Consider the following 57671-nt stretch of genomic DNA (forward strand, 5'->3'; position numbering starts at 1 on the left):
GCTATGAGAAGTACCTATACATCCTATTTACTTGGACTGTGTTTTGCCGGTAAGCAGGTCTATCGCATTTTGTCCGATCTTCTCAGCAGGTGTAATTCCGCGGAAACGGGTCCAGATATCGCGGTCTACCATATACACCTGATTGTTTTTGACAGCTTTGAGGTTGTTCCATACCGGCAGTTTTTTCCACTCATTCGTAATCGCTTCGGAGTCGTCTGTAGCGATAAAGATAATATCTGGGTCAAGTGAAGTAATGGTCTCCAGATTGGTATCCGGATACGGGTCAGCGCTTGTCCCCTTCACCACGTTATCAAAACCAAGATCCTGCAAAACAGCGCCGGCATAAGATGCGGTCGTATGAGCATTGAATCCATCTTTGCGCGCCACACCAATCAGCACTCTTTTTTCTTTGAGGGTATCGGCCTGTTTTTTGAGACCAGCCATAATCTGGTCATGCTGTTGCAGACGCTGTTTGGCTTCGTCTTCTTTGCCTACAGCTTTGGCAATCACTTCAAAATCCTTCAGGCTGTCTTTGTATGATCCTTTGCGGCTGTTCAATACGATTGTAGGAGCAATCTGATCGAGCTGCTGCTTGATTTTGGAATGACGGTCGGTATCTGCAATAATCAAGTCAGGTGCTACACCAGCAATTTTCTCCAGGTCTGGCGTCTCCCGTTCACCCATCGGCATATACTCAATCGATTTGCCGGCCAGCTTGTTCATCGCTTCCGGTTTGTTATCGTCGGCAATACCTACTGGCGTAATCCCCAGTGCCAGCAAATCATCGGCAAAAGACCATTCCAGAGCGACTACATTTTTGGCAGGAACCTGGAGTGTAGTGCTGCCCATATCATGCTCTATTGTAATCGCGGATGCTGCCGGAGCAGCAGAATATCCGCTGTTTGGTGAAGTTTCTGTACTTTGTGCAGTATTTCCACAACCAGCAAGAATAGCTGTGCATGTGCCTGCAACGAGCAGACTTTTGATCCATTGATGCATTTTCATAATGTAATTCTCCTTCATATGTAGACTTGATTAGATGATAATGATAATTATTATCAACTTTTATAGTATAGTGGTTTATCGCTTTAAAGTAAACCTTCATCCCAACAACTTTTTGTTTTGTTACTTTTACAGTTATATGCTATTGTTCGATATATCATTCGTTTGATTTATCGTTTCGCAATATAAATAAAGGATGTCTGTAAAGGTACCAGACATCCTTCTTTCCAGTAATAGAGCTCTGCATCTATCACTCAATCACCTTAATCCTATCTATTCAAATAATTTGAAGCAGAATCCTTACACTCTCACCTTGCGCTGATGGACTACTTTGGACCAGCGCTCCAGGCTGTGTTCCACATCACTGATCCGCAGCGGTTTTGGAATAAAATCTTCCATGCCGCTTTCGATACAGAGCTGACGCTCTTCTTTGCGGGCAAAAGCGGTTACTGCAATAATAATAGGCTGGTGATTCAGTTCATCCATGCGGCGAATATGACGTGTCGCCTGAAGACCATCCATATGAGGCATATTCACGTCCATGAAGATGAGATCATAGTTCTCCTGGCTGACTGCAGTAATCGCTTCCTGACCGTTATAGACTAGATCTGGCTGGTAGCCTTTTTTGGTCAGAATGGTACGCAGCAGCTTTTGATTGATCAGATGATCTTCAGCAATCAGGATACGAAGTGCTCCATAGGTTCCTTTATCCTGCTCTTCTGCCGGCAATTGTTCAGGGAGCGTCGTGCTAAGTCCTGTATAATCTTCTACATTCAGCATTAGTGTAAAAGAGAAGATAGAACCTTGTCCTTCCTGGCTCTCCATCTGAACGTCTCCGCCCATCAGTTCAATAATTTTTTTGCAAATCGATAGACCGAGTCCGGTGCCCCCATGCCTCGCTGTACCAATCTGCGAAAAAGGCTGGAACAGCTTGGCCTGCTGATCGATAGGGATGCCCATGCCGGTATCCTGAACAACAAATTCGATCATAATCAGACTGCAGTCGGGGTGCGGCTTTCTCTGTACTGACAGCATCACACCACCTACATCAGTGAATTTGACCGCATTCCCGACCAGATTGATCAGCACCTGGCGCAGACGGTTGCCATCGCTAATAATAGATTCAGGCAGTGTAGGATCCACTCTTGTATTCAGGGTGATTTGTTTGTCCAAGGCAGGCTTTTCGAATAATTCAGTAATCTGTTCCAATAGCTCCTGCAGATGAACAGGTTCATATTCGAGCTCCATCCGCCCGGCTTCGATTTTGCTGAAATCAAGCAGTTCATTGACTATTTTCAGCAGTGCATTGCTGCTATTCATTACAATATCTGCATATTCCTGCTGCTCTGTTGTTTCCAGAGTATCACGAAGCAGATCCATCATACCGATCATGCCATTCATCGGCGTGCGAAGCTCATGACTGATAATGGCCAGGAATTCGGACTTGGCACGATCCGCCTGTTCTGCTACTTCCCGTGCCTGAATAATCTTGTTCTCTTCGGTTCGGTCACGGATCACTACTACTGCTCCTATACGCTTACCATGATCAATGATCGGTGTTACCTGATAGGAAGCGAGAAAGCTGGTATTGTCTTTGCGCCAGAGTACCGCTTCGTCACGCTGGCGAGTCTCTCCCTGCAGCAGCGCATCCAGTATAGGCGTGCTCCCAGACAGATTGGGACTACCGTCCGGTTCGCTCTGCTCCATATGATGCAGCAACTTGAGCCCCAGCATCTCCCCTTCTTCGTAACCGAACATTTTCACTGCTGCCGGGTTGACAAACGTAGTCTGTCCAGCCAGATCGATACCGAATATCCCTTCGGACACCGAACCCAGAATCAGCTTTTGTTCATTGCTCAATTTGTAGATTTTGCCCAGATTCTTTTTGCTTTCGGTGATATCCTGAACGATCGCATAGACACCGACCAGCTCATCGCCTACATAGATAGGAACATTGGTTACTTCGACATCAACGAGATGTCCATCTTTGTGAATGGTTCGCAGTTCGTACAGCCGTGTCTGTCCCTGCTTGGCCTTTTCAAAATTGGACTTGGTCCATTCCAGATCTTCGGCATAGACGATCGATTCAAATGAACTGCGTTTCAGTTCTTCCTCTGTATATCCAAGCATCCGCTGAAAGCTGGCATTTGCCGATAAATAATACCCTTCCAGACTCAGTGCATGTATACCCAGCGGATTGAATTCGAACAGGGACTTGTATCGGCTTTCGCTTTCTTTCAGCCTGCGTGCCTGTTCCCGTCTTTCATGAATATTCCGGGTGACACCAATAATATATTCCCGTTCTCCCTGCTCATTATAGATATATCTGCAGGTGCTCTCGACCCAGATATAAGATCCACTTTTGAGAAGGTAACGGTAACTGACTGCATCGGATGCATTCGTCAGCTTGCCGTGACCGATATTCTCCAGATAATCCCGTACATGGGGCAGATCATCGGGATGAATATAACTCAATCCATCGGTACCCATCACTTCTTCTACTGTGTAGCCAAATAAAGGCTCACATGCCGGTGAAGCATATACATAAGTCGCTCCATAGTCTGCTTTGTGCTGGGATAAAAAGTCGGTCGTATGATTGGTCAGCAGCAGCAGCTGTCTTTCCCGATCCTGCAGCTGTTCTTCCATTTCTTTGCGTATGCTGATATCCCGAATAATGGCCAGCAGTTCAATTTCATTACCATCGATATCTTTGACCAGACGGCAAATGGCTTCTGCCCAGAAATAGGAGCCGTCTTTGCGCAGATTACGATATACAACTGTCACCGAGTGACTATCGATCAGCTCGGATTTAATCTGATTGACGAGCTGCTCCACATCATCCGGATGCACATAGGAAAAACCGCTGGTTCCGAGCAGTTCATCCGGTCTATAGCCCATTAATTCTACACATGAAGGAGAAACGTCCAGATAGGCGGAACGCTCGTCCAATGAATGACGACTGATGAGGTCACTGGTGTAATTCATAATACTTTGGTAATGATGCTTGATCTGTCGAAGCTCTGCGTATTCTTGACTGCTAATTGTTACTTCATTCATCCTCTATATACTCTCCCTCTTGATGGGCAAATCACTGCTTGACTGTCGTGTCTTCCGATCGCATATACAACAACACGGCTGCTTCCTACATATGAATCATTGTAGAAAAACAGCCGTATGTCGTCTTGTTCAATAAAATAGCCATATTATGAATAATTAGTATATGCAGTTGAAATGAGCATGATCCGGTGAATACGCCAGCTTACTGCTGCGCTTCACGGTAGACATCCATATATTCTCTGGCAGAAGTCTGCCAGCTGTAATCTCCACCCATTGCATTTTTCATAACCTGCTTCCAATGCTTAGGCTGATGATAAAAGGAAAGCGCACGACGGATCGTATATAGCATATCATGTGCATTATAGGAATTGAAAGTAAAACCTGTACCTTCTCCTGTTATTTCATTATAAGAATGCACCGTATCATTCAATCCACCGGTTTCACGTACGATTGGAATACTGCCATAACGCAGAGCGAGCAGCTGGCTAATGCCGCATGGTTCGAACTTGGATGGCATCAGGAACATGTCGCTACCTGCATACATTCGGCGTGCCACCCCTTCACTGAAGCGGATTTCCGCTCCCAGATTGCTTGGATGACGATATACCGCTTCACGGAACCAGTCTTCATAAGCCGACTCTCCTGTACCCAACAGTACAAACTGCACATTATCATAATACAACAGTTCATCCAGTACACGGGTGATCAGATCCAGTCCTTTGGATTCGACCAGACGAGTGACCATGGAAATAACCGGTATCTTTGGATCAACCGGAAGTCCGAGTTCTTCCTGCAATGCCTTTTTATTTTCCAGTCGTTTGCTGGTGCCGCTGCGGTAATGGGAAGACAAATAAGGATCAGTAGCGGGATTATAGCTTTTGGTATCTATGCCGTTTACAATACCACGCAGCTTGCCACCCAGTGAGCGAAGCAGACCATCCAGACCATAACCGTAGTATGGCATTTTGATCTCTTCCGCATATGTAGGGCTTACTGTAGTTACCCTGTCAGCAAATACAATACCTGCCTTCATGTAACTTACATTGCCGTAATATTCTACTCCTTCAGCATGGAAATAACGATCATCCAGACCAAACAGGGACCATAATACGGAGTATGGGAATGTTCCCTGGTAAAGCAGATTATGAATAGTAAATACAGTACGTATATTCGAGTAGAAAGGAACCGATTGATACTGGGCTTTAAGCAGCAGCGGGATCATGCCTGTGTGCCAGTCATGCGAATGAATAATATCAGGCTGGAAATCTATGGCCGGCAGAATATCCAGAACCGCTCTACTAAAGAAAGCAAACCGTTCTGCATCATCTCCATAGCCATATACACCGTCACGTCCGAAATAATATTCATTGTCCAGAAGATAGAAAGTGATTCCATCCTGCTTGAACTGCTTGATGCCGCAGTACTGACTGCGCCAGCCAATTTGTACCTGAATCACAGTTACCAGTGTGGCCTGGTTACGTACGGATTCACTGATACTTTTGTAATTGGGCATCACAACGCGGACATCGCATTTTTCCTTTTTCAGAGCTGTAGGCAGAGCTCCAATAACATCAGCCAGACCTCCTGTTTTGATAAAAGGGTTGGCCTCGGCTGCTGCAAATAAAATATTCATCCTTATATCCTCCCTAACTTAAATTGGTCTGTATGGTAAAAAGGTATAGTAGAGCGGGAATAATACGGAATAATCAGACCTTTTTGCGTCTGGCTGTACTCCGTTTGATGATAATTGCACTAAGTGGCGGCAGATTCAGCATAATACTATTCTCCTGGCCATTCCACTCGATTTTCTCGGAGGGAGCTGTCTGGATCGTTCTACCACCTGTTCCACCGAATCTGGGTTCATCACTGTTCCATATTTCCGTATAGGTTCCGGATTTGGGAACGCCTATACGATAATTGACACGTGGTACCGGCTGGAAGTTGATAGCAATCAGCAGCGTGTCCGAAGGTTTTTTGCCTTTGCGCATATAGGTAATCACACTATTTTGCGCATCATCTGCATTTAACCACTCATACCCTTCCCAGTCGTGATCACGTTCCCAAAGTGCAGGTGAATTCAGATACAACTGATTAAGCTCGCGGGTATAATTTTGTGCTTTTTGATGCATTTCATAATCCAGCAGCAGCCAATCCAGCTGATCCTGATCTTTCCACTCGATAAACTGACCGAATTCACCGCCCATAAACAACAGCTTTTTGCCGGGATGCGTCATCTGATAAGCGAGCAGCAGGCGAAGACCGGCAAATTTTTGTTCATAGGTACCCGGCATTTTGTCCAGAAGCGACTTTTTGCCGTGAACCACTTCGTCATGCGATAACGGCAGTGTGAAATTCTCCGAATAACCATAGACGAGTGGGAAAGTCAGCCGATTATGCTTGGAAGGTCTGGCTTCAAACGAAGCTTCTACATAGTCCAGCGTATCATTCATCCAGCCCATATTCCATTTATAGTTAAATCCAAGACCATTTTCATGTGCAGGTTTGGTTACGCCTGGCCATGCGCTTGATTCTTCTGCCATCATCAGTGCATACGGATGATACTGGAAAATCGTCTTGTTCAACTGCTGTAAAAAAGAGATCGCCTCCAGATTTTCCACACCGCCGTGCTGATTGGGCTTCCAGCCTCCGCCTTCGCGTTCAAAATCAAGCCGGATCATACTGGTCACTGCATCTACCCGCAATCCGTCAAAATGATATACGTCCATCCAGTATAGTGCACTGGAGATCAAGAAGCTGCGAACTTCCGGTTTACCAAAGTCAAAGGATAATGTCCCCCATCCGTGCTTTTCTGCCCGGTCGGGATCGGCATATTCATACAGAGGCGTACCATCAAACATACGCAGACCATGTGCATCCTTGGTAAAATGTCCCGGTACCCAGTCCAGCAATACGCCGATCCCAGCCTGATGACAGGTGTCCACAAAATACATCAACTCCTGCGGCGTACCAAAACGGCTGGTTGGCGCAAAGTATCCTGTACTCTGATATCCCCAGGATAGATCATAAGGATGCTCGGTGAGCGGCATCAGCTCCACATGCGTATATCCCATATCCACCAGATAAGGCACCAGCAGTTCGGCCAGCTCTGTATAGCTGTACAAACTGCCATCTTCTTTTTGACGCCATGTGCCAAAATGCATTTCGTAAATATTGAGGGGCCGCTGATAAGGAAGGCGACGCTTGCGCTTCCAGGCGGCGTCTTTCCATTTGTAGCCTTCGAGCGACTTAACGACCGAAGCTGTAGCCGGACGCACTTCGGCATGAACTGCATAAGGATCCGCTTTGAAGAAGACTTCGCCACTTGGTGAAGTAATTACGTATTTGTATATAGTTCCCTCGAAGATCCCGGAGACAAATCCGCTCCATACCCCCGATTGATCCAATTTATGTAAAGGATATTCCTCGGCATTCCAGTTATTCCAGTCCCCTGCCACACTCACCTGCTGAGCATGAGGAGCCCATACTGTAAATCTTACACCTTTCTGCCCTTCTTCGGATGTTAAATGAGAGCCAAATTGACGATACGTATGATAGTTGGTTCCCTCATGAAAAAGGTAAATTTCGTCTGCAGTAGGTAATTTATATTCCGTATATTTTTGTACCAAAATATCACCTCCACTAGTAGTAAACACCGCCGAAGCTTGCTGCCGATAAGGCTATAAGCTTTTAACCTTGATTATTACCCCATTTTAGCATGATTGAAAATAGGCAGTCACTGTAAATTATGTTTCTTCATCTTATGGCTCAAAACAGGGGAACAGAATGGCTCAAAACAGGGGAACAGAATGGCTCAAAACAGGGGAACAGAATTTCGGCATTGATAATATTTTACAATCCTGTTGTTTCAAGGGCTATGTCACAGGTTTATAAAACTAATACATTGTCAACTGAGCGTTGTCATGAAAATGGGAGGGAAAACGACATGAAAAATACAAACAAAGAATGCGTCGCTATGTTGCTGGCCGGAGGTGAAGGACGTAGATTAGCACCTCTGACGTCCATTGTTGCGAAGCCTGCCGTACCATTCGGCGGAGACTACAAAATTATCGATTTTCCTCTTAGCAACTGTGTGAATTCCGGAATTGATACCGTGGGTGTACTGACTCAATATGAGGCGGAATCGTTGCACGATCATATTGGTCAAGGAGATTCCTGGTCCACAGATGCAATAAAAATGAACATTACCCTGCTGTCTTCCGAGACAACAGGCGAATATATGGGCACAGCGGATGCCATTTACAAAAACCTGGAATATATTGATGCCTTGAATCCGGAAAACATTCTGGTTCTATCCGGCGATCATATTTACCATATGGACTACACTGAAATGCTGCAGTCCCACAAAGACAATAATGCCAAAGCAACCATCTCCGTGGTGGAAGTACCATGGGAAGAAGCGAGCCGCTTTGGTGTAATGAGCGTGGACGATAGCATGATGATTACCAAATTCTCCGAGAAACCGGCTGATCCGGAAAGTAATCTGGCTTCCATGGGAATTTATGTGTTTGATTGGCAGTACCTGAGACAGCATCTTGTTGCGGATGCTGCCAAAGCGAACTCCAATCATGACTTTGGTAAAGACATCATTCCACAAATGCTGGCAGATGGCGAGAAAGTGGTTGCTTACGAATTCCTCGGCTATTGGAGAGATGTAGGTACAATCAACAGTCTGTGGGAAGCTCATATGGATATCCTGGAGCACAGCAAGCAGTTTGAACTGAAAAGAACAGACTGGCCAATGTTCTCAGCCGATCTGGAGATCGCTCCTGATGTTCAAAATGTTGACGCTCCTGATTGCTCCATGATCAGCAGTAAAGCGGTTCTGGAAGGTAGTGTACAGCGTTCAGTTGTATTTAACGATTCCACGATCAGCAAACAAGCTGAAGTGATCGAGAGTGTTATCATGCCAGGTGCATTTATCGGCAAAAATGCGCATATCGAATATGCAATTATCGCCGAAGGTGCAGTGATCAAAGATAACGCAATCGTTCAGGGTACCAAGGACGAGATCAAAGTAGTAGCTCCTTACGAAACAGTATATGCAAAACCATCTGTTCGTACCCAGCCTGCTATGCTGCTCAAAGAAGTATATGACAAATCCGGACGCGTACGTGCTGGCGGTATTTCTTCTTAATAGCTGGCATCCACTCATACAACAACATTGAACGAAATATAAAGCAAAAAGGCGGAGCATATGCTCCGCCTTTTTTGTATGCTATGTGCAAGGTATACAAACCGTTATAACTCTCACAACTGGGTGTATAGAGTACATTATAATAATCTATTCTATCCTCATACTCCAGTTATTCTTTACCCTAGAATGTATACATGTTCTGTACGATCTAATCCTGTCGTTATAATATCTTGGCAGGACGACTCGTATGCCATTCTTCTTCCAGCATACTCATCTCACATAGATTATAATATTGGTTATTTTGATACAATGCATCACGCATCAAGCCATCCTGCTGAAACCCAATCGATTCATACAGGGATTTGGCCTGCGTATTATAATCCAGTACTCCCAGCGTTATACGATGCATCCCCAGGGTATCAAATCCGATTCGTAGCGCTTCCTGGATCATCTGGCGACCATAACCTTTTCCTCTTGCTTCATGATCCCCTACCAGTACACGGGATAGACGAGCTGAACGATGTTCCCGATCCATACGGGTCAACGCAATATGTCCTACTGTCCGATTATTGGTGCGGTCGATAGCTGTATAGATCAGTCGATCTGAATACAGCGGATGATTGGCATCCTGTAGATAAGCATCCAAATCAGCTATCTTCAGGGGATGATGCCACTGCGGACCACTCCACTGCATCAGAAATTCGGCATCACCTGACCAGTGTATCAACTGTTCATAATCATTAGCTGTAAAATACTGCAGCCGGATCTCATGGTCACGGGCAGGCGGCAGTTTCTCATACAAATTGGCCAGCTTACCATTAACGTTATGCGTGCCCATATAGCGGAAATTATGCTGTTGATAAAATCGGTTCAATGGTAGTAGATCCGCCATGCAATCCAGGCGCAGCCCTTTGCTTCCCTGACGCTCTGCATACTGCTCCGCCCATCTCAACATCGCAGGTCCCAGTCCAATAGAACGGAAGCGTGACGATACAGTCAATCGGTGCAAATACACATACTGCTCATCGTTTAAATGCTGCCAGTAATCAGCATCTCCCTTTTGCAGGGTGAACATGCCTGCAGGCTCTCCTGCCACTTCCGCCATATAGACTTCACGCTCTACAAAATAGCTGTGAATCAGCTTTGTTGTAAACTGTTCTCTTCTCCACTGCCCAATCCCTCTTGCTTCCATCCAGTCTGCTGCTTCGATCAGAAAATGTCTAACACGCTCCTGCTCATCCAGCTCTGCTCTGCGAATATGGACAGCTTCTCTGGTTGCTGACAGATTCATCATTCCGCCTCCCTGTACTATGTCAAAGGTCCGGATTGCTGCGTATGATCCAGCAATGGGAGATCCACACTGACCGTTGTTCCCTGATCGAGTTCACTTTCGATATGCATTTCGCCCTGGTGCAGCTTGACGATCTGCTGGGTAATAGCCAGTCCCAGTCCAGTTCCCCCTTGATTCGGATTCACCTGGAAAAATCGATCTTTTACTTTTTCCATAAATTCCGGGCTGATCCCGATGCCGGGATCCTTGACTGAAATACGTACCTTATCAGGTGCTATTTCGGTAATCATCAGAGCAATAATAGATCCATCCGGTGAGAATTTGATTGCATTATCGACCAGATTCAGGAAGACCTGTTTTAGACGGTTGCCATCGGCATAGACAAGAAATGGACGTTCACCTGGCTGCAGGCTCAGACTGATATGTTTTTGCTCGGCTTTGGCCCATACATTCAGCATAGTCTCCTGCAGCAGTTCTTTCATATTGACTTCGCCCATTACCAGCTTCATTTGATTTTGCTGCAGCTTGGAAAAGTCCAGCATTTCTTCGACGAGTCCGATCAGACGGTCGGTCTCTTTGGAGATAATACTCATTCCGAGCTTGGTCTCTTCCGGATCGAATCCGCCGGAAACCAGGGTCTCGCTCCAACCTTTGATTCCTGTTAGCGGAGTACGAAGTTCATGAGAGATCGAAGATATAAAATCATCTTTTACCTGATTACTTTGTACAATCTCATCTGCCATATAATTCAGCGTAGACGCCAGGTCACCGATTTCGTGGGGATAATTCCCCTTGATCCTGACATTAAAGTCTCCCTTCGCCATCAGGGTAGATACGTTGATAATATTATTAATTGGTTTAACGATCGAATTGGCCAGACCCACACTGACAATCAGTACGATGATCAATATGATAATGCCGATACCTGTAGATACAAGCGTGATGTATAACAGCTTTTGATTGACCAGCTCCAGGGAAGTCACATAACGAACCAGATAGGACTTGTCTCCATTAATCTGAATCATCCGCGTGACTGCCATCACATCTTCACCGGTTCCGGCCTGTTTGCCAATCCAGCGGCCTGTAGAGCCTGTCAATGCCTGTGGAATATCGCCGGTCTGAATCGGCTTGTCCAGACGGAACGGCGTAGAGTTCTGGATTACATTCCCTTTGAGATCCAGCACCTGCACCTCGGCTTTGTCCAGTGTATAGGTAGAGATCAGATCCCTGGAATTGGTCGGTGCACTCGTATTATCAAAAGAAGATTGCAAGTAGTTAGAGATCCCATCGTAATAATACGTACGAATAGCAAATAGAAATACCATTTCGACCAGAAGAATCGTCAGAAAGACGACTAGAAAATAATGCAGAACAATCTGCCGGGTCATCCCCTTTTTAATCATTATGACTCCCGGCCTCTCCATTTATAACCATGTCCCCATACCGTCTGCAAAAATTCAGGCTCGGACGGATTGTTTTCGATTTTCTGGCGAAGTCGTCTGATATTTACATCGACAATTTTGGGATCACCCATATAGTCTTTGCCCCATACATGATCCAGCAGCAGATCACGGCTGAGCGGCGTATTTTCTTTTTCGAGGAAGAACTGAACCAGTGAGAATTCGGTTGGTGTCAGCTCGATCATTTTGCCGTTTTTCTTGAATTGCTTGGAGATCAGATCCAGAGTAAACGGACCCGATTCAAAAGATACCTTGGTATCCGATTCACGTTGTACATTGACGCGGCGCAGCAAAGACTGAATGCGTGCGATCAGTTCGGTTGGGCTGAACGGCTTGCTTACATGATCATCTGCTCCTACCGATAGTGCATACACTTTATCCTGCTCTTGTACTTTGGCTGTCAGAAAAATAATACCGATTCGCTCATTCTTCTCACGAATGCGGCGGCACACCTCAAACCCATCAATACCCGGCACCATAACATCCAGCAGTGCAATATCGATATCAGGCACAGTCTCCAGCATATGCAGCGCCTGCTCCCCGTTCTCGGTTTCCAGTACTTCAAATCCATTACGTTTCAGGTTAATAATAATAAAACTGCGGATAGACTCTTCGTCTTCCATAATTAGCACTTTGCTCATGCAGCTGTTCCTCCCTGTTTATCCTGCGCTTAATTTTGAATAATATTGATTTTGTCATTTTCCCAGAGTGCAATAACCTGTCCTCTGTTTTCAGCGATGATTTCCCAATCCCCGTTATGATTATTCCATTCATTTTCACTAAAGAACCGAACTTCAGCTACCTTTTCACCGGTATCTTTTAGTACAAATCGAAGATCTTTATCTTTGTTGGATTTGGTATCCAATGTAATCTTTTGCATCCAGTCGCTAGCAATCTTGATCACAAAACGACCATCTTCATCCCGGTACTGCTGACTAACCAGCTTTTCTAAAGTTCCGCCACCCGTCCACTGATAATAATTGGTGAACAAAGGAGTTTCGACAGGTGCGATGTTTTCCCAGCCTGCCGGGATTTCCACCATGCCAATTTCCAGAATACCATCATTATTAATATCTTCACTGACAATCTGCATGTCTTTCCAGGTCGCCTGACGACTGAGTTGGAATACATCCTCCAACTTGCCATCTCTCATAATAAACAAATGCGAGAATCCGGACTTCCCGAGTGCCTGATCCATAATAATACCATTCTGATCGGGAGCCACCTTGCCGGCTACTACATTATAGGCACTTACAATATTATTGAGATCAATAGAATCTATTTTTTTGAATCCATTGTCGTACCCATAGACCGTAACAGCCACATAATCCGGATTACTGTTCATCGTCATTGTTGTCAGATTATTGATACCGTCCCCATCCATATCAATCGTTTCATAATATGAATAAGGTATATGGTTTTCTTTGGTAAGCTTGCCTTTGTCATAATCATAGACATCCAGTGTCTTTTGTGTATTATCATTGCTGGCCGTATCGTTGGAATAACCGACCAGTAGATTGCGTCGCCCATCTCCGGTGACATCTGTAATCTCTACACTCTCCAGTGTAAAACCAGATCCTATGATATCCAGCTGCTTGACCCATGTATCTCCTGACTGTTCGAAGATCATTCCATTAATGCGTCCATTGGTCGTCTGATAGAAAACAATGGTCTCGCTCGTTCCATCTCCATCCAGATCCACGGTCTGAATCCGGCTGGTATTGCCGTTTTTGGGACTTTGAATACTGGCTCCCTCAGGCAATTCCGCACTGATGACGCTGTTCAATGTCTGCTTGTCCGAGGGAAGTTCTGGTGTCTGAATCAATGTCTTTGGATCAGACAGCGGGTTAAAGCTGCAGCCGCTCAGCAAAAATAGCAAGCCGGCTACCGCCAACATCCTGATCCATATCATTCGGTTCATTATTATCACTCTCTTCGTCGGCCTGCTCTATGGCTTGCAGGCCATTTTGGTTATAGCAATCTTCGTTCTGCGCTCGTTAACCTTCTTCCATTAATGTCAAAGGAAATCCGGCCTTCCTGCAGACCAATTATGCGTGTAGCATAACGTTCAGCCAGCTCCAGCGGAATAACGGCAATAACCGTCAGCCGTTCACTCGTACATAGCGAGCGAAGCGTCTTGATCACTTCTTCGCCGGATTTCGGGTCCAGACCGGTAACTGGTTCGTCTGCCAGCACTACCTTCGCTCCATGGGCGAGCGCACGTGCGATAGCTACACGTTGCCGTTCACCGCCGCTGAGCGTACCTGCTTTCTGATGCGCTTTATCCAGCAGACCGAGCGTCTCCAGAATATCCATCGCTCCCATATAATCATCAGAACGTACCATACCCGTGAGCATACGCCAGACAGGTGTCTGCCCCGACTGACCGATCAGCACCGTCTTCAGTGCTGTACGTTCCGGATGAAGCTGGGGGCTCTGCTCCAGAAAAGACCATTCCCGGCTAATTTTACGTTTACCACTGAATCCGGACTTGAGAATATCGGTATCCCCTACCCGAAAGCTTCCTTCCGACCAGGGTTCCCGCATAGCCAGACATTTTAGCAGTGTACTTTTGCCGCTGCCGCTTGGACCGACAAGTGCAATCATTTCGCCATGCTGAATTTCCAGGCTGATATCATCGAGTACTCTGGTTCTATCTTCTCCGACTATTTTTGTCAGATGATCTACATGAATCATAGACATTGCTGCGACCGCCCTTCTGCACTATTCATCCCAACGTGATCTGCTGGTTTCAGATATTTAATTACTTCGTACGGCTGATACGTAAATGATGCAGTTTGCCAGCTGTTAGCAACTCTCTTTCGTATCAGCAACATTATTGCTCATATTGTATAGTTTAGGGGAAAAAGCGGATAAATGCCATCTACGCTTGGATTTTATTTTGCTTTTCACGGAATACAAACCCCATTGCTGCAAAAAGGATATAACAGCCACCGAGTACCCAGAACAGACTGGACGCAGATCCCATCTCAATTCCCTTACCACCTACAGCAGGGCCGACAATACTGCCGAAGTTAAAATGAAAGGACGCCAGCACATTGGCTGCAGGCAAATACATTTTGGGCAGAATATCTGCTGCATAGGCGAGCCCCAGAGAGAAAAAGGAACCGATCAAACCACCGGCTACAGCGAACAAGGCCGCCATCATCCAAATATTCGTTCCGACTAGCGGGACCAGTACAAACAACAGCCCGCCAATACTTCCGGACAGCATCAATATCTTTTTGCGGCCAAATCGATCGCTCAGCATACCCAGCGGCAGCTGCAGGACAAGACCTCCTATGCCGATAAAAGGAAGCAGGAAAGCAATCGCATCTGTGGTCAGACTGATCCGCAGTCCATAAACCGGGAAATTGCTGTTCATTGCCGCTTCCATATAACCGTACAACAGAGCAGGAATCAATGCATACCAGGCCCACCGGTAACTGCGACCAAAACGTCCTTTTTGCGGTTCAGAGCCTTCTTCCTTGGCTGGTTTGCCGTCAGGAAGCTTTATCCATACAAGTACAGTGACGATAATAAATACAATTGTCATGATCAGGAATGGAGCCATCATACCCCAGTCCAACAGCCGGATACCGAGCGGACCGATACTGAACCCGATTCCGTAGGACATTCCATAAATGGAAAGATTGCGTCCTCTCTTTTCGGCAGGTGCAGCCATCAATACCCATAATTGTGCCGAATAGTGAATAGCACTGTCTCCAATACCGACCAGCATACGCAGTACAAACCAAAAGGCGATACTTGGATACAGCGGAAACAGCGGCAGGGTAATGACTACCAGCAGTAATCCGCAGAGCATCAGCTTCTTGAATCCCAGTACACCCAGCAGGCGCTCTGCCGCAAGGGTCATGGCAAAGGAACCAACATACAAGGCAGCCGCATTCAGTCCATTGACAGTGGATGATACGCCCATCCTCTCCAGAAAAATAGCCAGTACCGGCAGCAGCATACCCTGGCTTAGTCCTGCTGTAATAATTGCAATAATCAGAATCACAAAATGAGATGTCTGGTTCGAATAAATAGATGAACGATTGGATGATGTTGTGTCAGACACGATATTTCCTCCATTTTTATGTATCAGCATTTTACAAAACGCTGTATCTATGCTGTAATTTGGTATAGTGAACAGTATGCAACAAACTGCAATTCCTCTTCTGTTTCATATAATATGACGATGTCTGTTCACTCGGACCACCCGAACATTATAGTGGACAATCCGTACACAGACAAGCCATAATAAGCACAATAGGAAGTTAGGAATCAAGCCTGTTATAGGAATGCATTGACTGATGATTATATTCTGGGAGGTTCTCGTTTCATGAGCTATCAAGTGAAAATAGACGTTTCCCCCATTTATGATCTGCTCGGAAGTTTCATGGTCTATGTCACCAAGAAATGGATACGGGATATCGACCTCGGCACCGAGTGGATTCGGGAAATTGACAATACATTAAGCCATGGAGTACGCCTCGCGATACTGGAAGCTTCCTCCTGGCCGTTCGATGATTACGATGCACTATATGCCTGGGCCAGCTGCCGACAGCCCGAACGTTCGGTGGAGCATTTTCTTGAGCACCTTGAGCACACTTCGGAAAGTAGCATGTGGGATGAAATTCATCCTATCATGCCTTCCTTATCGCTGAATGACAGCATTCGTATTCAGCGGAGTTATGCTCCATTGCTCAAATTGTGGTACGAGCATTATTTTCATCAGATTGAAGGCCAGATTATGCCGCTTATTACAGAAGACGGTGAAGAAAAAATCGGCCTGCTCGATAAGATGGAACCGGAAGCATTGATCGAATATGCTTCCGGTGGTCTAGTTGTCTCTCCTATGCCTGGACTGCACACGGTCATTCTGTTCCCAACCGTGCATAACCGGCCGATTAATACGTACTGCTTTTATGATGGTGTTCTGTTAATCCAGTATCCTGTCGATGTACCGGAAGAAGGCGAGGAAGATCCTCCCAATATGCTGCTGCGCCTGACACGGGCTCTGTCGGACCCGGAACGTCTTCGTATGCTGCGTTATATTGGCGGTGAGCCCCGTTCATTGCAGGAGATGGCTCATGATCTGCTGCAGCCACAGGAGACACTGATGCATCATCTGATGATGCTGCGTGTAGCCGGACTGCTGCGTATCCATCTGGGCCGGGAAGATATTGACCGCTTCAGTCTGCGGCAGGATGGAGTGTCCGAGCTGCAGTTATTTTTGGAATCGTATATCCGTATTTAAGGAGTGAACTTCATGAAAGACATTCGGCACCAGCATCTGATCTTCGATATGGATGATACGCTGATTTACTGCAACAAGTATTTTAATCTGATCCTTGATGAATTTATCAGCCTGCTGTCCGGCTGGTTTGCAGACGAAGGATTGCAAATGCAGGACATTCGCCAAAAACAAATGGAGATTGATGTAGCTGGCGTGCACCAAGTAGGGTTTGCCAGCGAACACTTCCCTCGTTCTCTGGTCGAAACCTATCGCCATTTCAGCGAATTGTACAATCGCCCAACCTCCGAACCGGAAGAGCATCAACTGCGTATACTCGGCAGTAGTGTCTATGAAAAGGAAGTCGAAGCTTATCCCGGCATGGTCGAGACACTGGAGATGCTTCAGCAGGCCGGACATACCCTGTATTTGTACACAGGTGGCGAAAATGCTATCCAGCAGCGCAAAATCGATCAGATGAAGCTGACATCTTATTTTGACTCCCGTGTCTTTATCCGTCAGCACAAAAATGTGACCGCACTGGAAGAGATTATTACTTCTCATCTGCTGCCTCGTCAGGACACTTGGATGATCGGCAACTCTCTGCGTTCGGATGTACAGCCTGCTCTGCAGGCATCACTGAACACGATTTATATCAAGCACGAACTGGAATGGGCTTACGATATCATACAGCTCCAGGCTGGAAGCGAGCAATCGTTCCACACCGTATCCAAATTAACAGAGGTACCTGATGTTATTCATCAGAGCCTGCGCATACATGAGAAAAAACGGACTTCGGGATAATCCCGGGTCCGTTTTTTTGCGGATCATGCGCATTTATTCGCTAGTATCATCTATTGACCTGCGCGTTATCCCCTTCACGGTCTCTCTGTCTTACCCTGCTTATCCGGCTTCTTTTCGGACGGCTGTGCTTCCTATCATCACCCAACTATCAGGCAGATCAGGAGTGTACTGCTTCAACCATCAGCTTGCCGGTCTCTTTCTCGGCCAGCTTGATTCTTCCTTTATGCGTTTGACCACCTTTTTTAAAGGACAGCACCTGGGTTTCTCCTTTTTCAAGCAGTGACTTTAACATCGTAACTGAAATGTTTTTGCCCACATATTCTTTCCAGATGACAAATTTGCAGCCTTGCTTGAAATGGGAACAACCGTATCCTTTGCGACCTTCGATAATGACACCACCACATCCATGGCATGGACAGCTCCCCAGTGCAGCATGTTCCCCAGCGGCTCCCAGCGATACTTTCTTCTCTACAGTCGCAGTTGCTGCAGCTGGAGAAGCTCCCCTGCTACTGCTGCGTGCTGAACCACTCTTGCTCGGGCCTGATGCAGCTTTTGTGCGCGCACGTGATGATGAACTGCCAGCACCGGATTTGCCTTTACCTCTGGCACGGCTGCTTTCATCACCAAATGCTCCCGCCGCCGCTGGCAGCTGTGTGCTTACTTTATCAATAACAGACACAGCGAACTTTTTGACACTTTCCAGAAAGCGATCCGGATCAGCTTCGCCACGGGAAATCTGGTTCAAACGGCGCTCCCAATGTCCCGTCATTTCGGGAGAAGTGAGCAGCTCGACGCCAGCAGAGCGAATCAGTTCGATCGCAGCACGCCCTTTGAGCGTCAGCTCGATCTTTTTGCCGCTAGCAGTAACATATCCCACCTGCTTCAGACGCTCGATGGTGGCTGCACGTGTAGCAGGTGTACCGAGACCCGATTCTTTCATTGCATCCCGAAGCTCTTCGTTTTCGATCTGCTTGCCTGCACTTTCCATTGCTTTGAGCAGTGTACCTTCGGTATACGCTTTGGGTGGCTGTGTCGCTTTTTCCTTTACATCTACCTTGCGGCACAGAACAGGCAGCTTGCTGTCTATAATAAAAGGCTCCTGAACTTCTTCCTCTTGATCCTCTTCCTTATCAGAGTTTTTGCGAGCAGAAGATTTGTTGCCGCTTTTGGCTTTATCCTTATCAGGCAGTGTTACTTTCCAGCCGAGAAACAATAATTCTTTAACTGCCGTTTTGAACGTCTCCTGCTCTACAACCGTCATGACTGTATGATGCTTGTACTCTGCCGGTGGATAGAACTGGGCAAGAAAACGACGCACAATCAGATCGTACAGCTGCTGCTCTTCTTTGCTGAGAGTACCCGGCTTTTTGAGAGTCGGCAAAATAGCATGGTGATCTTCTACTTTGCCAGGATTACAGACGGCTTTGTTGTTCACATGTACCCGTTTACCATCTGCGCCTCCTGCTAGTTCTTCATAAGGCGTATTCTTGAGCATACCCAACACTTTATGCATACCGTCAATATTCTGCTCGGTCACATAGTTGGAATTGGTACGCGGATAAGTAATTACTTTATGACGCTCGTATAGAGCCTGGGCAATGTCTAGCGTTTTTTTGGCAGAATATCCAAACTTGGCATTGGCATCCCGCTGAAGCAGAGTCAGATCATACAGTTTATACGGATATTCCTTGCTTTCACGAATATCGTACTTGGTAATTTGTCCTTCTTTGCCTTTCACCTTGTCTGCAATAGCTTCGCCTTTGGTCTTATCGGTGATACGATCTCCCTGCCATACCCCTTCATACGTTTTATCATGCTGCTTGAAACTGGCTCTTACTTCATAGAAGGTCTGGGAATCAAATGCCTCGATTTCCTTTTGCCGATCATAAATCAGCGCCAGTACAGGAGTCTGTACACGTCCTACCGAAAGCAAATTATTGTGCTTGGTCGTAAATGCGCGTGAAGCATTCATCCCGATCAGCCAATCCGCTTCGCTGCGCGCCCGTGCTGCCCGCGTCAGATTCTCAAACTCGCTGCTATCCCGGAGCTGGTCAAACCCTTTACGTATACTTTCCGGAGTCAGGTCGGAGATCCATAGCCGCTTGACCGGCTGACGCAGCTTGAGCTGACGCTGGATCAGCGCAAAAATATGCTGTCCCTCCCGCCCGGCATCACACGCGTTCACGATGCGGTCACAGCGCTTGGCCAAATCACCAATTACCTTGAGCTGATCTTTGGTGCGCGGGTTCGGTACAATTTTGAATTCGTCGGGAATAATCGGCAAATCTCTAAAATTCCATTTTTTATACTTGGGATCATAGGCATCCGGTTCAGCCAATCCGATCAGATGGCCGATCGCCCAGGTGATAATATACTGTTCCCCTTCGAGATGCGTACGCTGATTCCGCGCTTTTGGTTCAATAACAGCCGCAATATTACGGCCCATATCAGGCTTCTCGGCAATGACTAGAATTTTCATGCTTTCATTCCTTTCCCGGAATGGACTACCATAAGGTTGGTTGCATTCTTCGATGTGACTTCCAGAGCTGGATATTAAAGACTCTAATTGCTGTGTAGCTATCGATTTACCTCATTGCTTCATTCCCAGCTTTTCAAACTTTCGATACTCTCATCTATTGGTATTTCGGCAAAAAAGGAGCTACACTCTGGAGTGCAGCCCCCTTTCTCACGTACCTATTACTCACTTCACATTATAGCATATTGTGTTTTGGAATTCGATGAAAGAATCGGCAGCAACAAGGACCCTTCTGCACACTTCAATAATTACATTTGTAGCATGGAAAAAAGACTGCACTGGAGGGTGCAGTCTTTTTTCCATACTATTCAACAATATCGCTTATACGTTTATTCGTAATGGTAAGCTTGCATACACAAAACGGTTATTGTGCATATAACACACTGTCTAACGTCTAACGTCTAACGTCTAACGTCTAACGTCTAACGTCTAACGTCTAACGTCTAACGTCTAACGTCTAACGTCTAACGTCTGCAATTGTAGAGATCAAATTGGATTTAGACAAGTACCGTTGCACCCATCAGATATTTATCCACTTCGCGCGCTGCTTCGCGACCTTCGTTGATCGCCCATACGACCAGACTTTGTCCACGGCGCATATCCCCAGCTGCAAATACTTTGTCTACATTAGTCGTATATTTACCGTAGCGGGCTTTGACATTGGTCCAGCGATCCGTTTCCAGACCAAGTTGCTGAGCCAGTGTCTGTTCCGGTCCGTCAAATCCGATAGCGATTAGCGCAATCTCTGCCGGGAATATACGCTCGGTTCCTGGAATAGGCTGATAGATTTTGCGTCCGGTCTCATCGACGATACGCTGAATCTGGATGGTATGCAGTTCTTTCAGATTACCATTTTCATCACCGACAAACTTGGTTGTCATGATAGAGAATTCACGAGGATCACTGCCGAAAATAGCTTTCGCTTCTTCCTGCGCATAATCCAGTGTATACACATTCGGGAACTGCGGCCATGGATTCGCGATTGGATCACGTTCCAGTGGAGCTTTGTCATGCGTACCGAACTGGGTGACACTGCGGCAGCCGTGACGTAGTGAAGTTGCTACACAGTCAGATCCGGTATCTCCGCCACCAATGACAATAACATTTTTATCTGTAGAAGAAATGTAATTACCATCTTCCAGATTGCTGTCCAGGTAACTCTTAATAGTGCCGTTCAAATAATCCATTGCGTAAATAACACCATTTAACTGGCTGCCTTCAATATTGAATTCACGCGGTTTGGTTGCACCGCCGCAAAGCACAACTGCGTCATAATCATCTACCAGCTGCTGAGCAGGGATATCCTTGCCGATCTCGGTGCTCGTAATAAATTCAATACCTTCTTGGCGAAGAAGATTCACTCGACGCTCTACAATTTGCTTATCCAGCTTCATACTCGGAATACCATAAGTGAGAAGTCCACCTACACGATCGGAACGTTCATATACCGTTACCGAATGTCCTGCTTTATTCAGCTGCGCAGCACATGCCAGACCTGCCGGACCGGAGCCAATAACAGCTATACGACGTCCTGTACGTTTTTCTGGTGGTTCGGGAACAACCCAACCCTCTGCAAAGCCGCGTTCAATAATGGATTCTTCAATCGTCTTGATCGTTACCGGCTGACCAATAAGGCCAACTGTACAGGAACCTTCACAAGGAGCCGGGCAGATCCGTCCGGTAAACTCGGGAAAATTATTTGTCTTGTGGAGGCGCTCCAGCGCTTCTTTCCACAGACCACGGTAGACCAGATTGTTCCACTCGGGAATCAAGTTATGAACAGGGCAGCCAAAGGTGGACCCTGCCATATTCATACCTGTATGACAGTACGGTGTTCCGCAGTCCATACATCGTGCACCCTGCGTACGCAGTTCGTCTTCAGACATATGCTTATGGAATTCTTCCCAGTCTTTTACGCGTTCAAGCGGATCGCGATCCGCGGGAATTTGTCTTTTGTATTCCATAAATCCAGTAGGTGTAGACATATTAACAGTTCCCCCATCCGTTCTATACGATGCCGAGTTTCTTTCGATCACCAGCTTGCCGTAAGTTTATTTTCAAGAGTAGCATTGAGACAATTGAATCACAAATGGATTAAGCGCATGATTATTTGTACTTTTTACATAGAGATTACACCGTGGTGAAACATCTTGCAATAACTTTTCTGTTACTTTCACTTTTTCTGTATACATTTTGTATAAGCAATATTCAATATTGCGTACATTAACAACAGATTGTAACTATGTTTATTTAGTTTTTGTTATTCATCATTCATAAACTTTATGTTTGGCTTTTAGGATTACCAGTGCTTTGAATGTTTGCCTACATAGATAGAGAGTGAGCTATTATAAACTTTTTATTATATTTATGCATTTTAACGTATAACACAAGTATGTTACAGGCTTTTTTCCCTATCCATTGATCCTATGATATGACAAACACTTTTACGGGATCCTATAATATTCATACTGCTGTCATCCAAATTACTGTTCTGCCTGCTTGCGTTTGTATTCTTCAAACCGGTAATCATAATCATTCTTCTCATCACGAATGCCTGATACCGTATTCACCAATGTCCACTCCGACCAGTCGACTTCCGGAAAATACGTATCCCCCTCAAAATCTTGTTCGATTCTGGTTACTAGCAGACGATCCGCATAATTCAGGAATTCCTTATAAATTTGCGATCCGCCAATAATCATTAGTTCTTCTTCTGCACTGGCAAGCTGAATCGCTTCTTCTACCGAATGAAGAACTTGTGCTTCGCTCGTTTCAAAAGAAACATCCCGTGTCAAAACAATATTTTTCCGGTTTGGCAGTGGTTTGGAACCAAAGGAGTTCCAAGTTTTGCGTCCCATGACAATTGTTTTATGCTGGGTCTGCTGTTTGAAGTACGCCATATCTTTGGGCAGCTTCCAGGGCATATCATTATCTTTGCCGATAATGCCTTCTCGTCCTTGTGCCCATATGAGTGTAATCGTCATTCTCGCTGTCCTCCTATCATCCGGAGTTGTTCATCCAGATAGGTTTATTCTATATCATATCATTAAAACCTATCACTCTGCATCAAATTCTTGTAATATTTCACGAATGTTACTGCCTGCTTATTAACTGATCATCCGGTAAAAAGCAAGCTATCAAATGTTTTATCCATAGCGATTCAGAAATTTGATCAGTTGGGTACTTAGCAAAAATCCGGAGACGATTTACAGGATATAGATAAGCTCTCTGCTCCATAGCATAGCTGTGTCTTTCCTCAAATCCATCTCCGGACTCAATGTACCGGTATTCAATTGGTATATTATAAGGATTAGATGGCAATCGGTGCCTTGATCCCTGGATGATACTCGTAATTTTCAAAATGGAAATCTTCGAACTTGTAATCGAAAATGCTATCCGGCTTGCGCTCGATACGCAGCTGTGGGAGTGGATGCGGCTCACGTGTAAGCTGCAGCTTCACCTGCTCTATATGATTGTTGTAAATGTGTACATCGCCGCCCGTCCAGATCAGATCGCCCACTTCCAGATCACACTGTTGTGCCACCATATGCGTAAGCAGCGCGTACGATGCCAGGTTAAACGGCAGACCGAGGAATGTATCGACCGAGCGCATCTGGAACATACATGACAGCTTGCCTTCTGCTACATAGAACTGAAAAGCATAATGACACGGCGGCAGCGCCATATGATCGACTTCTGCCGCATTCCAAGCATTAACGATATGACGACGCGAATCAGGGTTACTCTTGATCTGCTCGATAACCGACGAGATTTGGTCAACCACTTCCCCACCGGGACCGCGCCATTCTCTCCACTGAGAACCATATACACGCCCCAGATTGCCTTCTTCGTCAGCCCACTCATCCCAGATGGTTACACCATTTTCACGCAGGTACGTAATATTGGTATCCCCGCTGAGAAACCAGAGCAATTCATGAATAATAGACCGTGTATGGAGACGTTTTGTTGTCAGTAAAGGAAAACCTTCCTGGAGATTGATACGCATCTGCCGTCCAAATACAGAGATAGTGCCTGTACCTGTACGATCTCCCTTGGCTACTCCATGATCCATAATATCCTGCAATAATTCCAAATATGCTTTCATAGTTACACCTCATTCATACGACTTGATTTGACAGGTCTATAAGATAATTAGATGCTATTTAGACAACTAGACAGTGATCAAAATAGTCAGCCTTCTATCCCAAAAGAAAATGCCGTCAAATTCAGTTTAACTTCACCTGCCATATTGTAACATAGATAAATACCAGAGAAGAAATCAAAATTAGGAAAGCCTAGAAACCTATAGAAACAAATATGTATGTAAACATGCACACCCTGGAATTGCATCAGCTATCAAATAGCCCATAATAAAAAATTATTAAAATAAAATAACAAATCAAAATATAACCTCATCAAATATCTGGATATATAATAAGCATTATCTAATTATAAAAATAAACACCCGACTATAATATAGTCGGGTGTTTACTTCACACGCTCAAACAAGAATTAACGAGTTTCACGGTGAAGCGTGTATTTCTTCAGACGTGGGCAATATTTCTTCAGCTCAAGACGCTCCGGATGGTTCCGTTTGTTCTTGGTTGTAGTGTAGTTACGGTCGCCAGTCTCTGTGCATGCCATAGTAACGATAACGCGCATGTGAATTCACCTCACTTCATTGGTAATCAGAAATTATTCAACTATACTAATTTAACCTAATTACAATAAATGTTCAACTGAGATTTATTGGAACTGTATAGTCAGCTAATAATCCGTAAACATTAATTGAAATGCCTTATCCATTTTACCATATACTGAAACGAAATCCAAGCTATTTTTGCGAACATGTATTCACATTTTAGCGGATTAATTATTCCTTAATTCAGCTGTACAAAGCATATCAAAAGCCGCCAGGAGCTCTCTGGCGGCTTTGACATCATGATCCAATCTATTCAGCCCACAGCGGTAAAATCAGGTACAGGGACAAGTAGAGATAAGCTGCGAATTATAGCTGCTGCAAGCTGATACATTCAAATCAAAGCTTACTTTTTACGCGGAGCGATAACGTGGATCGGATGACCCATAACCAGCTCAGCTGCTTCCATAACGATCTCACCCAGTGTTGGATGCGCATGGATAGTCAGTGCCAGATCTTCCAATGTCGCGCCCATTTCGATAGCCAGGCCCATTTCAGCGATCATGTTGGAAGATTCCAGACCTACGATCTGGCTGCCCAGTACCACACCTGTTGCTTCGTCAGCTACGATTTTCACGAAGCCTTCTGTGTTGTTCAGGGAAGTTGCACGGCCGTTACCAGCGTAAGGGAATTTACCAGCGGATACTGTGTATCCTTTGGCTTTTGCTTCTGTTTCAGTCAGACCAACGCTTGCACATTCAGGATCAGTGAATGCTACAGCTGGTACACATTTGTAATCGATAACGGAAGGCATACCGGAAATAACTTCAGCTACCACTTTTGCTTCGTAGGAAGCTTTGTGTGCCAGAGCAGGACCTTCAACGATATCACCGATTGCGTAGATGTGCGGGATGTTAGTACGTCCCTGATGGTCGATTTTCACCAGACCACGATCTGTCAGTTCCAGATCAATCAGATCCAGACCCAGTTCGCCGTCAGTGTTTGGACGACGTCCAACAGTAACCAGCAGGTAATCTGCAGTTACTTCTTGCTCTTTGCCGTCTACAGTGAATTTCACTGTAACGTCGTTATCTGTTTGTGAAGCACTTTCCGCTTTTGCGTTCGTGAAGATTTCCGCACCGGATTTCTTCATGTTTTTCGCTACCAGGGAAGTCATATCTTTATCGAAGCCTGGCAGGATTGTATCCAGACCTTCAATGATTGTAATTTTAGTACCGAATTTAGCATACATTTGGCTCAGCTCGGCACCGATGTATCCACCACCAATAACGATCATGGATTTAGGGATTTCTGGCATGTTCAGTGCTTCTGTAGAAGACAGAATGCGACCGCCGAACGGGAATGCTTTCAGTTCGATTGGACGTGAACCGGTAGCAATGATGCAATTTTTGAAACGGTAACGTGGTGATTCATGATCATTGAACAGACGCGCTTCATTCTGGTTGATGAACATGCACTCGCCGTGGAATACTTCCACCTTGTTGCCTTTCAGCAGACCACTAACACCGCTTGTCATTTTCTTAACAACGCCGTTTTTGAATTCTTGAGTTTTGGCAAAGTCAACTTTAACATCGCCAACAGTTACGCCGAATCCTTCGCCGTGCTGTGCAGATTCAAAATGATGAGCTGCAGCGATCAGGGCTTTGGAAGGAATACAACCACGGTTCAGACACACGCCGCCGAGTTCGGATTTATCAACGATCAGGACTTTTTGTCCCAGCTGTGCAGCGCGGATGGCGGCTACATAGCCACCAGGTCCCGCACCAATTACCAACGTTTCAATATCGATAGAAGCATCTCCTACTACCATTGAATTACACCTCCATAGTTAACAGCTCAGGGTTACCAAGCAGTGATTTGATATGGTTCATAAAGTGTTGTGCTGTAGCGCCGTCGATGATACGGTGGTCAAAGCTCAGGGACAGTGCCATTACTGGTGCTGCTACCACTTCGCCATTTTTGATTACCGCTTTTTCACTGATACGTCCAGTACCCAGGATCGCAACTTCAGGGAAGTTGATGATAGGAGTGAAGAACATACCGCCTGCAGAACCGATGTTGGAGATCGAGATTGTGCTGCCTCTCATCTCATTTGCTGCCAGTTTGCCGTCGCGACCACGAACAGCCAGATCGTTGATTGTATCAGCGATCATGAAGATGCTCTTACGATCAGCGTCTTTAACAACTGGTACGATCAGACCGTTAGGTGTGTCTGTAGCGATACCGATGTCATAATGTTTTTTGTACACAATTTCTTCTGTTTTTTCGTCGATAGAAGCATTCAGAGCCGGGAATTGACGAGCCGCGGACACCAGTGCTTTTACGATGAATGGCAGATAAGTTACTTTTGTACCGCGTTTTTCGGCCAGTGGCTTCATGCGAGTACGGAAAGCTACCAGTTCAGTAACGTCAACTTCGTCCATGATCGTTACGTGTGGAGCAGTGTATGCGGATTTAACCATAGCGTTAGCGATAACTTTACGGATACCTTTGAATGGTACGCGCTCTTCGTCGCCGCCAGCGGATGCTGCGGAAGCTGTTGGTGCTGCTGCAGATGCAACTGGTGCTGCTGCTTTTTCGTCAGCTGCTGCCGCTTGAGTTGTACCGGAAGCTTGGCCTCCACCTTGTTTGAAGGATTCAACATCTTCACGAGTAACTTTGCCGTTGCTGCCGGAACCGGTCACTTGAGCCAGATCTACACCTTGCTCACGGGCAAATTTACGTACGCTTGGAGTTGCCAGTACATCTTTGTTAGGTGCTGCTGGTGTAGAAGCGTTAGTTGCCTGGCCATCTTTTGCATCGGCTGGGCTTGTAGCTGCAGGAGAAGAAGTAGTATCTACGTTTCCTTTAACAGCGTCAGTTTCCTGACCGCTCTTTTGCTCAGGAGCAGATTCTTCAGCTGGCTCTTCATCTTGATCAGGCAGTTCGCCTTCTGCTTCGATGATTGCTACTGTTTCGCCTACGTGGCAAACTTGACCATCTTTGGTCAGTACTTCTACTACTGTTCCGTCAACCGGACAAGGTACTTCAACTACTGCTTTATCATTTTGTACTTCCATGATAATGCTATCGTCTGTTACTTTGTCACCTGGTTTAATATGCATCTTGATGATTTCGCCTTCGTGCAAACCTTCACCAAGCTCTGGAAATTTATATACGAATCTTGCCACTTGCAAAACCTCCCTGATTAAAATTGTTGAATAAGACTTCAAATAGTCATGCCTTCAACAACGTTTGATAAGTATTTCTGTATTCACATATATCAAAGCCAAAAGGCGTCCGTAGAAAAGTATTTCCATTTCAACAGCACTCCCGGGTCGGCTGTTAAAAAATAGAACACTATCATGCAAACCGCCTCTTGAGCCTTGAGTGTTTAATTCATCACTTCATCATTTCCTATAAGAACAGGATCTTAGAAGTTCATTACTTTGTTAACTGCATCGATAACGCGTTGTGGTGTTGGCAGCCATGCATCCTCGATTTGAGCGAACGGATAGATTGTATCCGGAGGGCATACACGCAGTACTGGAGCTTCCAGATGCAGAATCGCTTTTTCGTTTATCTGAGCGATTACTTCTGCAGCTACACCAGCGCTCTTTTGAGCTTCCTGAACCATGATAACGCGGTTTGTTTTCTTAACGGAAGTTACGATTGTATCGATATCGATTGGGCTCAGTGTACGCAGGTCAATAATCTCTGCCATAATTCCTTGTTCTGCCAGCTGATCAGCAGCTTTGGTAGCTGTATGAACAGTCATGCCGTAACCAATAATAGTTACATCGGAACCTTCACGTACTACATTTGCTTTACCAATTTCTACAGTGTAAGCCTCTTCTGGTACTTCTGCACGGAATGCATGGTACAGGTTAAGATGCTCCATGAAGAATACTGGATCATTTTCACGAATAGCAGCGACCATCAGGCCTTTTGCGTCGTATGGGTTCGAAGGGATAACCACTTTGATACCCGGAGTTTGAGCCAGCAGACCGGACAGGTCGTCTGTATGCAGTTCAGCCGCTTTAACACCGCCACCGTAAGGTGTACGGAATACGATTGGTGCATTGTAGCGACCGCCGGAGCGGTAACGCAGACGCGCTGCCTGAATAGCCATTTGATCCAATGCTTCAAAGATAAAACCTACGAACTGGATTTCAGCGATTGGACGGAAGCCCTGGATACCCAGACCAAACGCCAGACCGCCAATTGCGGACTCGGCCAGTGGTGTATCGAATACACGTTCTTCGCCAAATTCTGCTTGCAGACCTTCTGTTGCACGGAATACACCGCCAACTTTACCTACGTCTTCACCAAAAATGAGCACGTTAGGGTCATTTTTCATCTCAACGCGGATTGCGTCGCGAATCGCTTCTTTCATATTCATTTGTGCCATTTGCTTCATTTCCTCCTTAAACATTTCACTGTTCATGTTCACGCATCAAGGATGTGCTGCGGTTATATAGTATTCAGAAACCTCTTATTTGAAATCTGCTTTTTGCTCTTCCAGATCATGAGGTGTTGTTTCGAACATGCTGTCGATCAGGCCAGTAACAGTCATTTTCTCTGTTTTCTCGGCTTTTTTGATCTCTTCGTTTACTTTTGCTTTGGCTTCTTCTCTTACACGCTCTGTATCTTCATCAGACCACAGACCTTTTTCAGCCAGGTATTTTGCAAGACGAGCAATAGGATCTTTCTCGCTCCAGATACCTTCTTCATCTTTGGTACGGTATTTGCTTGTGTCATCCGACATGGAGTGCGGACGGAAACGGTAAGTCAGAGCTTCGATCAGTGTAGCGCCTTCGCCATTGCGAGCACGCTCAGCAGCTTCACGAACTGCTGTGATAACAGCAAATACGTCCATACCGTCGATCTGTACACCTTTGATGCCAGCGGAAACTGCTTTGTGAGCGATGGACAGTGCAGCTGTTTGTTTTGCAAATGGAGTTGTAATGGCATAACCATTGTTTTGTACAAAGAAGATAACAGGCAGTTTGTAAGCTCCTGCGAAGTTCATGCCTTCATAGAAGTCACCTTCGGAAGAACCGCCATCACCTGTGTAGGCGATAACAACCTGTTTTTGTTTTTTCAGTTTGTATCCCATTGCCAGACCCATCGCATGCAAGATTTGTGCACCGATAATGATCTGTGGCATCAGAACGTTAACACCCTCAGGGATGCGTCCACCTTCTTGATGTCCACGGGAATACAGGAATGCTTGGTACAGTGGCAAGCCGTGCCATACCAGCTGAGGCATATCGCGGTAACCAGGACATACGAAATCTTCTTTGTCCAGCGCGTATACGCTACCAACCATAGTAGCTTCTTGTCCGGAAACCGGAGCATAGAAACCGAGACGTCCTTGACGGCCCAGGTTAACAGCACGGTCATCCCAAGTACGTGTAAATACCATACGGTACATAATTTCTTTCAATTGATCATCAGTCAGATCAGGTACTTTGTCAGGGTTGACAATTTTACCTTCTGGGGAGAGAACGGAAAGTGCTTCCACTTCTTCCGTGTAAACTTCATATGGAACCTTGCTCATTTTATTCACCTCAATAAAAAATTTGAATATCATGTTCCGCTGTTATAGAATTATTATACACCTGTTCTACTGAGTTCGTCAAAGCATACATTGAAATTAATGCAGCAATAGGATTATTGTATGTATAACAGGTTATTTAATTTGGTATAACAGTTGAACCATTTCAAAATAGAGTGTCTTAAAATCACACGACCTAATCTTAACCCATTGTTGGATTCATTGCAAAAATTCTAATGAAAAGGTGATCACTATGACAGATTCCCGTTACCTGAAAAGAACGATCCTGAAAGAGGAAATACAAAGCCGTCATCTCGGCGAATCCCGCACTTTACGCATCTATCTGCCACCTGGTTATAATGAACTGCTCAGCTATCCTGTTGTATATTGCCAGGATGGTGAAGAGTTTTTTAACTTTGGCCGAATCGCTACCTTTGCCAACGAGCTTATACTCGACGACAATATCGAACCTTTCATTATAGTAGGCGTAGAAGTCAATACCAAAATACGTACCCAGGAATATGCTCCTTTCGGCAATCGCTTTGAAGCATATACGACTTGTTTTGCCGAAGAAATTATTCCTTATGTGGAACAGAAGTATCCGGTACGCCGTACTGCGGATCAGCGCATTCTTGCAGGTGATTCTCTCGGAGGCAGTGTCTCCATGCATATCGCCCTGCTCTATCCAGAGATGTTCAGTCAGATCATCAGCCTGTCCGGTGCTTATTATGAAGAAAGCCGAACTATCATTGCTGCCGAGAAAGATCTGTCGGCACTCGACGTGTTCATGATCGTCGGTCTGCAGGAACGGGATTTCCAGAGCGATACCGGTATCTATGATTTTGTCGAGCTCAACCGTGCGACACGAGATTTGCTGCTTGAACGAGGCGCGACCGTCCGTTATGCTGAGAAAGACGGAAAACACCTGTGGGGATTCTGGCAAAAAGAACTTCCTGATGCGCTAAAATATTTCCTTCAGTAATCTGTCTCCATAATCTGTCATTACTTATTACATTAAAAAGAGAAGCTTCAAACGGATAAAGTCAATGTTTACGCTTACAATATGCGATATTCATTGCTTCTCTTTTCCTTTTACGGGAGATCTCATGTATTGAACTCCCAACGTCTATTGTATCGGTGCAGACAAAAATTGTGCAACTGAAATTTTTACGGTTCACCGCTTATAACGTAACATTAGAAGAAATTTATTCATTTATTGAGGAAAGAGGGAGATTTCATGGCTGCAAAACGAGCTCTTATCTTCTCAGGCGGTCTGTTACATCCTGATTTTTTGAATGAGATTCGTGAAGATGATCTGATTATTGGTGCTGATCGTGGCGCGCTATTTTTGATCGAACATGGTATTCGTCCACATCTGGCTATCGGTGATTTCGATTCACTGACCGATCATATGACTGAACTTCGCCGAATTGAAGAAAATTCCGATGAGATGGTTGTATTTGATCCGGTAGACAAGGATTTGTCTGATACGGAAGCAGCTTTTGAAGCAGCAATGGAGCGGCATATGGATGATATTCTTATTTTCGGTGCGGTAGGTACACGATTTGATCATACGCTGGCGAATGTACAGCTGTTAGTACGTGCATTGCAGCATCAGGTCCATTGTGCAATTCAGGATATGAATAATTACATATCGCTGACCTCCACTACGTCTGTTATTTCCAATATGGGTTATTCGTATGTGTCGCTGCTGCCCGTGACATCGGAAGTGACCGGTATTCATCTCAAAGGCTTTCAGTATCCGCTGGAAAATGCTACGCTCCGGATGGGACAGTCTCGCGGAGTGAGCAACCATCTTGCCGAGGAGCAGGGAACTGTCAGTATAGAAGGCGGATTATTGCTCATTATCCAGAGCCGGGATTAAAAAAATGACAACTATCCATTAAGTAGATAGTTGTCATTAGTAGGTTGAAAAATTACTATTAATCATCTATATATTTTCCAAAATCAAAAAAGCAATCCCCATGCCAATAGACTGGATAGCATGGGGATTGCTTTTATTTAGGGTTAACTTCAATAGATTATCCAAAATACCTGTGATACAGACTACGAGCTTCGGCAATATCTTTGGTGCCATGTACCATGACCCTGCCATCTTGAAACACGACCATTCGTCGTCCCTGATCCATTGTCATTGAAAGTAAAAATGGATTGACACTGACTTCATGCTGATCCAGCTTTTGCAGACGCTGGGCAGTCTGCTGCAAATCCAGCTTTTGACGTTGTGCGGGTCGAATCTGTACGGTATCTCTGCCACATAACACTTCGGATTTACTTTGTCCCTCATGGCTTAGGTGTGGATAGGTCGGATGAGATCCGCAGGATGGACAGTTTGGCTTACGGGCAGCATTCATTTTGATAGAGACCTGTTCATTTTTCCAGAGATCAAACGACAGCAGTGTGCCCCGCAATTGTTCCTGATTCCCACTAAGCAGCTTGATCGCTTCAGTCGTCTGGTGTGCTACAACCATCTGTACAGCAGGTGGAATAATTCCCGATGTATCACAGGTATCTCCTCCGAGCGGTGCAGATTCCATCAGACATTGCAGACAAGGTGTAACACCCGGCAGGATCGTAAAGGTAATTCCATAACTTCCTACGCAGCCGCCGTAGATCCAGGGAATACTGTACTTTTGCGACATATCATTGATCAGGAGGCGGGTCTCAAAATTATCGGTCGCATCCATGATCAAATCTACGCCTTTGGCAAGTTCTCCCAGTTCATCTGAAGTTACATCCGCGATATGCGCTTCAATTTGTACCGAGGAATTAATTTGCCTTAGCCGATCACGCGCAGCAATGGCTTTTGGTGTACGCTTCTCTGCGTCTTCTTCTGTAAACAGCTGCTGCCGCTGCAAGTTGCTCCATTCTACGTAATCCCGATCTGCAATAATCACTTTGCCTACACCGGCTCGTACCAGCGTCTCCGCTGAACTGGAACCGAGTGCTCCGGCGCCTATAATCAGAACCACAGACTGGGATAGCTGATTCTGACCTGTTTTACCAAGTGGCGCGAATAGCTCCTGTCTGGAATAGCGACGATGGGGATCCGGCTGCGTCCCGGCAGTTACCGTTGTCTGCTGTAAATGTTCTGCATGATCGGTATTTGGATTATGGTTATTCATAGATGTATCGCTGGTAGTTTCTTCTTGCGTATGTTCAAGACTCAAGTTGTAATCATCCCTTCTGCAGGGCTGCTTGCTACAGCATAATTGCGCAGCGGAATCATTCCCGCTTCCTTTCCCAGTCGTCCGGCTTCTACAGCCAGCTTCATGGCGAGCGCCATCTTGACCGGATCATCTGCCCCGGATACCGCACTATTGAGCAGAACAGCATCTGCTCCCAGTTCCATGGCATACGCTGCATCTTTAGGAGAACGGATTCCGGCGTCCACAATAACAGGTACCCGTGCATCACCGATAATCCATTCCAGCATAGCAGGATTGAGTATGCCCCGTCCGGAACCAATAGGAGAGGCGCCCGGCATAACGGCATGAACGCCTATTTGCTGCAGCCGCTTGGCCAGCATATAATCGTCGGAGATATAAGGTAATACAGTAAAACCTTCTGCCAGTAGAATTTCGCAGGCCTTCACGGTTTCCAGTGGATCAGGCAAAATCAGCTGGTCATCTCCGATCACTTCGACCTTTATCATATCACATAATCCGGATGCTCTGGCGAGTCTGGCAATACGTACTGCTTCCTCTGCTGTTCGTGCACCAGCTGTGTTGGGCAGCAATGTATATTTGGCCAAATCCAGCTGTTCCAGAAAATTGGGCTCATCCGGCTGATCCAGATTCAGTCTTCGTACCGCAAAGGTAAGTACCTCTGTTCCCGAAGCCTCCACTGCCTGCGTCTGTATTTGCAAATCACTGAATTTTCCTGTTCCAAGCAGCAATCTTGATGTAAATGAATGTTGTCCTATTGTTAACAAATCAGCCACCTCCTACAAAATGTACAATCTCCAGTGTATCTCCATCACCAATTACTGTTGTACCATGCTCTTCTTTTTGCAAAATCCGTTCATTCCATTCGACAATAACCCGCTTCCCCGTGAGTTGTAGTGATTCAAGCAGCTGTTCTATTGTCTGAACATCCGGCGCTACTGCACGGTTGGTTCCATTGATCATTAATTCCATACCGGTGTTCCTCCTTGTGTCTGTGCCTGTACTCCAAGCTGCTGAAGTGTCCGATCCGGGGAAAACCCTGCCGGAATTATAGAAGATTGACCCGAGACTACAGCATCAGCTATAATCCGCCCTGTTCCAGCAGATAGCAAAATCCCATTACGATAATGTCCACAAGCCATCCATAGACCCGGTATCGGAGTAAACTGTCCCAGATATGGAAGCTCGTCAGGTGTCCCTGGGCGCACTCCCGCCCAACATCGTACCAGTTCACCTTCGATAATAGACGGAATATACTGCCTTGCTTTGAACAGCAGCTCAGGGATAGCGCCTGCTTCTACCCACGTATCTGTCCGACCAGGCTTACTGGTTGCTCCTACCCATATCCGATTGCCCTGCTTTGGAATAATATAAATCTGATCTCCATAAATGGTATGATTCAGCCAACATGATGGTGTGCGAATCTCCAGCAGCTCTCCTTTGACAGGCAGAAAAGGAAGTCTATACCCTTCATTCTCTACAAGCCTGCCGCTTCCAATCCCGGAACTTAGAATAATCCGTTCCCCATACATTACTCCCTGGTCTGTCACTATGCCTGTCACCCTGCCATACTCACCATGTTCGCGCAATAGACGCGTCACTTCGTTCTGTCGATACAAAGCAGCTCCCAAATGTACAGCAGCCATAACCAATGCTTCATTCAGCAGGGAAGGTATAAGCTGCTGCTCTGCCGGATTGTAGAGCATACCTTGTTCTGCATGGATATGTGGCTCTTCCAGGGCTAACCGCTGTTTATCCCACCATTCCAGTGAAACACCGGATGAATAGTCATGATTCACCTTATCGATCTTATCTGCAGCACTCAGTAACCCATTCGTGTAATTTGTCTTCAGATCCCTCTTATCCATGGGCAGCAGAAAACCTTCACTTCGCAATCCGCAGTGTATGCCAGTCAGCTCATACAGCTGCTCTGTCAGTTCGTTATAAAGTGAACGGCTATACAATGCCAATTTGCGCAGATCATCATGTACAAAATGCTCTGACTCTGCTGCCAGCATACCTCCTGCCGCTCCTGAAGAACCAGAGGCTGGCTGATTTTTCTCAACCAGAGCAACCTTCATCCCTTTTACTGATAATTCATAAGCAATAGACGCCCCAATTACACCGGCTCCAACTACTATTGCATCGTAATGACCATTGCTTCTCATAACATCTCCTGCCTCCCTGATCCGTTCTTGCTGATACGAGAAGATTCAGCAGCAGATAATGCCGCTTTGTAGGCTGCCACCTGTTGTGCCGGATGCTCTGCTGCGAAGATCCCGGACATTACAGCTATCCCAGCTGCGCCTGCACTTATTAGTTCCTCTGCATGATGAGGTTGTATTCCTCCAATCGCAATAACAGGAATATCTACGGCCGCACATATTTGCTTCAGCTGCTCCAACCCTCGGGCAGCAACTCCGGGTTTGGATGCTGTCTCATAGATATGACCATAAAAAAGATAATCCATTCCTTCCCGTTCTGCCTGGACCGCTTGTGCGATACTGTGTACCGATCTACCCAACAGAAAAGAATTTCCTTGCCAATAATCTGTTGCGAAGTCCGGTTCTTCGGCAACTTCAGCACATTTTGGGCTTTGCCTGTCGGCACCGATATCAATCTTATAGCTTCCTAATGCGGTTTTTGTATTCTGCTTTTCCGGCTGAGATCGGAATTGACTAAGATTCTGGTGTTCAGGCAAATGAGCACCACCCAGCTGCAGTTCTGCAGCAAGCTCGATTCTGCTATTCAGTCGGATAGCAGCAGCAGGTATTCCTTCCTTACGCATGGCTTGCACTAGTTCGTACACCTGATCATCAGACCACTGCTTTTCCCGGATATGAATTGCCGTTACCTGAGTATAGATCTGTCTACTGAGTGAAAGTATTTTCTCCGCCGTCTGATTACCTGTACTCACTACATGCAGCTCCATTATGCACCTCCCGCATACCTTTACTCTTTATCTGTATCATTGAATAGCAGACACCCTGTTGGCCTTTCCACGATGTAAGCCCGGACGCACATACTGGATAATGCAAAATAAATGCAAAAAAACCACCATCCCGAAGGAAAGTGGTTGTTATAAACAATAACAGAGCGATCTTATATCGCTGCTTGCCGAAGTATAATCTGGTGTATTTATTATATCCCGATATGCACTCCATGATTATACAATTCAGGAGATGCTGCTCATCCAGCCAGCAATATACAGGGAATACATAGATCCCTTATATGTACAAATATATGCTGATTGCTGTACTACTATTTCTTCATACAGCCTATGCCAGATAAAATAGATATATCCATATTATCCAAAATTATTCTTCTACCACTTCCCTACGCTGGTATAATCCAGATCAGGTACAAAGGGTTCGGCAATCAGTTCTGCCATCTCAGCCATTACAGGCTCCCCCAGTGCATTGTCGCTATTCAATTTAAGCATATTTATCTTAGCAAAACTATTCTGATAAAGCAAACCCTATGTAGAAACAGGAAACTTAACCACTGATCCCGAAATGACGGAAACTCCACCCAACTGTTCGAGAATGGCTGCTGTGAGGAAAAAAGACTGCCTCAACAATTCTGCAGAATCGGTATTGCTAAGATCCAGAATCAAGCGATGACGCAGAAAAGAAATCAGTTTTTGTGTATTCCATGCATCCTGAAAATCCTGGTAGTAATTCAATCGATACACGTTTTGCTGGATTCCAAGTTGGCGAATAATGTTGGAATGGATAAGTAACGATTCCGGTTGGTATGCACTGATCACAGGAATCCATAACTTGGAACGCATTACCTCGGTATTAGCATAATCGTCATAAAATGCTTTTAAATGTATGATATCCTGTCCCAGATCAACAACAACCAGATCAGCTTCTGCGAGAAGTGGCATTTGCTTTATTCCCGATCCTGCATCCATCAGAATCAGATCATAATCTCGTCCCGCGGTACAAAACAGGAATTTCCAGAACGGGTCATTTGGCTGAATATCCCCTTCCTTATCCGTACCTATCAGTAGATCAAGTCGATCTCGAAACAGTGGAATCATATAATCAGATACATTGCTTCGGGTTAGAATACCTGACTTGTATAAATAACGCAGTCGATCTATTCCCGGAACCGGCTTTTTTTGAGCATAATTCATAAGGATATCGGTACTTAGCACACCTGCTTCAATACCGTGCTGACGACATTGATTATGGCAAAGCAGCAATCTCAAGCGGTACTGCACAGAAGCAGTAATTGCTGTAACTGCTGCATGAAAGGCGGTTCTACCATGTCCTCCATCCGGACTCCAGAACATTACGGTAGTCATTTTTCTGCTCCTTTTCTTTTTGTTAGCGAAGATTGAACCATAATTTGCGTTTCCTGACCGATGAAGACAGCTCTTCGCCAAATAGTTTTTTTAATATAGCAGCTGTTGCCGGCTGGTTATCGAATGGATCTGGATGCCAGGGAATACTGTATACCTGTTCTGTATGCAGCTCATGCTTCAACCGCTCTACTGCATCGCTTGGAGACAGAGGCAGGTAATAATGCCATTTGTCCTGGGGATATCTATGCAAATCTGCAGCCATTTTCAGCACATCCTGATAACGCCATTCAGCGCCTGATCCAACTACAATAGGGATATCTGCACGCAAAAATTCTTCCAGTCTGGCATTCTGCTGATAACGTCCCAGATCGAGAATAATAAACCTGTAGCTTCCACCCAGTAGACCGACTACTTCTGCTCTGGCAGACTCACGCCAGTAATCTACTCCTTCCAGCGTAAACTTCCGTTCCTCCAGCAGCATCTGCTGCTCTGCCATGCCATTTACGGCTACCTGCTGTATACGGGCAAACGCTCCGGGATGATCATTCATTTCTACAAGTGCAACCTTTTGCTGACTTCTCGCCAGATAATGGGCAATCGCCACCGCAGTGTGGGTAGTGCCTGTACCTGACGTAGATCCCATGACTGCAATAACCTGTGTTATCTTATTCCACCCACCAACGAGAGCACCCGATCTTCTATCCACTCGGTTAAAATACTCGTTTACGACCTGTCCCAGTGCCTGCCGAGTATCTGCAGCAGACTGATATCTTTCTGCAGGTTGATGATGCAGCAGCTTACGAATCACAGGAATCATAGCACGGGGTATATCATTTCTAATAAAGCTTTCGATACCAGGCATCCATTCGCTGTAATGCCCTCCTGTAGCCAAATACAAGATGAGGGCTCCCAGTCCATAGAGATCGGAACGATGATCGGTCTGTCCGCTTCCATACTGCTCGGGTGCCGCGAAGCCGATAGTACCCAGCTTTACGGTATCCTGACTTTCCTCTGGCTTGAAGATCCGTGCAATACCAAAATCGATAAGACGCATATCCATTCCCGAAGTGATCATTACATTGGATGGTTTCATATCACGAAATACAATCGGAGGTTCATGCTGATGCAAATATTCCAGCACATTGCAGAGCTGATCGGCACAACGCATAATAAATGCCGCATCCACTTCTGCAGGCTGCCTTTTGAATTTCTGTTCCAGTGTCTCTCCCTCAATATAATCCATAACCATATAGGTATAGCCATCAGGATCCTCTGTAATAAAATCAACAATTCGCGGCAAAAATGGATGGCTGAGCGCAGTAAGCATTTTGGCTTCTGCAGCCACTTCCCTGTATTGGGATGGCTGAGCCACACTTTCCTTCACTGCCCATTTTTTGCCGGGCAATCTCAGATCGTGCGCCAAATATACATGGCTCATACCTCCACTTCCCAGTTTGCCCTCGATACGATAGCGCTCCGCCAGTACCATTCCCTGATACAGCCGGGTTGGATGAATCATATAGAATAGCTCTCCTTTCTCTACACAACAAAAAAAGGAAAGCCTCCGTCTATCCAAACAGACTGATAATGTCTGTTCGAGAGACGGGATGCTTTCCCTATCCGTTGTGTATTTATATACCTGTATTATAGTAACTGTATCTGATTTTGTAAAGGATTACCGGAGTCTTCAGACTCTTCTCGAGTGTAACAAGATTATTTCTGTGCTGCAAAAGCTTCACGAGTACGCTGAATCTGATTCACATGGCCTTCCAGATGAGTGACACAGAGCTTTTCTAAAAGCTCGCGAGCCGTAATCTCTCCATCTACATTATGCTGACCTGTACGTTTCTGATCTTCTTCCGTAATGGTCTCAAGGACAGGAGCAAAAGCTTTGCGCATCGCCAGTAGTGCCTGCAGATGATGTTCCAGATCCAGTGAAGCATAACCAAGCCGCTGCGCCCAGCGATCCTGATCAAAAGCTACAATTACCGGATTATCTTCAGCCAGAATAGCTTTGAGACGGTGCTGCAGTACAATCTCCACATCATATAGATGAACAACGATCTCATGAATGCTCCATGATTCCGGAGCAGGCTTAAATTGCAATTCAGCCTCGGAATAGCAGCGTACCTGTTCTATAAAACGTTCCATATCCGGTAAATAACGATAGATTGCATTTTGCATAACGCACATCCCTCTCAAAGATATACAAACTATTACAGATTAGTACTTCACCATATACAGTGTAATTTCATCACGATTGTGGAACAGCTGCTTGGCACGTTGAACCTGTAAACGTGCTTCTTCAAACGTATGAATTACTTCCTTGATCAGTGCCAGCGGTTTTTTGTGCATCAGCTTCACGGTAACAATAACCGTACCACCGGGAACTACAGCGTCCAGCAGATCAATCACAAGCCGTGCAGTCAGTTTGGGACTCCAACTCATGTCACAGACGAGCAGATCGAATTCACCTGCGCTTAGCTTCACTTCTGATGCATTGCGCCGAACGACTTTAAGATTCGGATGGTTTTGCAGGGAAGGATGCATTTTGGCAGGATCTACTGCTGTTACCTTGATCCCTCTTTCCAACAAGAACGAAGTCCAGCCTCCCGGAGCTGCACCTACATCCAGCCCAGATCGGAAGCTGGTAAAATCAATACCGAATACTTTTTCTGCTTCCAGTAATTTGAACTTGGCACGGGAAATTTGACCTTCTTCCCGCTGAAAACGCACAGCGCCGCCGTTCCAGTCAGACAGATTATCCTGTGGAAGCGAGATACCTGCATACAGACGATCTGCTGTCCAGAAAACGGACAAAATGAGATCCGGATTCTGTACAGTATACTCGGAATGCCATGAGGACAATCGCTCTTCCAGCATATGACGCAGTTCGGACATATTCTCTTCTACTGCGGCATCGCCTGTCTTGCGCACTTGTACCGACAGGGATATTCCGTATAATTCTTCCCGCTTGAGCAGCAGCTCTGTCAGTGCATCCAGCGGATGTTGTTCGGGCTCCAGCTGCTCCAGTACCAGATCGTAACGTACCGGCTGAATATGACGCAGGAACATGGGTGGTTCTGCTGTCAGACGGGCGACAACGTCTTCTGGTGTTGCAGGAAGTGTCAGCAAAAGCACTTCACCGTGTATCAGAACCGAACTTTTGACTGAGCCAAAAAGACGTTTCAGTTCCTCCTGCGCGTAGGCGGCAAATCCGTGATTGGCCGTACCGATCCAGCGTGATTCCGCCTGTGTGTCCTGCTCCTGCTGTATAATGTTCTCTTCATTCATGAATATTCTTATAGCCTCCAATAGTTTATACAATAACACTCCGTATATGTTCAAGTATACGCTGCACTGATTCCATCCTATAAAGCATACGCGGGCTTTTTACACGCCATGCTTCAAAAACAATCAGACAGGGCACACTTGTAATTTCATAAGCCTGCACAAACCGGGGAGCAAAATTGATATTCAGTGCATAGGTCATATGATCCGGCAGCAGCGGCAGGGAAGTTTCCAGCATACGCCGGCCCATCCTGCAGGTACCGCATAACGGAGTGTATATATAGATGGCAGCAGCCTCTCCCGATTGCGAGGCGAGTTCCAATGCCTGCTGCTCCGTTAATTCCTGAATCATACCGATCACTCCCTGTATTATTCGCTGCGTCCGGCGTCGCGGGCAACCTGTTCGAGCAGTTCTGCCGGCATCGGTCCATTATGAATAGTCACATGCTCTGGCTTCGCCTGATAAAGCAGCTCGTACATTCTTTTTTTGCCATGCATGCTGGATGTGTGAAGATAGATCTCTCTCGCATACAATCCTTCATGAATCATGGCTTTCACTACATCTGTTCCATCCATCTGACCAAAGCCAAGTTCATGGTCGAGCGACAGGATGTTCACTTCGCAATCACGAAGCATCATCAGGCATTCCTCTCCGTCTCTTGCCAGCGCAAATCCGCTGGGACATGGGCGGTAATCATCCATATACAGATTGATCATCAGCCTATTCCTCCCATTATTACTGTTCGAATTGGGATGCCGGACAATAGTAGGTTTTTTTGCCTGCCACTTCGGTTTTGACCACTTTGTCTGTGGCAGATCGAACAGAAGGTTCACCTTCGCGTTCATAGACACGGCGCAGCGCATGGAATCCGCCAGTCAGCGCATCATTGGCTGTCAGCGGCTGTCCTTCCATATGTCCACCCGTCTCAATCGCTTCTTCCAATACGGTGTGTATAGCATCATATAGCTTGGACAATGCTTCGTCGTCCAGATCCTGCACTTTGGCAGAAGGCAGCAGACCTGCCGTAAAAGCAATCTCATCTGCATAGTAGCTTCCAATACCAGCGATCAAAGATTGATTGATCAAAGCGGTCTTTAGGGCACCTCTGCGACTTTTGAACAGAGCAATAAACTGTTCTCTGGTCAGCTTGCGATCGGTTGCTTCCGGTCCCAGGTCTTCAAAATACGCCTGTGTCTCCTTGGCGGAGCAGAAATACATCAGTCCTTGACGCCCAGCTGTATAATACAGCGAAGTTCCGTCCTCAAATTGGAGCTCCACATCCGACTTGCGATCTGCATTCTGCTCGCGAATACCATAGTAGAGCGAGCTTCCAAGCACAATGCTGATCAGCAGGCGATGGCCACTGTGAAGATGAAGGTTCAGATATTTACCACGACGTTCTATAAAGGCAATCCGGTTACCCGCCAACATCAGGTTGACATGATCTGCCTCTATATTTGTAGCTTTTGGACGATGAACGACCATTTTTTCAATAGCGACATTCAGAATATAACCTGTCAGTTGGATTTTATAATTTTCAAGTTCTGGCAATTCAGGCATAGGTGTATCCCTCTCTCTCCAAGTATCATTCCTATATTTCATGACTATACAGATAATGAGTCTATATAATCCCTATAGCTTATCCGGTTGAATCTCTGCCAGTGTATGACAAACCCGATCCGGCTTCACGCCTGTGCGTGTCTGATGACTCGCAAGATTATCCATCGTTGTCACACCGGTTGTCACCAGCACAGTATAACAGCCTGCGGCAGCTCCTGCTGCAATATCTGTCATCATATTGTCTCCTACTACAATCGTATCCGCAGCAGGCAGTCCAAGACGTTCCATCGCATATTTCATCAATATGGAAGAAGGTTTGCCGATAACAACAGGCTCTACACCGGATGCTGCAGAAATTGCTGCGCCCAGTGTACCTGCTCCAGGCAGCAATCCATCATGAGAAGGCAGCTGAAGATCAGGATTCGTCAATACAAAACGTGCTCCCTGTCCAATCAGCCGTAAAGCGCTGGTTAACTTCTCATATGTAAAAGAACGGTCTATTCCCTGAAGTACATAATCCGGCTTTTCCCCGGTAATATGCAACCCTGCTTCAGATACAGCTTCATGCAGCCCTGGCTCACCGATTACATATACGGATGCTGCCGGTGACTCTGCAGCGATATAGGCTGCTGCCGCAAGCGCTGAAGTGCATACACGATCAGCAGAAGCTTCAATGCCAAGATGACGCAGATGCCCGGCCACTCCCTCCGCTGTACGGGAAGAATTGTTTGTTACATATAAATAAGGAACGTTTGCCTCATCCAGACTGCTTATCCACTCCGCTGCACCGGGAATCACCCGATCACCATGATAAAGTGTACCATCCAGATCAATCAGTAATCCTTTGCGATTGCTCATCTTCAAGCCATCCTCTCTATTACTCACAATCCCCATTGTAAAAAAAGTTGCGGCATAAGGCAAACGATTTGCTTACCTTGCCGCAACTTGGGTGGTAGATCAACAGATTAATGCACTGGAAATAGTTTGTGTTCTTCTGCGAGCACTGTGTTGGCAAATATGGCTTTCGCTTCTTCCAACAACGGATGAAGCTGGTCTTCGTCTTTGTAGCGTGAGCTAAAATGAGTCATAATGAGTTCGCCCACATCTGCTGCTTTGGCGGCTTCGGCAGCCTGCACAGCCGTGCTGTGATAATATTTGCGTGCCGTTTCTTTGAGATCGTCACTGAATGTTGCTTCATGTACGAGTAGATTGGCGTCTTGCGCCAGCTTTTCTACATTGGGACAAGGACGGGTATCCCCGAGGATTGTGACGATTTTACCCTTTTTGGGCTGTCCCACTACCTGGTGAGAATGCAGAGTATCTCCGTTTTCCAGCTGTACACTACCACCATTTTTTAATTTTCCGTAAATGGGTCCCGGCTTAATACCGTACTGCTTGAGCAGTTCCTGATTGAGCTGTCCGGGACGATCTTTTTCAATGATCCGGTAGCCGTAGCTATCGATCCGATGCTCCAGCAGAGCCGATTCTACACGGAATGTCTCATCTTCAAAAACAACTCCACCTGTATGCTCTTCAACAATCAGTTCATACTCCATACGCGATTGACTCAATCCAAGTGTCATATCAACAAATTGCTTAATTCCCGGAGGTCCATAGACGATCAGTGGAGTAATTCCGCCCTGATTGGAGCGACTGGACAGCAGCCCAGGCAATCCGAATAAATGATCACCATGCAGATGAGTAATAAAGATTTTCTCGAGTTTGCTCAGTTTGAGCTGAGAGCGAAGAATCTGATGCTGTGTTCCTTCTCCACAATCAAACATCCAAAGCGCTTTGCGCTCTTCATAGAGCCGCAATCCAATTGAAGTCACATTACGCTGCAGGGTGGGTACTCCTGCATTGGTTCCCAGAAAATATAATTCCATACCAAAACAACCTTCTCTCTATATATAGCGTTTCATGATGTTGGCGTATTGTTGCACAGCAAGCCGATTAGCGTCATAATGAGGCCCACAATCCAGGCTTACCGCAGTTTAATAAAAATCCTCCGATAACTTCGGAGGATTGTGCTTGTTATCTCTACCGTCACGGCCCGAAAACCATTCCGGTACCGATCACGGATCTTACATCATTCAAGCTCAACTCTATTATAATACCACGATATGGGCACTTCCAAAAGTCACTAAATCCTACACTGTTCATAGCCTATACAAATTATTCGGCACAAATGCCTGATTTATTCTAATACCCTTATTTAAAAATATAAAATCAAGTTATCATGCTGCTCGGTTGAACATGACTGTATCTTGCTTTATGATCATTAAATATACTTTGAAGTCTGATCCTCATGAATTCTGAATGAAAGTGTCGACAAAGAAAGCATTTTCTTTTATAATACATCATAAAAATGATGAAAGAAGGGTAATCCGATGGCTGAAATCAGAATTAGAAATACCAATGAACGAATTGCTGGAGATGACAACGTCCTGGAGTTTCTGAACAAACATGAAGTTGTATACGAAAAATGGGATGTGTCCAAGATGGCTCCAGAACTGAGTGAGAATTTCACGCTGACTGATGAACAGAAGCAGGCGGTTCTGACTACATTTGATGCCGAAATCAAAGATCTCTCAGCACGTCGTGGTTACCGTACCTGGGATGTCATCACTTTGTCCGAAGCAACACCGGATCTCGAAGCCAAGCTCGCCAAATTCGAGGAGATTCATACCCATACCGAAGACGAGATTCGTGCGATTGTATCCGGCAATGGTATTTTCATCATTAAAAGTCCGGAATATGGTTACTTTGATGTAGAGTTGGAGCCAGGTGATGTAATCTCTGTGCCCGAGAATACACCTCACTTCTTCACACTGGTGGATAATCGCAAAATCGTTGCTGTTCGCTTGTTTGTAGAAACCGACGGCTGGGTAGCACACCCATTCGCAGATTCATCCTTCCAAAAAGCCTAATTGGTTATCATCGCTAGCTTTAATATCATTTACCAAAAGCAGAGATTACAGATACCATAGAAAAATATTCACCAAAATAACCCCCTGTGCACTTAAGCCGCAGGGGGTTGTTTTGTTGTTATACAGTAGATCAGTGAAAGATCAGACCAGTTGAGCAGTGATCCCGTGAAGGTCAGTCAGACGCTCAATCTCGTAATCGGGATGAATCTCGCTATCATTCACCTTGTGATTGCGGTTCACCCAGACAGCTTTGATCCCGGCTGCAAGAGCTCCTTTGATATCTGTAGTCAGCTTGTCTCCTACCATTAATGCATGTTGGGGCTGTACATCCAGAAGTTCCAGTGCATGATGGAAAATAGCCGGATCAGGCTTTCCTTTACCAAATGCACCAGACACCACAATATGGTCAAAAAATGGAGTCAGCTCGGGTACACCATCCAACTTTTCCTGCTGCAAAGCAGGACATCCATTGGTAAGCAGCAGCAGTTTGACCTTTCCTTGCAGTTCGCCCAGAATCTGCAGCGTCTCTTCATATATATGAGGACGACTGCGACGTTCCTGTACAAACTGCTCGGCAAGCTGGTCAGCCAGCTGCTCATTCTGGATATTCAGCGCACTTAATCCATGTCGCCATGCATCACGGCGGTATATTGGTGCAAGCTGCTGCAACTGACGGAATTCAGGCTGCTCGCCTGCCGAAAACTGCGCCCACAATCCTTCAAATGGATTGATCCCGATCTGTTGAGTAAAAGCAAAAGTCTCATACGATTCATACAGTGCTCTGGCCTCCCGGCGTACAGCTTGTTCCAGAGCGGAGGCATCTACGCCTACCGCTTGCTGTGCCGTTAGACAGGTCTGTTCAAAAGCTTCCTGTATACTGCGTTCATCCCATAATAAGGTGTCGTCCAGGTCGAATAAAACCGCTTTAATACTCAACATCAAATCCCCCTTAGTCTGTATTACAATTTATCTTCAAGAGTAACCTGGTTAGCTGCTGCAAAAGTTCTCAGTTGAACAGCCATTGCATCGGTATCATAGCGATTCAGTGTACGCGCGAATACCCATGCGCCACCTTTACCGCTATGCTCGATTACCACGTAGTTTTTTTGCAGACGGATCTTTTTGATCTGTGCTGCCGTCACCAGACGCTCACGATTGAACTTGGTCGTAATTACGGCATCTCTGCCAACTTTTAGATACGGTCTGCGCAGATACAAGATAACTCCCAGCAGCAGATACATCACTACCGTTACAATAAATAGTACGGTGCTGCCCATAGAAGCAGGATACATCAGCCCCATTGCTCCATAAGCCAGCCCTAACAGTACCAGGGTAGCCGGGAATACGAAGTTTCGGCCTTTGTAAGTAGTATACTCGGAAGCTTTGGTACTCTTGCTACCCACTTCGCTCTGACCAGATTTTTTACGGCGGGCATTGACCTGCTTGGTGTTGCGTTTGACTTGCCTCTCCCAGGAACGGGACATGCGATTTCCCCCTAAATAAAATATAAAAGATGTTTGTTCTATATTCAGATTGATTGAACCGCAATCGATCGCTCCCTGATATACGATTTAACAATCTCAACACGCTTACATTTTGGAAATTATTGAAATGAAAGGGGATGTCCAGCCATGATCAGCTATGACATCCCTGTATGGTTGTTGCATCTTATTATAAATGAAGATCTAACAATACCATCTTATTTGTGTGAACTATCCTGGACAATATGCTGCAGATCAGCGTTTGCCCTGCGTACCGTCTTCAGCATCTTCAACCCATTCAATAGTGTCCAGCTGCTGACGGAAGTTGCGGCGGATATTACCAAGATAGACGGCACGAAGTTCATCCCGCTCGATGGTTTCTTCTGCGGTCAGACCGGTGTCCTTTTTTTTGCGTGCCAATTCATTAATACGTGCAATCAGTACATCGATGTCCATGACTAACCTCCCATTTTTATCTTTATTAACTTTGACATGGAAAAAAAGGCTTGTCAAGGCTATTAGAGCCTGACAAGCCTTTTATATATCAATATAGAAATATCCTATAAATATACTAGTTAATCATACGGGATGACCAGTACATCGCCGCTCTGAATTTGGGAAGAGGCCAGTTGGTTATGGTTACGGATTTCATCCACGTAATCACGAATATCCGTTTCATCCGATTTATATCGGGAAGCAATTGCCCATAGGCTGTCGCCACTTTTGACAATAACATGCTGTTCATTGTCAGGCACCTCATCAGCAATCACCAGATGCTGAAAACCCCCATATAAAACAATAGAAGCAAACAGTACACAAATCAGTAGACGTCCACTGGATTTCCATTTTGATTTCTGTACAGTCATTTCGATCAGATTAAGTGTTTTTTGACGAAGGGATTTTTTAGCGCTTTTGGGCTGTGAAGCCGATTTACGTTGTTGACGGGTATCTTCGATTGGCTCCGAAGCATAGGTCCAGGCATCAACGGTAAGCCCTTTTTCTATTCGTGCAGATGGAATGGATGAAGATGCGATTCGCGCTGTTTTGCGAGTCTCTGATGCAGCAGGTGTATGTTGAGTATCGTTTTTGATGGAAGCGGCGGACTGATCCTGCTGCTCCGGCTGATTGTGTATACTTTTGTATGTACTGTATTTTAACATGAATACCACACCCCAAACGTTTGTTCTTGTTTCTACGTCAATAATATAACACGAACATATGTTTTGATCAACATCTTTTTACGAACTTTCGTTCGCTTTTTTTAAAAGGAAGTGTATGCTGGATACAGCAGTAGATACCGGTACTATTGAATGGCTGGATTAACTGCTTTGCTTCACTTGGGAAATAGTTGCTGGCTTTTAGAACTTATGTTTGTACGAACGGAAGTTCTATGTTATACTTTTTCCAAACGTTACTAGTATTGGGGTTGATACGGCATGTCCAAGATTTCAAGTCGCCAACAGGCAATTCTGGAATTCATCCGGAATGAAGTTAAACTCAAAGGTTACCCGCCGTCCGTCCGTGAGATTGGTGAAGCTGTAGGTTTGGCTTCCAGCTCTACTGTACATGGTCATCTGGATCGTCTGGAGAAAAAAGGATTGATCCGCCGCGACCCTACTAAACCTCGTGCTATCGAGTTGCTGGGTCAGGAAGAAACCGAAAATAATCTGTTGTTCGCGCAGACTGTGTCTCGTGTACCGATTATCGGCAAAGTTACCGCCGGCGTACCGATCACTGCTACTGAACATATCGAGGATTATTTCCCTCTTCCGCAACAATTTACAGGTGACAATCAGATCTTTATGCTTTCCGTTGTCGGAGACAGTATGATTGACGCCGGTATTCATAATGGTGACTTTGTTATTGTTCGTCAACAGCAGACTGCTGATAACGGCGATATCGTAGTTGCCATGACAGAGGAAGACGAAGCCACTGTCAAAACGTTCTACAAAGAAAAAGATCATATTCGTCTGCAGCCGGAGAACCCGATGTACGAGCCTCTTCGTCTGACTCGTGTAACGATCCTCGGTAAAGTAGTAGGTCTGTTCCGCAACCTGCACTAAGCGTTGGGATAGGCAAATTATGCGACTTTGTGCGGTATGATTAATCTTGTTGCAAGTTCATCTTTCTGATGAACTTGCCTATAACACAAAAAAGACTCCTCTCAGGAGTCTTTTTTTGTTGCCATTTATTCTGTTACATCTTGTGCAGTCTGTTCAATTCCAAAATGAACCCTTCCAATAACAAATTAATATTTTTAATCTCAGCAGTATGCTGTAATTCCAGCTTTAATTTTCTTGCTTCAAATACTTCTTTGGCCTTCGTAGTATGGAAAGAATAGGAATGGTACATATCATAGGTCTCGCCTTCGTTAGCTCCATCAATATCAATGCGTTGGTAGATTTCTTCCAATCGTCTGCAAATCTCCAATTCTACTCTTACATCAATAATTTCTCCGCCAGCTACATCGCTTCCACGAAGCGGATTCTCGATCGTGTACAGCTTGCGCAGTTGTTCCTCCAGATTGCTGATATGCATCTCACAAATAGTAACCAGACGCTTCCTGACTTCCTTGTCCATTGAAATGCCTCCTTTGTTTGTCCGACTGATGCTGCAGTAAGTGGTCAGTCATTTATTACCCGCACTGACCGCAGAGTTATCTATATCGTTCAAAATAGGGCCGGTCATCTCAAATCGTAATGTTTTATTTCATCTCAGAAATATGTTTATGCAATTATTTGAATACAAATGGATCAGCATCAAAATATAATACTAGATGCACTTATACTAACCTCTCTTGATTTAGATAGAGAGCAGTGTGAATAATAGTGATTATTGAATTACTCACTGTCCCTCTAAGGAAAAATATTATGATCTATTCTCAGCTTATCCGCAATGGCCGCGATAAAAGAGCTATTGGTTGGCTTTGTTTTACTTACATTAATTTCGTAATTGAAAAGATGACTCATATGGCTCATATCTCCCCGGTTCCAGGTCACTTCAATGGCATGGCGGATTGCTCGTTCTACCCGGGCTGGATTGGAGTTGAATTTCTCTGCTATTTGAGGGTACAACACTTTGGTTACTGATCCGAGTATATCAATATTGTGATATACTTCTGCAATAGCTTCCCTGACATACTGGTAACCTTTAATATGCGGAGGTACACCGATTTCATTCAATATTCTGGTAATAGATGCCTCCAAACGCTGTTCTTTGCTGACATTAGTCACTGCCGGTGTAGTTGTAGGACGAGACACCGATACAGCTGATGGTGGCCGCATTGCTCTCTCACTTGCCGGTACATCTGCCAGCTGTCTAATCCGGCTCCCTAATACCTGAAGATCAAAAGGTTTAAGCATAAAATAAGAGGCTCCCAGCTCCAATGCCCTCTGAGTTATCTGCTCCTGTCCAAATGCGGTAAGCATAATCACTTTGGGCTTGGGGATGATATGCATATCCGGAAGCCTCTCCAATACACCTAATCCATCCAGATGTGGCATAATGATATCCAGTAACACAACATCCGGTGGTTCCGTTAGATCTTCAATCAATTGCAAGGTCTGCTCCCCGTTGTAAGTCATTCCTGCAAGAAGCATATCCTCCTGATTCGAAATATAGTCTGACAGCATTTGCGTAAATTCCCTGTTATCATCTGCAACCAGTACATTGATCATATCTAATACCCTCCTTTTGTATAGTAAAGAATATATAGGAATTGATATATGTAATAAATTGGTATTTAAGGTATTAACACCATTATATAATTTTACCCTCTATAATTTTTAATTTAAAGAAATTTCAAGAATTACTTTATTATAATTTCCTCTTTTTCTTATATATATTTTCCCTGCAATATTGTTTGGTTCTTTTTTATAATTGGCTATATTAAAAAACGATGCTTTTATAGGCATCGTCTTTATGGAGCTTATTGATTTGTAAACTGACAGATGACCTCATTTCCCTATACGGAAATGAACTATTGTCTGAATACACTTTATTTTATAAAAAAAGCCCTGGCTGCCGGAAAATCGGCAGTACCAGAGCTTTCAAAAATTAATACAGTGTCATGTATTGGTCGCGTTCCCATTGGTGAACTTGTGTCCGATACATATCCCATTCGATCTCTTTCAGCTCATAGAAGTGAGCCGTTGCATGCTCTCCAAGTGCAGTAACAACTACATCATCACGCAGCAATTCATGCAGAGCTTCTTTCAGATCGCCTGGCAGACTTGGAATTCCCTCATCGATACGCTCATCTTCGGTCATTATGTAGATGTTACGATCGATTGGTTTTGGTAGATTCAGTTGACGGTCAATACCATCCAGACCGGCTCTTAGCATAACAGCCAGCGCCAGATACGGATTGGCTGTAGGATCCGGGTTACGAACCTCGATACGTGTACTCAGACCACGGGAAGCCGGGATACGAACCATTGGGCTGCGGTTACTTGCAGACCATGCTACATATACAGGTGCTTCATAACCAGGCACCAGACGTTTGTAAGAGTTTACTGTCGGGTTGGTTACTGCTGCCATAGAACGTGCATGACGCAGGATACCTGCCATATAATGACGTGCTACCTGGCTCAGACCCAATTCATCGGATTCGTCATAGAATGCATTACTACCGTCCTGGAACAAGGATTGGTGACAGTGCATACCCGATCCGTTCATACCGAACAATGGTTTTGGCATAAATGTCGCATGCAGACCATGCTGGCGAGCGATTGTGCGAACAACCAGTTTAAATGTCTGAATCTGGTCAGCTGCCTGCAGTGCGTTCGCATATTTGAAGTCGATTTCGTGCTGTCCCGGAGCTACTTCATGGTGGGAAGCTTCGATTTCAAAGCCCATTTCTTCCAGCGTAATAACGATCTCGCGACGACAGTTCTCGCCCAAATCGGTTGGCGCCAGATCGAAGTAACCGCCCTGATCGTTCAACTCTTCGGTTGGATTACCATTGGCATCTGTACGGAACAGGAAGAATTCCGGCTCTGGCCCAACCATCATTTCGGTAAAGCCCATCGCTTCCGCTTCTCTCAGGTTACGCTTCAGAACACCACGCGGATCACCAGCGAACGGTGTACCGTCTGGCATATAGACGTCACAAATCAAACGTGCTACCCGGTTCTCTGTTACCCACGGGAAAATAACCCATGTGTCCAGATCCGGATACAGATACATATCGGATTCCTCGATACGTACATATCCTTCAATAGAGGAACCATCAAACATCATTTTGTTATCCAGTGCTTTGGTCAACTGGCTCAAAGGAATTTCGACGTTCTTGATCGTACCCAGCAAGTCAGTAAATTGCAGGCGGATAAATCGTACGTTTTCTTCCTTGGCAATACGCAAAATATCGTCTTTTGTATAACTCACGTTACCCTCTCCTCTGTGCTCTTTTTATTTTTTATTGAAGAACCGGGATAATTCCCCTTGGATCAGTGATACCTGTCCAGGACGTTTGCCTGTGACAAGCTGCTGTTTAAGCATACGATGAAGTTGCGAATCTGACAATTCCCTGCGGCGCTCTTCCGTATCTGCCGTGATCACTGTAGCCTCCTCCGATTCCTTGGATACCGGATTCATCACTTGCTTGATCCCTGCAATATTTACCCCTTTTTCGATCAAAGCCTTAATTTCCAGCAGACGTTCTACATCATTAAAAGAAAACAAACGCTGATTCCCTGATGTACGTGCTGGTACAATCAGATTATGCTGTTCATAATAACGGATCTGCCGTGCTGACAGATCTGTCAGCTTCATTACGATCCCGATAGGGAACAGCGCCATATTTCTCCGAATTTCATCACCCATATATTCATCAACCTTCCAATTCACTTTTAAGTTATCTGTATCCTATTGTACATATCCTGATATCAAGCGTCAATAACATGTTAAGTTTACTCACAATAATTTTATGTTCAGTTAACATGAAATTAATAAACCTCGAAATTTGTGTTATTTATAGCGTTATTCTTATATGGTCTATGGATATTTCGTGACACATTTTCTCTACTCAACAGTTCATACTTTGTAATTTACTGATGATATTGTTCAAAACGAAGATATAACGATTTTTGTCTATCCATTTGATCAGATCATTCATTTATCTTAATTTTATCCAAATCTGGCGAGATCAATATATTCCGTTTAAGAAGAAAGCTCGTAGAGAAAAGATTCAACAAAAATTATAATAATTTACGTTCCAGCATCGTCTGTAAAGCCATTAGTACCCCCAGCTTCACATGAGAAAAAGTTAAGCCGCCCTGCATATAACCAATATAGGGTTCACGAATTGGTGCATCTGCAGACAACTCCAAACTTCCTCCCTGGATAAATGTACCTGCAGCCATAATAACAGGATGCTCATAGCCCGGCATATCCCATGGCTCCGGCACCACATGACTATCTACCGCTGCTGCTCGCTGAATCCCTTGTACAAACGCGATCAGCTGCTGCTCATCCTTAAACGATACTGCCTGAATCAAATCGGTACGCGGTTCGTTCCAGCCGGGCTTGCTGTTAAATCCGGCTACTTCGAACATCGCTGCAGCGTAGATACTGCCTTTCAGTGCCTGCCCCACAATAGTAGGTGCCATATATAATCCTTGATAAATACCGCGTGTAGTCCCCAGCATGGCCCCTACTTCACTGCCAATACCTGGAGCCGTCAGCCGATAGGAAGCCAGTTCTACATATTGACGCTTGCCGCAAATATAACCACCGGTCTCGGCAATACCACCACCGGGGTTTTTAATCAGCGAGCCTGCCATTAGATCGACGCCTACTTCTGTCGGTTCGCGTGTCTCTGTGAATTCACCATAACAGTTATCAACGAAAATAATCAGATCTTCGCGGTATTCACGAATTCGGCGTACCATCTCCGCAATATGATCAATAGTAAAGGAAGAGCGCCAATCATATCCACGCGAGCGCTGGATCCCGATTACTCGTGTCTTCTCGTTAATTAGGGAAGACACCTGCTCCCAATCCACCTGTCCATCCTCGGTTAAGGAAGCTTCCTGATAAGTAATCCCAAAGTCAGCCAATGAACCTTTACCATCGCCGGGTTTGCCGATTACTTTGTGCAGTGTATCATAAGGTCGTCCTGTAATATAAAGCAGCTCATCACCGGGACGAAGTACACCGAATAGAGCTGTAGCAATCGTATGTGTGCCCGAAGCAAAATGCGGACGTACCAAAGCAGCTTCACTGCCAAACACTTCAGCGTATACTTCGTCTAGCACTTCTCTTCCACGGTCATTATAAGCGTACCCTGTCGAACCGGCGAAGTGATAATCACTCACGCGATGTTTTTGAAAAGCTTCAATTACTTTCCACTGGTTGGTATCTACAATCTGGTCCATTCCTTTGACAGCTTCACCTATCATCTGTTCAGCTTGTTCGGACCAGTTCATTATCTGTGTATCGAAAACTGCCATTTCTGTCTCTCCCCATAATGATAGCCCGCCCTTATACATATAAGGCGGGCTATCAGTGTATTCATCTTCCATCATTCTACCACAAAGTTATACGATTAGCTAAATTCACACTATATTCTTCCCATTAACACAACGTCTCATGAGAAGTACGCTACAAAATGTAAACTTTCACGCTTCATATTTTACATGGAAAGGTAGAGTGAGGGAAAGTCGCTATTTAAAATGTCGTAATTCTGTCACTTCACTTCATATTCTTGCAGTCGATAACCAAATTTATCATAATCCGTCTGGTTGATCTCCACCGTAAACAGAGCATCATTATCTTCATAATCCTGATGAATGACACTGCTGAACGTATACAGCTGCGAAATCAGGTCCCCCCGCTCTGCTGGAATACGATAAATGCGTGTTCCTCCTGCCAGCTGATCCTGAATAATCGTTTTGACAGCTTCCAGATCCGATTCATTATAGGCACTAATACGCAGATGAGTCTGATCGGCAGGCAGCATCTCCAGCTGTTGGGGAGTACATAGATCAATTTTGTTATACAAAATAACCTGTGGTTTGTTACCGGAACCCAGCTCCTGTAGAATCTCGTCGACCACCTGCATCTGCTCGTCTCTTCGCTCCGCAGAAGCATCGACCACGTGAAGGATCAGATCAGCTTCATTTACTTCTTCCAAAGTGGCCCGAAAAGCAGCAATCAGATCATGCGGCAGATTCTGGATAAATCCAACCGTATCGGTCAGCACAATCTCTTTGCCTCCTGGAAGTTCCAGATTGCGTGAAGTAGGGTCCAATGTCGCAAACAGCTGATCCTGGATATATACATCTGCATCCGTCAGCTGCTTGAGCAGTGTAGACTTCCCAGCATTCGTGTAACCAACCAGCGCAACCTGTACGATTCCCGTTTTTTTACGACGTTCGCGATACAATGTACGGTGACGCATAATTTCTTCGAGTTGACGCTTTAGCTCTGTTACACGAGTACGAATATGACGACGATCAATCTCCAGCTTGCTCTCACCGGGACCACGTGTACCAATACCACCACCCAGACGGGAGAGATTTTTGCCCTGTCCTGATAGACGAGGCAGCAGATAATTATATTGTGCCAACTCTACCTGCAGGATACCTTCACGTGTTTTTGCACGTTGGGCAAAAATATCCAGGATCAGCTGAGTGCGATCAATAATCTTGGCATCCAGCTGCTCTTCCAGATTACGTACCTGCGCACCGGATAATTCCTGATCAAAAATGACGGTATTTGCTTCCAAAGCGTCTACCAGAATGCGTAGTTCTTCTACTTTACCTTTACCAATAAACCAGCGAAAATCGGGTTTTTCCTTATTTTGGGTCAACTGCTCCAATACTTCTACGCCTGCGGTTTCTGCCAGACTGACCAGTTCTTCCATCGAACCTTCCGCATTTACACCATTTCTTTTATCCTGTTGGGTATATAGACTGACCAGTATGGCTCTCGCCTGCTGCTCAGTCTGTGTATCGTGAGTTTCATTTTTCATATTATCCTGCTCCTTGTGATATATAATGGCTCGGGCCTTGCAGCACAGGAATGCTTTCCCTTTGTTCTGCTTTTAGCACCCGCTTCATTGGGCAATGATGTACTTGATGTATATTTACCATTGTTGCTGCAGATGAATCGGTTCCATAGAAGTCATACTATTTGAGGTTATACCTTTATCCGGACAGCCTGTACCATCTTATCTGAGCTGCCGGATATAGGTTGGTGCACTGGTCAATCTAGCGATGATCTCTGTTGAACAGACTCTGACGATGCTTAAGGGATAACGAGAATAATGGAAAAGCATGGGCATCAATTTGTTTGAGCAACTTGCGTGCTGTACGATGAGCAAGCTCATAATCCTGCTCGGTAATTACCCGTCGACGCAGTGCATCGTCCAGCTCATCTTCATCCAACAGGAAAATTTGTCCGTCTTTCATGACAACAATATCCAGATACAGGTCATCAAACCAGGGGACCCCCTGATCGGTCACTCCCTGCGTTTTGCAAATATCGATATACCATTCAATAATCTCCTGCTTGTCATCGAACATGGCAGTGACGACATAATTGGCGTTTTCGGGATAATATTGCATCCACGAATATTCCGCTGCTGCGATACAGAAACGTCGCCCTCCATAAATTTTGTACAGCGGTTCGCGCAGACGACTCATATGGTACAGTGTCACATATCCGGTGAAAATACTATTATTTACGTATCGACGTGTATAGCTGCGCTGAATTACGCGCCGCCAGTTCGCTCTATCTGCAAATTTACGTTTCATGGAAGTGTCCCTTTCCTACAAAGTAACTTCAGAATAGCATATTTGCGCGTATCACTCAAAAAGCCTCCAACCGATAAGATTGGAGGCTTTTGAAATTACGTCTTACTGGGTATCTGCTGGTGCTGTATCTCCCTGGGTATTCGCTGTATCTCCAGTGGCTGCAGCAGGATCGGTAACGCCAGTAGATGGTGTGGTTGTATCGGTAGGAGTTCCCTCGTTGCCCGGCGTAGTCGTCGGATTGGTAGTTCCTCCATTATCGGTTGGTGTCTGAGGTGTGCCGTTCGGCCCACCGTTTCCATTACCGTTGCCGTTGTTTCCATTCCCATTACCGTTACCATTTCCATTATTGTTATTACCATTATTGTTTTCTGTGCCTTCGCCGTTATCGGTTCCTTCTTCACCTG

Annotated in this window: 52 protein-coding genes and 1 riboswitch (1 of these 53 running past the window's edge); of the genes, 7 read left to right on the top strand and 45 right to left on the bottom strand. The window is 45.4% G+C overall.

Annotated elements, in window-relative coordinates:
- Nucleotides 1-27 precede the first annotated feature (27 nt).
- The 4 genes from H065_RS0107475 to glgB form a co-directional block, all read right to left on the bottom strand.
- Complete coding sequence (locus H065_RS0107475; RefSeq protein WP_017812412.1) at nucleotides 28-1005, bottom strand: ABC transporter substrate-binding protein; 978 nt, start codon at nucleotides 1003-1005, stop codon at nucleotides 28-30.
- Nucleotides 1006-1302: 297 nt separating this feature from the next.
- Nucleotides 1303-4059 (bottom strand): PAS domain S-box protein, encoded by a 2757-nt coding sequence (locus H065_RS25485; RefSeq protein ID WP_017812413.1) that lies wholly within the window; start codon nucleotides 4057-4059, stop codon nucleotides 1303-1305.
- Between the two features lie 202 nt (nucleotides 4060-4261).
- Complete coding sequence (gene glgA / locus H065_RS0107485; protein ID WP_017812414.1) at nucleotides 4262-5692, bottom strand: glycogen synthase GlgA; 1431 nt, start codon at nucleotides 5690-5692, stop codon at nucleotides 4262-4264.
- A 73-nt stretch (nucleotides 5693-5765) separates the two neighbouring features.
- Nucleotides 5766-7685, bottom strand: a complete 1920-nt coding sequence (gene glgB, locus H065_RS0107490) for a 1,4-alpha-glucan branching protein GlgB (protein WP_017812415.1) — start codon at nucleotides 7683-7685, stop codon at nucleotides 5766-5768.
- Between the two features lie 317 nt (nucleotides 7686-8002).
- Here glgB and H065_RS0107495 point away from each other — a divergent pair, with 317 nt between their 5' ends.
- Entirely contained in the window at nucleotides 8003-9214 is a 1212-nt protein-coding gene (locus H065_RS0107495; RefSeq protein ID WP_017812416.1) for a glucose-1-phosphate adenylyltransferase, read from the top strand.
- A gap of 220 nt (nucleotides 9215-9434) precedes the next feature.
- On the opposite strand, the gene H065_RS27830 is transcribed toward H065_RS0107495, so the two are convergent.
- The 6 genes from H065_RS27830 to H065_RS0107525 all read right to left on the bottom strand — a co-directional run bounded on the left by H065_RS27830 (nucleotide 9435) and on the right by H065_RS0107525 (nucleotide 16139).
- Nucleotides 9435-10508, bottom strand: coding sequence for a GNAT family N-acetyltransferase (locus H065_RS27830; protein WP_193746762.1), 1074 nt, complete (start codon nucleotides 10506-10508; stop codon nucleotides 9435-9437).
- Nucleotides 10509-10522: 14 nt separating this feature from the next.
- Complete coding sequence (locus H065_RS0107505; protein WP_017812418.1) at nucleotides 10523-11908, bottom strand: HAMP domain-containing sensor histidine kinase; 1386 nt, start codon at nucleotides 11906-11908, stop codon at nucleotides 10523-10525.
- Nucleotides 11908-12606 (bottom strand): response regulator transcription factor, encoded by a 699-nt coding sequence (locus H065_RS0107510; protein WP_017812419.1) that lies wholly within the window; start codon nucleotides 12604-12606, stop codon nucleotides 11908-11910. Before H065_RS0107510 ends, H065_RS0107505 begins: the two co-directional genes overlap by 1 nt.
- Before the next feature lie 29 nt (nucleotides 12607-12635).
- Nucleotides 12636-13886, bottom strand: coding sequence for a hypothetical protein (locus tag H065_RS25490; RefSeq protein WP_017812420.1), 1251 nt, complete (start codon nucleotides 13884-13886; stop codon nucleotides 12636-12638).
- Between the two features lie 50 nt (nucleotides 13887-13936).
- A complete protein-coding gene (locus H065_RS0107520) occupies nucleotides 13937-14662 on the bottom strand; it encodes a phosphonate ABC transporter ATP-binding protein (RefSeq protein WP_026136091.1) in 726 nt (241 codons plus the stop codon).
- A 187-nt stretch (nucleotides 14663-14849) separates the two neighbouring features.
- Nucleotides 14850-16139: an MFS transporter gene (locus H065_RS0107525; protein WP_338010870.1), complete on the bottom strand. Its 1290-nt coding sequence runs from the start codon at nucleotides 16137-16139 to the stop codon at nucleotides 14850-14852.
- A gap of 171 nt (nucleotides 16140-16310) precedes the next feature.
- Between H065_RS0107525 and H065_RS0107530 the strand changes: the two genes are divergently transcribed.
- Together H065_RS0107530 and H065_RS0107535 are read left to right on the top strand one after the other, a co-directional pair.
- Entirely contained in the window at nucleotides 16311-17228 is a 918-nt protein-coding gene (locus tag H065_RS0107530) for an ArsR/SmtB family transcription factor (RefSeq protein ID WP_017812423.1), read from the top strand.
- A 12-nt stretch (nucleotides 17229-17240) separates the two neighbouring features.
- Nucleotides 17241-18008 (top strand): HAD family hydrolase, encoded by a 768-nt coding sequence (locus H065_RS0107535; RefSeq protein WP_017812424.1) that lies wholly within the window; start codon nucleotides 17241-17243, stop codon nucleotides 18006-18008.
- 157 nt (nucleotides 18009-18165) lie between these two features.
- On the opposite strand, the gene H065_RS0107540 is transcribed toward H065_RS0107535, so the two are convergent.
- The 9 genes from H065_RS0107540 to pdhA all read right to left on the bottom strand — a co-directional run bounded on the left by H065_RS0107540 (nucleotide 18166) and on the right by pdhA (nucleotide 30746).
- Nucleotides 18166-20487: a type IA DNA topoisomerase gene (locus H065_RS0107540; RefSeq protein ID WP_017812425.1), complete on the bottom strand. Its 2322-nt coding sequence runs from the start codon at nucleotides 20485-20487 to the stop codon at nucleotides 18166-18168.
- A gap of 554 nt (nucleotides 20488-21041) precedes the next feature.
- Nucleotides 21042-22529, bottom strand: a complete 1488-nt coding sequence (locus tag H065_RS0107545; RefSeq protein ID WP_017812426.1) for a glutamate synthase subunit beta — start codon at nucleotides 22527-22529, stop codon at nucleotides 21042-21044.
- 498 nt (nucleotides 22530-23027) lie between these two features.
- Nucleotides 23028-23528, bottom strand: coding sequence for a dihydrofolate reductase (locus tag H065_RS0107550; protein WP_017812427.1), 501 nt, complete (start codon nucleotides 23526-23528; stop codon nucleotides 23028-23030).
- Between the two features lie 326 nt (nucleotides 23529-23854).
- On the bottom strand, nucleotides 23855-24649 hold the full coding sequence (thyA, locus tag H065_RS0107555; RefSeq protein ID WP_017812428.1) for a thymidylate synthase: 795 nt from the start codon (nucleotides 24647-24649) through the stop codon (nucleotides 23855-23857).
- A gap of 407 nt (nucleotides 24650-25056) precedes the next feature.
- The gene (rpmG, locus tag H065_RS27330; protein WP_081604078.1) at nucleotides 25057-25206 is read right to left on the bottom strand and encodes a 50S ribosomal protein L33; all 150 of its coding nucleotides are present in this window, start codon (nucleotides 25204-25206) and stop codon (nucleotides 25057-25059) included.
- A 383-nt stretch (nucleotides 25207-25589) separates the two neighbouring features.
- Complete coding sequence (gene lpdA, locus H065_RS0107560) at nucleotides 25590-27014, bottom strand: dihydrolipoyl dehydrogenase (RefSeq protein ID WP_017812429.1); 1425 nt, start codon at nucleotides 27012-27014, stop codon at nucleotides 25590-25592.
- A 4-nt stretch (nucleotides 27015-27018) separates the two neighbouring features.
- Entirely contained in the window at nucleotides 27019-28374 is a 1356-nt protein-coding gene (locus H065_RS0107565) for a dihydrolipoamide acetyltransferase family protein (RefSeq protein ID WP_017812430.1), read from the bottom strand.
- Nucleotides 28375-28616: 242 nt separating this feature from the next.
- Nucleotides 28617-29594, bottom strand: a complete 978-nt coding sequence (locus H065_RS0107570) for an alpha-ketoacid dehydrogenase subunit beta (RefSeq protein ID WP_017812431.1) — start codon at nucleotides 29592-29594, stop codon at nucleotides 28617-28619.
- Nucleotides 29595-29678: 84 nt separating this feature from the next.
- Nucleotides 29679-30746 (bottom strand): pyruvate dehydrogenase (acetyl-transferring) E1 component subunit alpha, encoded by a 1068-nt coding sequence (pdhA, locus tag H065_RS0107575; RefSeq protein WP_017812432.1) that lies wholly within the window; start codon nucleotides 30744-30746, stop codon nucleotides 29679-29681.
- A 250-nt stretch (nucleotides 30747-30996) separates the two neighbouring features.
- Between pdhA and H065_RS0107580 the strand changes: the two genes are divergently transcribed.
- Both H065_RS0107580 and H065_RS0107585 read left to right on the top strand, forming a co-directional pair.
- Complete coding sequence (locus H065_RS0107580) at nucleotides 30997-31725, top strand: alpha/beta hydrolase (protein WP_017812433.1); 729 nt, start codon at nucleotides 30997-30999, stop codon at nucleotides 31723-31725.
- Between the two features lie 255 nt (nucleotides 31726-31980).
- Nucleotides 31981-32628 (top strand): thiamine diphosphokinase, encoded by a 648-nt coding sequence (locus H065_RS0107585; protein WP_017812434.1) that lies wholly within the window; start codon nucleotides 31981-31983, stop codon nucleotides 32626-32628.
- Nucleotides 32629-32785: 157 nt separating this feature from the next.
- On the opposite strand, the gene H065_RS0107590 is transcribed toward H065_RS0107585, so the two are convergent.
- From H065_RS0107590 to rnz, 14 genes are all read right to left on the bottom strand, one after another.
- A complete protein-coding gene (locus H065_RS0107590; RefSeq protein WP_017812435.1) occupies nucleotides 32786-33934 on the bottom strand; it encodes a MoeB/ThiF family adenylyltransferase in 1149 nt (382 codons plus the stop codon).
- The gene (locus tag H065_RS0107595; protein WP_017812436.1) at nucleotides 33931-34698 is read right to left on the bottom strand and encodes a thiazole synthase; all 768 of its coding nucleotides are present in this window, start codon (nucleotides 34696-34698) and stop codon (nucleotides 33931-33933) included. The genes H065_RS0107590 and H065_RS0107595 overlap by 4 nt, the downstream gene beginning before the upstream one ends.
- A gap of 1 nt (nucleotide 34699) precedes the next feature.
- Nucleotides 34700-34903, bottom strand: a complete 204-nt coding sequence (gene thiS, locus H065_RS0107600; protein WP_017812437.1) for a sulfur carrier protein ThiS — start codon at nucleotides 34901-34903, stop codon at nucleotides 34700-34702.
- Nucleotides 34894-36099 (bottom strand): glycine oxidase ThiO, encoded by a 1206-nt coding sequence (thiO, locus tag H065_RS0107605; protein ID WP_017812438.1) that lies wholly within the window; start codon nucleotides 36097-36099, stop codon nucleotides 34894-34896. The genes thiS and thiO overlap by 10 nt, the downstream gene beginning before the upstream one ends.
- Complete coding sequence (locus H065_RS26910) at nucleotides 36096-36863, bottom strand: thiamine phosphate synthase (protein ID WP_017812439.1); 768 nt, start codon at nucleotides 36861-36863, stop codon at nucleotides 36096-36098. The genes thiO and H065_RS26910 overlap by 4 nt, the downstream gene beginning before the upstream one ends.
- Nucleotides 36864-37247: 384 nt before the next feature.
- Nucleotides 37248-37354, bottom strand: a riboswitch (TPP riboswitch).
- 55 nt (nucleotides 37355-37409) lie between these two features.
- Nucleotides 37410-38246 carry a hypothetical protein gene (locus H065_RS0107620; protein WP_017812441.1) on the bottom strand — a complete coding sequence of 279 codons (837 nt, stop codon included), beginning with the start codon at nucleotides 38244-38246 and terminating at the stop codon, nucleotides 37410-37412.
- Between the two features lie 22 nt (nucleotides 38247-38268).
- Nucleotides 38269-39765, bottom strand: coding sequence for a serine/threonine protein kinase (locus H065_RS0107625; RefSeq protein ID WP_017812442.1), 1497 nt, complete (start codon nucleotides 39763-39765; stop codon nucleotides 38269-38271).
- 194 nt (nucleotides 39766-39959) lie between these two features.
- On the bottom strand, nucleotides 39960-40430 hold the full coding sequence (locus H065_RS0107630) for a DinB family protein (RefSeq protein WP_017812443.1): 471 nt from the start codon (nucleotides 40428-40430) through the stop codon (nucleotides 39960-39962).
- Nucleotides 40431-40469: 39 nt separating this feature from the next.
- Nucleotides 40470-41540: an SAM-dependent methyltransferase gene (locus H065_RS0107635; protein ID WP_017812444.1), complete on the bottom strand. Its 1071-nt coding sequence runs from the start codon at nucleotides 41538-41540 to the stop codon at nucleotides 40470-40472.
- Nucleotides 41541-41565: 25 nt separating this feature from the next.
- Nucleotides 41566-41889, bottom strand: coding sequence for a thioredoxin family protein (locus tag H065_RS0107640; protein ID WP_017812445.1), 324 nt, complete (start codon nucleotides 41887-41889; stop codon nucleotides 41566-41568).
- A 17-nt stretch (nucleotides 41890-41906) separates the two neighbouring features.
- Nucleotides 41907-42254: a cyclic-phosphate processing receiver domain-containing protein gene (locus H065_RS0107645; protein WP_017812446.1), complete on the bottom strand. Its 348-nt coding sequence runs from the start codon at nucleotides 42252-42254 to the stop codon at nucleotides 41907-41909.
- A gap of 19 nt (nucleotides 42255-42273) precedes the next feature.
- Complete coding sequence (locus H065_RS0107650; RefSeq protein WP_017812447.1) at nucleotides 42274-43098, bottom strand: Fpg/Nei family DNA glycosylase; 825 nt, start codon at nucleotides 43096-43098, stop codon at nucleotides 42274-42276.
- Between the two features lie 72 nt (nucleotides 43099-43170).
- Complete coding sequence (gene nucF, locus H065_RS0107655; RefSeq protein WP_017812448.1) at nucleotides 43171-43956, bottom strand: 5' nucleotidase NucF; 786 nt, start codon at nucleotides 43954-43956, stop codon at nucleotides 43171-43173.
- A 107-nt stretch (nucleotides 43957-44063) separates the two neighbouring features.
- Nucleotides 44064-44984 carry a ribonuclease Z gene (gene rnz / locus H065_RS0107660; RefSeq protein WP_017812449.1) on the bottom strand — a complete coding sequence of 307 codons (921 nt, stop codon included), beginning with the start codon at nucleotides 44982-44984 and terminating at the stop codon, nucleotides 44064-44066.
- A gap of 504 nt (nucleotides 44985-45488) precedes the next feature.
- Between rnz and mtnD the strand changes: the two genes are divergently transcribed.
- Nucleotides 45489-46028, top strand: a complete 540-nt coding sequence (gene mtnD, locus H065_RS0107665) for an acireductone dioxygenase (protein WP_017812450.1) — start codon at nucleotides 45489-45491, stop codon at nucleotides 46026-46028.
- Between the two features lie 141 nt (nucleotides 46029-46169).
- Here the strand turns inward: mtnD and H065_RS0107670 are convergent, their stop codons facing one another.
- The 4 genes from H065_RS0107670 to H065_RS27610 form a co-directional block, all read right to left on the bottom strand.
- The gene (locus tag H065_RS0107670; RefSeq protein ID WP_017812451.1) at nucleotides 46170-46967 is read right to left on the bottom strand and encodes an HAD family hydrolase; all 798 of its coding nucleotides are present in this window, start codon (nucleotides 46965-46967) and stop codon (nucleotides 46170-46172) included.
- A gap of 20 nt (nucleotides 46968-46987) precedes the next feature.
- Entirely contained in the window at nucleotides 46988-47512 is a 525-nt protein-coding gene (locus H065_RS0107675; protein WP_017812452.1) for a hypothetical protein, read from the bottom strand.
- A gap of 252 nt (nucleotides 47513-47764) precedes the next feature.
- Entirely contained in the window at nucleotides 47765-47965 is a 201-nt protein-coding gene (locus H065_RS0107680; RefSeq protein ID WP_017812453.1) for a DUF896 domain-containing protein, read from the bottom strand.
- 119 nt (nucleotides 47966-48084) lie between these two features.
- On the bottom strand, nucleotides 48085-48669 hold the full coding sequence (locus H065_RS27610) for a LysM peptidoglycan-binding domain-containing protein (RefSeq protein ID WP_017812454.1): 585 nt from the start codon (nucleotides 48667-48669) through the stop codon (nucleotides 48085-48087).
- Between the two features lie 276 nt (nucleotides 48670-48945).
- Between H065_RS27610 and lexA the strand changes: the two genes are divergently transcribed.
- Nucleotides 48946-49572: a transcriptional repressor LexA gene (gene lexA / locus H065_RS0107690; RefSeq protein ID WP_017812455.1), complete on the top strand. Its 627-nt coding sequence runs from the start codon at nucleotides 48946-48948 to the stop codon at nucleotides 49570-49572.
- A gap of 133 nt (nucleotides 49573-49705) precedes the next feature.
- Here the strand turns inward: lexA and H065_RS0107695 are convergent, their stop codons facing one another.
- From H065_RS0107695 to H065_RS0107730, 8 genes are all read right to left on the bottom strand, one after another.
- Complete coding sequence (locus H065_RS0107695) at nucleotides 49706-50089, bottom strand: hypothetical protein (protein ID WP_017812456.1); 384 nt, start codon at nucleotides 50087-50089, stop codon at nucleotides 49706-49708.
- Nucleotides 50090-50364: 275 nt separating this feature from the next.
- Complete coding sequence (gene spo0A / locus H065_RS0107700) at nucleotides 50365-51186, bottom strand: sporulation transcription factor Spo0A (RefSeq protein ID WP_017812457.1); 822 nt, start codon at nucleotides 51184-51186, stop codon at nucleotides 50365-50367.
- Nucleotides 51187-51565: 379 nt separating this feature from the next.
- Nucleotides 51566-52894: a type I glutamate--ammonia ligase gene (glnA, locus tag H065_RS0107705; RefSeq protein WP_017812458.1), complete on the bottom strand. Its 1329-nt coding sequence runs from the start codon at nucleotides 52892-52894 to the stop codon at nucleotides 51566-51568.
- 24 nt (nucleotides 52895-52918) lie between these two features.
- Nucleotides 52919-53332, bottom strand: coding sequence for a MerR family transcriptional regulator (locus tag H065_RS0107710; RefSeq protein ID WP_017812459.1), 414 nt, complete (start codon nucleotides 53330-53332; stop codon nucleotides 52919-52921).
- Between the two features lie 374 nt (nucleotides 53333-53706).
- Nucleotides 53707-54960 (bottom strand): methionine gamma-lyase family protein, encoded by a 1254-nt coding sequence (locus H065_RS0107715; protein ID WP_017812460.1) that lies wholly within the window; start codon nucleotides 54958-54960, stop codon nucleotides 53707-53709.
- A gap of 236 nt (nucleotides 54961-55196) precedes the next feature.
- Nucleotides 55197-56483, bottom strand: coding sequence for a GTPase HflX (gene hflX / locus H065_RS0107720; protein ID WP_017812461.1), 1287 nt, complete (start codon nucleotides 56481-56483; stop codon nucleotides 55197-55199).
- Between the two features lie 238 nt (nucleotides 56484-56721).
- A complete protein-coding gene (locus H065_RS0107725; protein WP_017812462.1) occupies nucleotides 56722-57267 on the bottom strand; it encodes a ribonuclease FAU-1 family protein in 546 nt (181 codons plus the stop codon).
- A gap of 102 nt (nucleotides 57268-57369) precedes the next feature.
- A protein-coding gene (locus H065_RS0107730) for a PBP1A family penicillin-binding protein (RefSeq protein WP_017812463.1) crosses the window boundary here: on the bottom strand, nucleotides 57370-57671 show its 3' portion. 2359 nt of this gene lie beyond the right edge of the window; the window shows 302 of its 2661 coding nt (coding positions 2360-2661); the start codon falls outside the window, past its right edge — the gene reads right to left on this strand; the stop codon is at nucleotides 57370-57372.

Source organism: Paenibacillus shenyangensis, assembly GCF_000346635.1.
GTDB lineage: Bacteria > Bacillota > Bacilli > Paenibacillales > Paenibacillaceae > Saccharibacillus > Saccharibacillus dauci.

What these genes read in the sequence shown, in the direction of transcription:
- H065_RS0107645 (WP_017812446.1), bottom strand. Translation starts at nt 42,254, where the DNA reads ATGATCAATCTGTATATGGATGATTACCGCCCATGTCCCAGCGGATTT.
- H065_RS0107650 (WP_017812447.1), bottom strand. Translation starts at nt 43,098, where the DNA reads ATGCCTGAATTGCCAGAACTTGAAAATTATAAAATCCAACTGACAGGT.
- H065_RS0107530 (WP_017812423.1), top strand. Translation starts at nt 16,311, where the DNA reads ATGAGCTATCAAGTGAAAATAGACGTTTCCCCCATTTATGATCTGCTC.
- H065_RS0107695 (WP_017812456.1), bottom strand. Translation starts at nt 50,089, where the DNA reads ATGGACAAGGAAGTCAGGAAGCGTCTGGTTACTATTTGTGAGATGCAT.
- lexA (WP_017812455.1), top strand. Translation starts at nt 48,946, where the DNA reads ATGTCCAAGATTTCAAGTCGCCAACAGGCAATTCTGGAATTCATCCGG.
- rpmG (WP_081604078.1), bottom strand. Translation starts at nt 25,206, where the DNA reads ATGCGCGTTATCGTTACTATGGCATGCACAGAGACTGGCGACCGTAAC.
- H065_RS0107680 (WP_017812453.1), bottom strand. Translation starts at nt 47,965, where the DNA reads ATGGACATCGATGTACTGATTGCACGTATTAATGAATTGGCACGCAAA.
- H065_RS0107620 (WP_017812441.1), bottom strand. Translation starts at nt 38,246, where the DNA reads ATGACTACCGTAATGTTCTGGAGTCCGGATGGAGGACATGGTAGAACC.
- H065_RS0107640 (WP_017812445.1), bottom strand. Translation starts at nt 41,889, where the DNA reads ATGATTCAGGAATTAACGGAGCAGCAGGCATTGGAACTCGCCTCGCAA.
- H065_RS0107475 (WP_017812412.1), bottom strand. Translation starts at nt 1,005, where the DNA reads ATGAAAATGCATCAATGGATCAAAAGTCTGCTCGTTGCAGGCACATGC.
- H065_RS0107550 (WP_017812427.1), bottom strand. Translation starts at nt 23,528, where the DNA reads ATGACGATTACACTCATATGGGCACAAGGACGAGAAGGCATTATCGGC.
- H065_RS0107630 (WP_017812443.1), bottom strand. Translation starts at nt 40,430, where the DNA reads ATGCAAAATGCAATCTATCGTTATTTACCGGATATGGAACGTTTTATA.
- H065_RS0107510 (WP_017812419.1), bottom strand. Translation starts at nt 12,606, where the DNA reads ATGAGCAAAGTGCTAATTATGGAAGACGAAGAGTCTATCCGCAGTTTT.
- mtnD (WP_017812450.1), top strand. Translation starts at nt 45,489, where the DNA reads ATGGCTGAAATCAGAATTAGAAATACCAATGAACGAATTGCTGGAGAT.
- H065_RS0107495 (WP_017812416.1), top strand. Translation starts at nt 8,003, where the DNA reads ATGAAAAATACAAACAAAGAATGCGTCGCTATGTTGCTGGCCGGAGGT.
- thyA (WP_017812428.1), bottom strand. Translation starts at nt 24,649, where the DNA reads ATGAAAGCATATTTGGAATTATTGCAGGATATTATGGATCATGGAGTA.
- H065_RS0107715 (WP_017812460.1), bottom strand. Translation starts at nt 54,960, where the DNA reads ATGGCAGTTTTCGATACACAGATAATGAACTGGTCCGAACAAGCTGAA.
- rnz (WP_017812449.1), bottom strand. Translation starts at nt 44,984, where the DNA reads ATGGAATTATATTTTCTGGGAACCAATGCAGGAGTACCCACCCTGCAG.
- lpdA (WP_017812429.1), bottom strand. Translation starts at nt 27,014, where the DNA reads ATGGTAGTAGGAGATGCTTCTATCGATATTGAAACGTTGGTAATTGGT.
- H065_RS0107535 (WP_017812424.1), top strand. Translation starts at nt 17,241, where the DNA reads ATGAAAGACATTCGGCACCAGCATCTGATCTTCGATATGGATGATACG.
- H065_RS0107505 (WP_017812418.1), bottom strand. Translation starts at nt 11,908, where the DNA reads ATGATTAAAAAGGGGATGACCCGGCAGATTGTTCTGCATTATTTTCTA.
- H065_RS0107570 (WP_017812431.1), bottom strand. Translation starts at nt 29,594, where the DNA reads ATGGCACAAATGAATATGAAAGAAGCGATTCGCGACGCAATCCGCGTT.
- H065_RS0107625 (WP_017812442.1), bottom strand. Translation starts at nt 39,765, where the DNA reads ATGATTCATCCAACCCGGCTGTATCAGGGAATGGTACTGGCGGAGCGC.
- glgA (WP_017812414.1), bottom strand. Translation starts at nt 5,692, where the DNA reads ATGAATATTTTATTTGCAGCAGCCGAGGCCAACCCTTTTATCAAAACA.
- H065_RS0107585 (WP_017812434.1), top strand. Translation starts at nt 31,981, where the DNA reads ATGGCTGCAAAACGAGCTCTTATCTTCTCAGGCGGTCTGTTACATCCT.
- H065_RS0107675 (WP_017812452.1), bottom strand. Translation starts at nt 47,512, where the DNA reads ATGTCCCGTTCCTGGGAGAGGCAAGTCAAACGCAACACCAAGCAGGTC.
- H065_RS27830 (WP_193746762.1), bottom strand. Translation starts at nt 10,508, where the DNA reads ATGATGAATCTGTCAGCAACCAGAGAAGCTGTCCATATTCGCAGAGCA.
- H065_RS0107520 (WP_026136091.1), bottom strand. Translation starts at nt 14,662, where the DNA reads ATGATTCATGTAGATCATCTGACAAAAATAGTCGGAGAAGATAGAACC.
- thiO (WP_017812438.1), bottom strand. Translation starts at nt 36,099, where the DNA reads ATGAGAAGCAATGGTCATTACGATGCAATAGTAGTTGGAGCCGGTGTA.
- H065_RS0107545 (WP_017812426.1), bottom strand. Translation starts at nt 22,529, where the DNA reads ATGTCTACACCTACTGGATTTATGGAATACAAAAGACAAATTCCCGCG.
- H065_RS27610 (WP_017812454.1), bottom strand. Translation starts at nt 48,669, where the DNA reads ATGTTAAAATACAGTACATACAAAAGTATACACAATCAGCCGGAGCAG.
- spo0A (WP_017812457.1), bottom strand. Translation starts at nt 51,186, where the DNA reads ATGATCAATGTACTGGTTGCAGATGATAACAGGGAATTTACGCAAATG.
- pdhA (WP_017812432.1), bottom strand. Translation starts at nt 30,746, where the DNA reads ATGAGCAAGGTTCCATATGAAGTTTACACGGAAGAAGTGGAAGCACTT.
- H065_RS0107635 (WP_017812444.1), bottom strand. Translation starts at nt 41,540, where the DNA reads ATGAATGAAGAGAACATTATACAGCAGGAGCAGGACACACAGGCGGAA.
- H065_RS0107580 (WP_017812433.1), top strand. Translation starts at nt 30,997, where the DNA reads ATGACAGATTCCCGTTACCTGAAAAGAACGATCCTGAAAGAGGAAATA.
- H065_RS0107540 (WP_017812425.1), bottom strand. Translation starts at nt 20,487, where the DNA reads ATGAAAATTCTAGTCATTGCCGAGAAGCCTGATATGGGCCGTAATATT.
- H065_RS26910 (WP_017812439.1), bottom strand. Translation starts at nt 36,863, where the DNA reads ATGGAGCTGCATGTAGTGAGTACAGGTAATCAGACGGCGGAGAAAATA.
- nucF (WP_017812448.1), bottom strand. Translation starts at nt 43,956, where the DNA reads ATGAGCAATCGCAAAGGATTACTGATTGATCTGGATGGTACACTTTAT.
- H065_RS25490 (WP_017812420.1), bottom strand. Translation starts at nt 13,886, where the DNA reads ATGAACCGAATGATATGGATCAGGATGTTGGCGGTAGCCGGCTTGCTA.
- H065_RS25485 (WP_017812413.1), bottom strand. Translation starts at nt 4,059, where the DNA reads ATGAATGAAGTAACAATTAGCAGTCAAGAATACGCAGAGCTTCGACAG.
- hflX (WP_017812461.1), bottom strand. Translation starts at nt 56,483, where the DNA reads ATGAAAAATGAAACTCACGATACACAGACTGAGCAGCAGGCGAGAGCC.
- H065_RS0107725 (WP_017812462.1), bottom strand. Translation starts at nt 57,267, where the DNA reads ATGAAACGTAAATTTGCAGATAGAGCGAACTGGCGGCGCGTAATTCAG.
- H065_RS0107670 (WP_017812451.1), bottom strand. Translation starts at nt 46,967, where the DNA reads ATGTTGAGTATTAAAGCGGTTTTATTCGACCTGGACGACACCTTATTA.
- H065_RS0107710 (WP_017812459.1), bottom strand. Translation starts at nt 53,332, where the DNA reads ATGGGTGATGAAATTCGGAGAAATATGGCGCTGTTCCCTATCGGGATC.
- thiS (WP_017812437.1), bottom strand. Translation starts at nt 34,903, where the DNA reads ATGGAATTAATGATCAATGGAACCAACCGTGCAGTAGCGCCGGATGTT.